The organism is Sulfitobacter sp. TMED3, from assembly GCF_002167505.1.
Lineage (GTDB): Bacteria > Pseudomonadota > Alphaproteobacteria > Rhodobacterales > Rhodobacteraceae > Sulfitobacter > Sulfitobacter pontiacus.
Window position 1 is genome coordinate 1 of sequence record NZ_NHBI01000009.1, and the last position, 57671, is coordinate 57671.

General features: G+C 62.4%; 52 protein-coding genes, 1 tRNA gene, 1 other RNA gene, 2 pseudogenes and 2 riboswitches (1 of these 58 running past the window's edge). Of the genes and pseudogenes, 31 read left to right on the top strand and 25 right to left on the bottom strand.

Annotation, left to right across the window (positions count from 1 at the left end; all coding sequences use genetic code 11):
* Positions 1-141 (bottom strand): annotated as a pseudogene (locus tag CBB63_RS03170) (MarR family winged helix-turn-helix transcriptional regulator); the annotation flags it as partial.
* Between the two features lie 99 nt (positions 142-240).
* Between CBB63_RS03170 and fahA the strand changes: the two are divergent.
* A complete protein-coding gene (gene fahA, locus CBB63_RS03175; protein ID WP_286698120.1) occupies positions 241-1494 on the top strand; it encodes a fumarylacetoacetase in 1254 nt (417 codons plus the stop codon).
* A gap of 301 nt (positions 1495-1795) precedes the next feature.
* A complete protein-coding gene (locus CBB63_RS03180; RefSeq protein ID WP_286698121.1) occupies positions 1796-3463 on the top strand; it encodes an ABC transporter substrate-binding protein in 1668 nt (555 codons plus the stop codon).
* Positions 3464-3540: 77 nt separating this feature from the next.
* On the opposite strand, the gene CBB63_RS03185 is transcribed toward CBB63_RS03180, so the two are convergent.
* The 5 genes from CBB63_RS03185 to hemE form a co-directional block, all read right to left on the bottom strand.
* Complete coding sequence (locus tag CBB63_RS03185; RefSeq protein ID WP_286698122.1) at positions 3541-4857, bottom strand: TRAP transporter large permease; 1317 nt, start codon at positions 4855-4857, stop codon at positions 3541-3543.
* Between the two features lies 1 nt (position 4858).
* On the bottom strand, positions 4859-5440 hold the full coding sequence (locus tag CBB63_RS03190) for a TRAP transporter small permease (protein WP_286698123.1): 582 nt from the start codon (positions 5438-5440) through the stop codon (positions 4859-4861).
* 95 nt (positions 5441-5535) lie between these two features.
* Positions 5536-6570: a TRAP transporter substrate-binding protein gene (locus tag CBB63_RS03195; RefSeq protein WP_286698124.1), complete on the bottom strand. Its 1035-nt coding sequence runs from the start codon at positions 6568-6570 to the stop codon at positions 5536-5538.
* A 212-nt stretch (positions 6571-6782) separates the two neighbouring features.
* Positions 6783-6859, bottom strand: a tRNA-Met gene (locus tag CBB63_RS03200).
* A gap of 62 nt (positions 6860-6921) precedes the next feature.
* A complete protein-coding gene (hemE, locus tag CBB63_RS03205; RefSeq protein ID WP_286698125.1) occupies positions 6922-7971 on the bottom strand; it encodes a uroporphyrinogen decarboxylase in 1050 nt (349 codons plus the stop codon).
* Between the two features lie 109 nt (positions 7972-8080).
* On the opposite strand from hemE, the gene hemC reads away from it, so the two are divergent.
* Together hemC and CBB63_RS03215 are read left to right on the top strand one after the other, a co-directional pair.
* Positions 8081-9034, top strand: coding sequence for a hydroxymethylbilane synthase (gene hemC / locus CBB63_RS03210; protein ID WP_286698126.1), 954 nt, complete (start codon positions 8081-8083; stop codon positions 9032-9034).
* 102 nt (positions 9035-9136) lie between these two features.
* Entirely contained in the window at positions 9137-9703 is a 567-nt protein-coding gene (locus CBB63_RS03215; protein ID WP_037953936.1) for a fasciclin domain-containing protein, read from the top strand.
* Positions 9704-9810: 107 nt separating this feature from the next.
* Here CBB63_RS03215 and hemF read toward each other — a convergent pair whose 3' ends face one another.
* The 4 genes from hemF to clpS form a co-directional block, all read right to left on the bottom strand.
* Positions 9811-10704, bottom strand: a complete 894-nt coding sequence (gene hemF / locus CBB63_RS03220; RefSeq protein ID WP_286698127.1) for an oxygen-dependent coproporphyrinogen oxidase — start codon at positions 10702-10704, stop codon at positions 9811-9813.
* 15 nt (positions 10705-10719) lie between these two features.
* Positions 10720-11532 (bottom strand): SDR family NAD(P)-dependent oxidoreductase, encoded by an 813-nt coding sequence (locus CBB63_RS03225; RefSeq protein WP_286698128.1) that lies wholly within the window; start codon positions 11530-11532, stop codon positions 10720-10722.
* Between the two features lie 29 nt (positions 11533-11561).
* The gene (locus CBB63_RS03230; protein WP_286698129.1) at positions 11562-12554 is read right to left on the bottom strand and encodes a class I SAM-dependent methyltransferase; all 993 of its coding nucleotides are present in this window, start codon (positions 12552-12554) and stop codon (positions 11562-11564) included.
* Between the two features lie 3 nt (positions 12555-12557).
* Positions 12558-12899: an ATP-dependent Clp protease adapter ClpS gene (gene clpS / locus CBB63_RS03235; RefSeq protein ID WP_005850026.1), complete on the bottom strand. Its 342-nt coding sequence runs from the start codon at positions 12897-12899 to the stop codon at positions 12558-12560.
* A 90-nt stretch (positions 12900-12989) separates the two neighbouring features.
* On the opposite strand from clpS, the gene CBB63_RS03240 reads away from it, so the two are divergent.
* Both CBB63_RS03240 and CBB63_RS03245 read left to right on the top strand, forming a co-directional pair.
* The gene (locus CBB63_RS03240) at positions 12990-13682 is read left to right on the top strand and encodes an HAD family hydrolase (RefSeq protein ID WP_286698130.1); all 693 of its coding nucleotides are present in this window, start codon (positions 12990-12992) and stop codon (positions 13680-13682) included.
* Between the two features lie 245 nt (positions 13683-13927).
* Positions 13928-15436 (top strand): D-alanyl-D-alanine carboxypeptidase family protein, encoded by a 1509-nt coding sequence (locus tag CBB63_RS03245; protein ID WP_037941210.1) that lies wholly within the window; start codon positions 13928-13930, stop codon positions 15434-15436.
* 11 nt (positions 15437-15447) lie between these two features.
* On the opposite strand, the gene CBB63_RS03250 is transcribed toward CBB63_RS03245, so the two are convergent.
* The 5 genes from CBB63_RS03250 to CBB63_RS03270 form a co-directional block, all read right to left on the bottom strand.
* Complete coding sequence (locus CBB63_RS03250) at positions 15448-17046, bottom strand: ABC transporter ATP-binding protein (RefSeq protein WP_286698131.1); 1599 nt, start codon at positions 17044-17046, stop codon at positions 15448-15450.
* Complete coding sequence (locus CBB63_RS03255; protein WP_286698132.1) at positions 17043-18149, bottom strand: ABC transporter permease; 1107 nt, start codon at positions 18147-18149, stop codon at positions 17043-17045. Before CBB63_RS03255 ends, CBB63_RS03250 begins: the two co-directional genes overlap by 4 nt.
* A gap of 5 nt (positions 18150-18154) precedes the next feature.
* Positions 18155-19243: a microcin C ABC transporter permease YejB gene (locus CBB63_RS03260; protein WP_005850034.1), complete on the bottom strand. Its 1089-nt coding sequence runs from the start codon at positions 19241-19243 to the stop codon at positions 18155-18157.
* A gap of 9 nt (positions 19244-19252) precedes the next feature.
* Positions 19253-21202, bottom strand: a complete 1950-nt coding sequence (locus CBB63_RS03265; RefSeq protein ID WP_286698133.1) for an extracellular solute-binding protein — start codon at positions 21200-21202, stop codon at positions 19253-19255.
* Between the two features lie 187 nt (positions 21203-21389).
* The gene (locus CBB63_RS03270) at positions 21390-21899 is read right to left on the bottom strand and encodes a c-type cytochrome (RefSeq protein ID WP_286698134.1); all 510 of its coding nucleotides are present in this window, start codon (positions 21897-21899) and stop codon (positions 21390-21392) included.
* A 132-nt stretch (positions 21900-22031) separates the two neighbouring features.
* Between CBB63_RS03270 and CBB63_RS03275 the strand changes: the two genes are divergently transcribed.
* Positions 22032-22880: a prephenate dehydratase gene (locus tag CBB63_RS03275; protein WP_286698135.1), complete on the top strand. Its 849-nt coding sequence runs from the start codon at positions 22032-22034 to the stop codon at positions 22878-22880.
* A 527-nt stretch (positions 22881-23407) separates the two neighbouring features.
* Here CBB63_RS03275 and nudC read toward each other — a convergent pair.
* A complete protein-coding gene (nudC, locus tag CBB63_RS03285; RefSeq protein WP_286698137.1) occupies positions 23408-24376 on the bottom strand; it encodes an NAD(+) diphosphatase in 969 nt (322 codons plus the stop codon).
* A 148-nt stretch (positions 24377-24524) separates the two neighbouring features.
* On the opposite strand from nudC, the gene ffs reads away from it, so the two are divergent.
* Positions 24525-24622: signal recognition particle sRNA small type (gene ffs, locus CBB63_RS03290), an RNA gene on the top strand.
* A 235-nt stretch (positions 24623-24857) separates the two neighbouring features.
* Here the strand turns inward: ffs and ypfJ are convergent.
* Entirely contained in the window at positions 24858-25703 is an 846-nt protein-coding gene (gene ypfJ, locus CBB63_RS03295) for a KPN_02809 family neutral zinc metallopeptidase (protein ID WP_286698138.1), read from the bottom strand.
* Between the two features lie 63 nt (positions 25704-25766).
* Here ypfJ and CBB63_RS03300 point away from each other — a divergent pair.
* The 4 genes and pseudogenes from CBB63_RS03300 to recR all read left to right on the top strand — a co-directional run bounded on the left by CBB63_RS03300 (position 25767) and on the right by recR (position 29035).
* Positions 25767-26130: pseudogene (locus CBB63_RS03300) on the top strand (DUF202 domain-containing protein).
* Between the two features lie 34 nt (positions 26131-26164).
* Complete coding sequence (locus tag CBB63_RS03305) at positions 26165-27913, top strand: DNA polymerase III subunit gamma/tau (protein ID WP_286698139.1); 1749 nt, start codon at positions 26165-26167, stop codon at positions 27911-27913.
* A gap of 110 nt (positions 27914-28023) precedes the next feature.
* Entirely contained in the window at positions 28024-28368 is a 345-nt protein-coding gene (locus CBB63_RS03310; RefSeq protein WP_005850050.1) for a YbaB/EbfC family nucleoid-associated protein, read from the top strand.
* A gap of 73 nt (positions 28369-28441) precedes the next feature.
* Positions 28442-29035 (top strand): recombination mediator RecR, encoded by a 594-nt coding sequence (gene recR / locus CBB63_RS03315; protein ID WP_009825384.1) that lies wholly within the window; start codon positions 28442-28444, stop codon positions 29033-29035.
* 12 nt (positions 29036-29047) lie between these two features.
* Here recR and CBB63_RS03320 read toward each other — a convergent pair whose 3' ends face one another.
* The 3 genes from CBB63_RS03320 to CBB63_RS03330 form a co-directional block, all read right to left on the bottom strand.
* Positions 29048-29995: a 3-hydroxyacyl-CoA dehydrogenase NAD-binding domain-containing protein gene (locus CBB63_RS03320; protein WP_286698140.1), complete on the bottom strand. Its 948-nt coding sequence runs from the start codon at positions 29993-29995 to the stop codon at positions 29048-29050.
* The gene (locus CBB63_RS03325) at positions 29988-30566 is read right to left on the bottom strand and encodes a histidine phosphatase family protein (RefSeq protein ID WP_286698141.1); all 579 of its coding nucleotides are present in this window, start codon (positions 30564-30566) and stop codon (positions 29988-29990) included. The genes CBB63_RS03320 and CBB63_RS03325 overlap by 8 nt, the downstream gene beginning before the upstream one ends.
* Positions 30567-30596: 30 nt before the next feature.
* Entirely contained in the window at positions 30597-31268 is a 672-nt protein-coding gene (locus CBB63_RS03330; RefSeq protein ID WP_286698142.1) for a TetR/AcrR family transcriptional regulator, read from the bottom strand.
* Positions 31269-31787: 519 nt separating this feature from the next.
* On the opposite strand from CBB63_RS03330, the gene CBB63_RS03335 reads away from it, so the two are divergent.
* The 5 genes from CBB63_RS03335 (at position 31788) to CBB63_RS03355 (ending at position 39368) form a co-directional block, all read left to right on the top strand.
* Positions 31788-34001 carry an NADP-dependent isocitrate dehydrogenase gene (locus CBB63_RS03335; protein ID WP_286698143.1) on the top strand — a complete coding sequence of 738 codons (2214 nt, stop codon included), beginning with the start codon at positions 31788-31790 and terminating at the stop codon, positions 33999-34001.
* A gap of 217 nt (positions 34002-34218) precedes the next feature.
* A complete protein-coding gene (locus tag CBB63_RS03340; RefSeq protein WP_286698144.1) occupies positions 34219-35703 on the top strand; it encodes a phosphomannomutase/phosphoglucomutase in 1485 nt (494 codons plus the stop codon).
* 91 nt (positions 35704-35794) lie between these two features.
* The gene (gene gmd, locus CBB63_RS03345) at positions 35795-36919 is read left to right on the top strand and encodes a GDP-mannose 4,6-dehydratase (RefSeq protein ID WP_286698145.1); all 1125 of its coding nucleotides are present in this window, start codon (positions 35795-35797) and stop codon (positions 36917-36919) included.
* Between the two features lie 4 nt (positions 36920-36923).
* Entirely contained in the window at positions 36924-37892 is a 969-nt protein-coding gene (fcl, locus tag CBB63_RS03350) for a GDP-L-fucose synthase (protein WP_286698146.1), read from the top strand.
* Between the two features lie 54 nt (positions 37893-37946).
* Complete coding sequence (locus tag CBB63_RS03355; protein ID WP_286698147.1) at positions 37947-39368, top strand: mannose-1-phosphate guanylyltransferase/mannose-6-phosphate isomerase; 1422 nt, start codon at positions 37947-37949, stop codon at positions 39366-39368.
* A gap of 75 nt (positions 39369-39443) precedes the next feature.
* Here CBB63_RS03355 and CBB63_RS03360 read toward each other — a convergent pair whose 3' ends face one another.
* Positions 39444-39989, bottom strand: a complete 546-nt coding sequence (locus CBB63_RS03360; RefSeq protein WP_009825393.1) for a biotin transporter BioY — start codon at positions 39987-39989, stop codon at positions 39444-39446.
* 95 nt (positions 39990-40084) lie between these two features.
* Positions 40085-41545 (bottom strand): cobyric acid synthase, encoded by a 1461-nt coding sequence (locus CBB63_RS03365; protein ID WP_286698148.1) that lies wholly within the window; start codon positions 41543-41545, stop codon positions 40085-40087.
* Between the two features lie 167 nt (positions 41546-41712).
* Positions 41713-41930, top strand: a riboswitch (cobalamin riboswitch).
* Positions 41931-42024: 94 nt separating this feature from the next.
* Between CBB63_RS03365 and CBB63_RS03370 the strand changes: the two genes are divergently transcribed.
* The 7 genes from CBB63_RS03370 (at position 42025) to cobJ (ending at position 49925) form a co-directional block, all read left to right on the top strand.
* Positions 42025-42405, top strand: coding sequence for a DUF1636 family protein (locus CBB63_RS03370; RefSeq protein ID WP_005850076.1), 381 nt, complete (start codon positions 42025-42027; stop codon positions 42403-42405).
* Positions 42402-43436 carry a cobalamin biosynthesis protein CobW gene (gene cobW, locus CBB63_RS03375; RefSeq protein WP_286698149.1) on the top strand — a complete coding sequence of 345 codons (1035 nt, stop codon included), beginning with the start codon at positions 42402-42404 and terminating at the stop codon, positions 43434-43436. The genes CBB63_RS03370 and cobW overlap by 4 nt, the downstream gene beginning before the upstream one ends.
* 6 nt (positions 43437-43442) lie before the next feature.
* Positions 43443-46703 (top strand): cobaltochelatase subunit CobN, encoded by a 3261-nt coding sequence (gene cobN, locus CBB63_RS03380; protein ID WP_286698150.1) that lies wholly within the window; start codon positions 43443-43445, stop codon positions 46701-46703.
* Entirely contained in the window at positions 46700-47842 is a 1143-nt protein-coding gene (gene cobG / locus CBB63_RS03385) for a precorrin-3B synthase (RefSeq protein WP_286698151.1), read from the top strand. The genes cobN and cobG overlap by 4 nt, the downstream gene beginning before the upstream one ends.
* On the top strand, positions 47843-48472 hold the full coding sequence (locus tag CBB63_RS03390; RefSeq protein WP_093731659.1) for a precorrin-8X methylmutase: 630 nt from the start codon (positions 47843-47845) through the stop codon (positions 48470-48472). It begins immediately after the preceding gene.
* Between the two features lie 2 nt (positions 48473-48474).
* Positions 48475-49191 carry a precorrin-2 C(20)-methyltransferase gene (gene cobI, locus CBB63_RS03395; protein ID WP_286698152.1) on the top strand — a complete coding sequence of 239 codons (717 nt, stop codon included), beginning with the start codon at positions 48475-48477 and terminating at the stop codon, positions 49189-49191.
* Entirely contained in the window at positions 49188-49925 is a 738-nt protein-coding gene (cobJ, locus tag CBB63_RS03400; RefSeq protein ID WP_286698153.1) for a precorrin-3B C(17)-methyltransferase, read from the top strand. Before cobI ends, cobJ begins: the two co-directional genes overlap by 4 nt.
* Here cobJ and CBB63_RS03405 read toward each other — a convergent pair.
* Complete coding sequence (locus CBB63_RS03405) at positions 49901-50650, bottom strand: cobalt-precorrin-6A reductase (RefSeq protein ID WP_286698154.1); 750 nt, start codon at positions 50648-50650, stop codon at positions 49901-49903. The genes cobJ and CBB63_RS03405 overlap by 25 nt on opposite strands.
* Between CBB63_RS03405 and cbiE the strand changes: the two genes are divergently transcribed.
* The 7 genes from cbiE to cobF all read left to right on the top strand — a co-directional run bounded on the left by cbiE (position 50649) and on the right by cobF (position 56829).
* The gene (gene cbiE / locus CBB63_RS03410) at positions 50649-51845 is read left to right on the top strand and encodes a precorrin-6y C5,15-methyltransferase (decarboxylating) subunit CbiE (protein WP_286698155.1); all 1197 of its coding nucleotides are present in this window, start codon (positions 50649-50651) and stop codon (positions 51843-51845) included. The genes CBB63_RS03405 and cbiE overlap by 2 nt on opposite strands.
* Positions 51842-52201: a cobalamin biosynthesis protein gene (locus tag CBB63_RS03415; protein WP_005850087.1), complete on the top strand. Its 360-nt coding sequence runs from the start codon at positions 51842-51844 to the stop codon at positions 52199-52201. The genes cbiE and CBB63_RS03415 overlap by 4 nt, the downstream gene beginning before the upstream one ends.
* The gene (gene cobM, locus CBB63_RS03420; protein WP_243250741.1) at positions 52198-52983 is read left to right on the top strand and encodes a precorrin-4 C(11)-methyltransferase; all 786 of its coding nucleotides are present in this window, start codon (positions 52198-52200) and stop codon (positions 52981-52983) included. Before CBB63_RS03415 ends, cobM begins: the two co-directional genes overlap by 4 nt.
* Positions 52980-54305: a cobyrinic acid a,c-diamide synthase CobB gene (locus CBB63_RS03425; RefSeq protein ID WP_286698156.1), complete on the top strand. Its 1326-nt coding sequence runs from the start codon at positions 52980-52982 to the stop codon at positions 54303-54305. Before cobM ends, CBB63_RS03425 begins: the two co-directional genes overlap by 4 nt.
* Entirely contained in the window at positions 54302-55018 is a 717-nt protein-coding gene (gene cobA, locus CBB63_RS03430; protein ID WP_286698157.1) for a uroporphyrinogen-III C-methyltransferase, read from the top strand. The genes CBB63_RS03425 and cobA overlap by 4 nt, the downstream gene beginning before the upstream one ends.
* A 28-nt stretch (positions 55019-55046) precedes the next feature.
* Positions 55047-55260, top strand: a riboswitch (cobalamin riboswitch).
* A gap of 72 nt (positions 55261-55332) precedes the next feature.
* On the top strand, positions 55333-56016 hold the full coding sequence (locus CBB63_RS03435; protein ID WP_286698158.1) for an energy-coupling factor ABC transporter permease: 684 nt from the start codon (positions 55333-55335) through the stop codon (positions 56014-56016).
* 60 nt (positions 56017-56076) lie between these two features.
* The gene (gene cobF / locus CBB63_RS03440) at positions 56077-56829 is read left to right on the top strand and encodes a precorrin-6A synthase (deacetylating) (RefSeq protein ID WP_286698159.1); all 753 of its coding nucleotides are present in this window, start codon (positions 56077-56079) and stop codon (positions 56827-56829) included.
* A 9-nt stretch (positions 56830-56838) separates the two neighbouring features.
* Here the strand turns inward: cobF and cueR are convergent, their stop codons facing one another.
* Together cueR and CBB63_RS03450 are read right to left on the bottom strand one after the other, a co-directional pair.
* A complete protein-coding gene (gene cueR, locus CBB63_RS03445) occupies positions 56839-57225 on the bottom strand; it encodes a Cu(I)-responsive transcriptional regulator (protein ID WP_286698160.1) in 387 nt (128 codons plus the stop codon).
* A gap of 20 nt (positions 57226-57245) precedes the next feature.
* Positions 57246-57671, bottom strand: partial view of a heavy metal translocating P-type ATPase gene (locus CBB63_RS03450; protein WP_286698161.1) — the 3' portion only. The gene runs 2031 nt beyond the window's last position; the window shows 426 of its 2457 coding nt (coding positions 2032-2457); the start codon falls outside the window, past its right edge; its stop codon occupies positions 57246-57248.

Here is a 57671-nt window from a genome sequence, read left to right on the forward strand (position 1 = left end):
ATGAAACAGCACCCGCCACTCGGTCCGCAGCATGCCGTAGCGATCTTTATAGGTGCGCTGAAACGCCAGACTGCTCGCTTCCGCTGCCTGGTTTAGAAGGTAAGGCAGGAAATGGGTCAGCTCGAAATTCTGGTCTGGCATCAGGGCAATCGCTTGTTAGTTACACAAAGGACTATTACCAACGAAGCAGATTTTGCAAGGTAGCTTTCAGGCACCCGCAGCGACACGCAAGGAACACCGATGACATTGCTTACCTCTTGGGTTGAAAGCGCGAACAGCGCCGACACCGACTTCCCGCTCAACAACCTGCCTTACGGTGTGTTTTCCACCGACACGCTCGAACCGCGCTGCGGCGTGGCGATCGGGGATATGGTGCTCGACATGGCCGCGGTAGAGGCCGAAGATCTGATCCTGCTCCACTTCGATCCTGTCTTCGATGTGCCCTATTGGAATGACGTCATGGATCTGGGCCCCGACGCATGGGCCACNCTGCGNGNNCGCCTGACCGACCTGCTGGCAACCGGCAGCCCCGACCAGGCCAAGGTCGCCCCGCATCTTGTCCCCATGGCTGACATCCGCCTGCACATGCCGATTGTCGTCTCGGAATACACCGATTTCTACGCGGGCCGGCACCATGCGACCAACGTCGGCACCATGTTTCGGGGCGCGGAAAACGCGCTGCCCCCGAACTGGCTGCACATGCCTATCGGCTATAACGGCCGCGCCTCGACCGTTGTCGTCTCCGGCACCGACATCCGTCGGCCCAACGGGCAGATCAAAGCGGCGGACGCCGAGACCCCGCATTTCGGCCCCAGCCAGCGCCTTGATATCGAGCTCGAGATGGGGGCAATCGTCGGCACCTCCACCGATATGGGCGACACCCCCAGCGTGGCCGAAGCGGACGAGATGATCTTTGGCTATGTGCTGCTGAATGATTGGTCCGCGCGCGACATTCAGGCGTGGGAGTATCAACCGCTCGGGCCGTTTCAGGCCAAGGCCTTCGCCACCAGCATCTCTCCGTGGATCGTGACGAAAGCGGCGCTTGAACCGTTCCGCGCCTCCACGCCCGAGCGCGAGGTCGATCTGCTGCCCTATCTGGCAGAGCCGAAACCGATGCTCTACGACATTGACCTGTCTGTGATCATCCAGCCCGATGGCGGCGCACAACAGGTCATCGCGCGTACCAATTACAACACGATGTATTATTCCGCCCCGCAACAGCTGGCGCATCACGCGGCGTCAGGTTGCGCGATGAACGCGGGCGATCTGCTCGGTTCCGGCACCATCTCCGGCCCCGACAAAGATGCTCGCGGCAGCCTGCTCGAACTCAGCTGGGGCGGCGCGGAACCGATCGCGCTGAACGATGGCACCACCCGCAGCTTTGTGCAGGACGGGGATACGATGATCCTGACCGGCCACGCCGCAGGCGACGGGTATCGCATCGGCTTCGGGGCTTGCGCCGGTACGATCCTCCCCGCGAAACCCACGCCATAACCGCGCTTCATTTTGCCAAATAAACTCCCGCCGGAGGCGCCCGATAGCGCGCCACGGGTCGCGCGTCTGATCCTGAACCGGATCGGGCGCGCAGTGCGTTTTGCGCAAACTCCGGTGACCGCCGCTGCTGTGGGTTGACGCACCGCCGCGCTATGCTTGAAACTCTGTGATACATGCTAGTTACATTCCTAGCCAATAAACGCAGCAAAGCTGCATCACCGCAAAGCATCCAGCGCCTGTGCTTGTGCTTCGTATCCGCCGCCCGAACCACAGGGGCAGCACCCGACCAGAGAGGAAGATCATGACGTTCTTAACCCGTACCGGCACCCCCTTACCCGCCGCCATTCACGCCTCTGCCGAAGCTGCCAAACGCGATCCGGTCAGCCGACGCGAATTTCTGGCTCTCGCCAGCGCCTTTGGGGCCACGGCGACAACCGCCTATGCGATGATCGGCATGGCAGCGCCCGCACATGCGGCCGCGCATAAATCCGGCGGCACCGTACGGATGCAGATGGAGGTCCGCGCGTTGAAAGACCCGCGCACCTACGACTGGTCGCAGATCGCCAACATCACCCGTGGCTGGCTTGAATATCTCGCGATCTGGGAGAATGACGGCACCTTCACCCCCGCATTGCTCGAAAGCTGGGAGATCAACGAAGACGCCACCGAATATGTGCTGAACGTGCGCAAAGGTGTCACGTGGAACGATGGCACGCCCTTCACCGCCAACGATGTGGCGCGCAACATCACGGGCTGGTGCGATAAATCGGTCGAGGGCAACTCGATGGCCGGGCGTTTTGCCACGCTGATCGACGAGGACTCCGGTCAGGCGATCGAAGGCGCGATCACCGTGGTGGATGACCATACGGTCAAGCTGTCGCTGCCCCGCCCCGACATCACCCTGATCCCCGGCATGGCCGATTACCCCGCCGCCATCGTCCCCGAAGGGTTTGATCCGGAAACCATGCTCGACAACCCTGTCGGCACCGGCGCCTACCTGCCTGAATCCGTCGAAGTCGGGATCAAGGCCGTGTTGGTCAAGAACCCCGANCACACGTGGTGGGGCACCGAGGTCTACGGCGGGCCCTATATCGACCGGCTGGAATACATCGACTANGGCACTGACCCTTCGGCCTTTGTCGCCGCCGCCGAAGCAGAAGAGATCGACGCCACCTATTCCATCGAGGGTGAATTCATCGACGTGTTCAGCACGCTGGACGGCTGGAACCAGAACGAAATCGCCACGGGTGCGACTATTGTGATCCGCCCCAACCAACTGGCCGAGGTGGATGGCAAGACACCCTANGCCGATGCGCGTGTCCGCCGNGCGCTGGCCATGGCNGTCGANAACGCCGTGCTGCTTGAACTGGGNTATGCCGGTCGCGGGCTGGTNGCCGAAAACCACCANGTNGGCCCGATGCACCCCGAATATGCCGAGCTNCCCCCGCGCGANGCGGACCCNGAAGGNGCNCGCGCCCTNATGGAAGAGGCCGGCATGGCCGACTACGAGCACGAGCTGTTTTCNATCGACGACGCATGGCGCAANGACACCACAGATGCGGTCGCCGCACAGTTGCGCGACGCTGGCATCAAGGTGAAACGCACGATCCTGCCGGGGTCGACCTTCTGGAACGACTGGACGAAATACCCCTTCTCCTCGACCAACTGGAACGCGCGTCCGCTGGGTGTGCAGATCTGGGCGTTGGCCTATCGCTCGGGCGAGGCGTGGAACGAATTTGGCTGGTCCAACCCCGAATTCGACGCCCTCCTGACCGAGGCCCTGTCGGTCGCCGATGTCGAAAAACGTCGCGCTCTGATGGCCAAGGGCGAAGCGCTGATCCAGAACGAAGGCGTCACGATCCAGCCTTACTGGCGCTCGCTTTATAATCACACCCGCGAAGGGCTGGTCGGGGCCGGACACCACATCGGCTTTGAATANCACCCTGCGCGGATGGCCTGGACGTCGTAANCACCNGTTTGCCATTCCCNAAANNAAAGGGCCGCGTCNGACGCGGCCCTTTTTTCATGTCACAGCGCTGTGCCCTGTCAGGGCAGCAGGAACAGCGTGATCGCGGGGAACATCACCAGAATGATCACCCGCACGATGTCGGAGCCGACAAAATACATCACGGCCTTATAGGTCTCTGTCATCGGGGTTTCACGGTCCATCGAGTTGATGATGAACAGGTTCATCCCCACCGGNGGCGTGATCAGACCCACCTCGACCACGATCAGCACAAGGATNCCGAACCAGATCGCCAGATGCTCTGTGCTCATCCCGAAATCCATCGCCGAGATGACGGGGAAAAAGATCGGCACGGTCAGCAGGATCATCGACAGGCTGTCCATCAGNCAGCCGAAAATGAGGTAGAAGACAAGGATNACGACCAGCACGAACCACGGGCTATAGCCCTGCCCCACGACCCAGTCAGCCATGAATTGCGGCACGCCNGACAGGGCCAGAAAGCCGTTATAGAACCCNGCCCCCAGCACGATGAAAAAGATCATCCCCGTGGTNTTGGCCGTGCCCATCAGGCTTTCGCGCAAGACGGCCCAGTTCAGAGTGCCCGCCAGCAACGCCGCCAGACCAGTGCCCGCAGCGCCCACAGCCGCGCCTTCGGTCGGGGTGAACCACCCCAGATAGATGCCGCCCACGACGACGAAAAAGATCACCAGCACCGGCCATGTATTCGCCAGCGCCTTGAAGCGGTCCCCCATGGGCACCGCAGGGCGCACGCCCGCNGATTTGGGGTTCAGACGCACATAGATCGAGATCGTGATAACATAGCCGATGGCCGCCAGCACACCGGGCAGGAAGGCCGCCAGAAACAGNTTGGCGATATTCTGTTCGGTCAGGATCGCATAGATCACCAGAATGACCGACGGCGGGATCAGGATGCCCAATGTCCCCCCCGCGGCCAGTGTCGCGGTGGAAAACCCGCCGGAATAGCCATAGCGGCGCAGCTCGGGCAGCGCGACCTTCGACATGGTCGCCGCTGTCGCCAGCGAGCTGCCGCAGATCGCGCCAAAGCCCGCGCAGGCCCCCACGGCCGCCATCGCCACACCCCCGCGACGATGCCCCAGAAAGCTCTCTGCCGCTTTGAACAGGGCCTGGCTCATTCCCGATAGGGTCGCGAATTGGCCCATCAGCAGGAACATGGGAATGATGCTCAGCGAATAGCTGGAAAACGTCGTGTAGGTCTCGGACTTGAGCTTTGACAGCAGCGGCGTGGGGTTGCCCCCCATCGCCAGATACCAGCCNCCAAACCCGCANAGCAGCATNGCNAGCCCGATNGGGGCNCGCANAAAGATCATCAGCAGCAGCACNGGAAAGGACCAGAAGCCCAGTTCTAGGTTGGTCATCTTAATGGGCCCCTTGTTCGCTGGGAAGAATATCGGTGCCGCGGATCGCCTCTATCACGCGGATCACGGCGCAATAGACAGACACAACNCTGGCAATCACGCCGGACGCAAAGCTGGCGGCATAGGCCCACCACACCGGAAATTGCAGGAACAATGTCGTCTCGCCATTGCCAAGATAGCGTTGCATCCCTTCGTAGAGACGCCAGATGATCAGCACGATCACCGCGGCCAGAACGACCTCCCAAAAGGCCATGATCCAGCGGTTCACCCGCGCCGGCAGGAAAGAGGTAAACACATCCACCGTGGCATGGGCGCCGTAATACTGGCAGATCGGCAGGAACGAGAAGATGGCGAAAGCGACCCCCGCCTCCAGCAATTCATAATTGCCGTTGATCTCGCCGATGCCCATGTCAATCAGCCCCTGCGACAGGCCGGTCAGCTTCTCCTGAAAGAAGGGGCTATGCAGCATCTTGTTGACCGTGCGCCCGATGATAGAGGCCGTGGTCATCAGCACCAGTGCCATCANCACCAGCCCTCCGATCACGGCGGTAAAGCGGGCAAGAAAATATATCAGCCGACGCATGGTTCTCTCAATCTTGTCTAGGTATTTTGGGGTGTATCAAGCAATCAGGCCCGCGGCGCAGGGATGCACCGCGGGCCNGCTATCGTCNTCAGGNATTANTTGCCGTAGGCATCCATCAATTCNCGCGCTTCGTCGATCAGCGCCTGACCNTCGATGCCCTTGCTGTCCATATCGGCAATCCAGCTGTCATAGATCGGCTGCGACGCNTCGCGCCAGACTTGGGTCTCTTCTTCGTTCAGCTCGACNATGTTGTTGCCCAGATCAACCGCGACCTGACGCGCNGGGCCATCGGCATCCGCCTGNGTGCCCCCCGCAAAGACCGANAATTCNANACCGGAGTTTTCATCCAGNACCTTNTTCAGCTCNTCCGACAGCCCGTCATAGCGGTCCTTGTTCATCGCCAGCACNAANGTCAGCGTATAAAGTGCNGCACCGTCAAATTCGGTGTGGTTCTTCACCAGTTCCGGCACTTTCAACGATGGCGTCACTTCCCACGGGATCGTGGTGCCGTCGATCACGCCCTTGGACAGACCTTCGGGAATCGCCGGAACCGGCATGCCCACTGGCGTCGCGCCGGTAATCTCGAGCAGCTGGTTCACCAGACGCGACCCGCCGCGAATCTTCAGACCCTGCATATCGTCGGGCGACCGCACTTCGGTGTTGGTGTGCAGCATGCCGGGGCCGTGAACCCATGTGCCCAGAATATGTACGTCCTTGAACTCGGTGTNTTTCATGTGCTTTTCGAACATCTGCCAATAGGCAGAGCTCGCCGCGCGGGCGTCGGTGACCATAAAGGGCAGCTCGAACACTTCGGTCGTGGGATAGCGNCCGGGGGTATAGCCCACCACGGTCCAGACGATATCGGCCACACCGTCAATCGCCTGGTCCATCAGCTCCGGTGGCTTCCCGCCAAGCTGCATGGAGGGGTAGCGTTCAATCTTGATCTTGTTGTCGCTGGCGGCTTCGACCTTATCGGCCCAGACATCCAGAATAAGNTTGGGCACATTGGCCTGTGGCGGCAGGAACTGGTGCATGCGCAGGGTGACCTCTTGCGCCATCGCGCCGGTCGCGCTCATGCCAACGGCAAGGGCCGCACCCGCGATCCCCATCAGGGTTCTTCTCATCATCATTCTAATCTCCCGTGTTCAGTCAAAACGGACCGCTCTGTTGCCGAGCAGTTCCGAGCCTTTAGCTGAGTGACACTCTGACACCAGCGACAGGGGATTATCAATCACCTCCGGTACAAGCNGATGAAAAANACGNAGCTCGGGAACACGACACACGACAGGCCATGCTGAACAACAGCTATCCTACAAAAGTCANATCTNTGCGGGGGGGGAGATGGTGGCGTTACCTGGATTTGAACCAGGGACCTAACGATTATGAGTCGTTCGCTCTAACCAACTGAGCTATAACGCCATCGGCGCTCCGAGTATGACAGGCTTCGGCCCCCGTCAAGAGCCAAAGCCAATCTTATTNGATTATTCGCCCTCGCGCACCGTATCAATCATGCGCTGCACNTTGTCAGGGTCGGCATCCGGNGTGATCCCGTGGCCTAGGTTAAAGATATGCGGGCCCTTGGANAAGGCTTTGACGATCTGNCGCGTCTCATCCNCCAGCGCCTGCCCGCCGGTNACCATATGGGTCGATGCAAGGTTGCCCTGCACGCAACCGTCCACCTGCACATGTTTGGCCGCCCAATCCGCCGAGACGGAATTATCCAGCGCCACACAATCCACCCCCGTCGCCTTGGCGAANCCGATGTATTTATCGCCGGCCTCGCGCGGNAAACCGATGATCGGAATACCGGGGTGGCGCTTCTTCAGCTCTTGCGTGATCTCGCGNGCAGGGGNCAGCGCGTATTTCTCGAAAGCATCGCCCGGCAGCGACCCCGCCCAGCTGTCAAAGATCTTCATCACCTCGGCGCCTGCGTCAATTTGCGCAGACATATATTCGATGGTTGCCTTGGTAATCAGGTCCAACAGCTTCTCGAACAGGGCGTTATCCTGGGTGCGCAGCNGATGCGCAGGCCCCTGATCCTTGGTCCCCTGCCCCGCGATCATATAGGTCGCGACAGTCCAGGGCGCACCGGCAAAGCCGATCAACGTCGTCTCGCGCGGCAGTTCACCGGCAAGGTTGCGCACCGTCTGATAGATCGGGTTCAACGTCTCGTGGATATCGCCCACGGGCCGCAGCTGGTCAAAATCCGCCTGTGTGGTGACCGTGGACAGGCGCGGCCCTTCGCCGGTGACAAACCACAGATCAGCGCCAAGTGCCTGAGGTACAAGCAAAATATCCGCAAAGAGGATCGCCGCATCAAACCCGTAACGACGGATCGGCTGCAAGGTGACCTCGGTCGCCAGCTCGGGGTTGTAGCACAAAGACAGGAAATCCCCCGCCTGCGCCCGCGTCGCCTTATACTCGGGCAGATAGCGNCCGGCCTGCCGCATCATCCAGATCGGCGGCACCGGCAGCGTCTCTCCGGCCAATGAACGCAGAATGGTTTTGCTTTGCGTGTCGGTCTGCGGCATCGGGNATTCCTACTCTTCAATGGTTTTGTCTTAGGTCAAGATGTAGCGCCGCGATGTCAAGGCAATGGCACCGCTTGTCAGATCAAATCCACACCCCTAAAGAAGAGCCATGACTGTGAACCTGCCCACCCCCGAAAACCCCATGCGCATCGGCACCCGCGGCTCGCCACTGGCGATGGCCCAGGCCTATGAAACCCGNGCCCGTCTGGCCGCNGCGTTTGAAATNCCNCAGGCNGCGTTTGAAATCGTCGTGATCAAAGTCACCGGCGATGTCATTCAGGANCGCCCGCTCAAGGACATCGGCGGCAAGGGNCTGTTCACCCGNGAAATCGAAGAAGACCTGCTGGCGGGCAAAATCGACATCGCCGTGCATTCGATGAAAGACATGCCCACGATCCAGCCGGGGGGCCTGCTGCTTGATACCTANCTGCCGCGCGAAGACCCCCGCGACGCCTTTGTCGCGCCCACCCTCTCGGCGCTGGACCAACTGGCCGAANGCGCGGTNGTCGGCACCTCCAGCCTGCGCCGCCGTGCGCAGNTGCTNCACCAGCGTCCCGACCTGCNGGTCGTCGAATTCCGCGGCAATGTGCAGACGCGGCTGAAAAAGCTCGCCGATGGTGTGGCCGAATGTACCTTCCTCGCCGTGGCCGGTCTGAACCGTTTGGGCATGCAACACGTCCCCGCCACGCCGATCGACGATACGCTGATGCTGCCCGCGGTGGCGCAAGGGGCCATTGGCATCGAACGCCGCGCCGGTGACCTTGATACCGAAGCCATGCTCGCCGCGATCCACGACACCCCCACGGGCCAACGTCTGGCCGCCGAGCGCGCNTTTCTGCTCACGCTTGACGGATCCTGCGAGACACCGATCGCCGGGCTGGCCACGCTGGACGGCGACACGCTCCACCTGCGCGGCCAGGTCCTGCGCCCCGACGGGTCNGAGGCGATTGCCGGCGACCGCAGCGGCCCTATTGCGCANGGCGGNCAGATGGGCGTCGATCTGGCGCAGGACCTGCTGGCCCAGGCAGGCCCCGGCTTCTTCGACTGGCACGTCAAAGAATAACATCCAAAATAAATTCGCGCTCTGTTTGAAACTAAGCGCAGCATGGCCCCGTTGCTTCGGCATGATCACCAAATGATCACGATATAAACCGAGGAGACCACCATGACTTTCGCTAAAAAGATGATGACCGCAACCGCAGCTCTGGCCCTGACTGCCGGTGCGGCTTTCGCCGACGAGATGAAGAACCCCATGGTCGGTGGTGCTGAAATGTTCGCCGACAAGAACATCGTTGAAAACGCCGTGAACTCTGCCGACCACACCACATTGGTTGCTGCTGTGAAAGCTGCCGGTCTGGTTGATACCCTCGCAGGCGAAGGCCCCTTCACCGTGTTCGCCCCCACCAACGCCGGTTTCGACCGTCTTGAGCCAGGCACCGTCGAAATGCTGGTCAAGCCAGAGAACAAAGAACGTCTGACCGAAATCCTCACCTGCCACGTGGTGGGCAAGGCCGTGATGGCTGACGCGCTGCAGGGCATGATCAAGGACGACGGCGGCGAGCACCCCGTGCCGACACTGGGCGGCTGCACGCTGCAAGCCTCCTACGCCGATGATGGCCGCGTGATCCTGACGGACGAGAACGGCAATACGGCCTTCATCGAAATCGCGGATGTCAAACAGTCCAACGGTGTGATCCACGTTATCGACGGCGTGATGCTGCCAAAGCAATAAGCTGATACCGGTTTAGACGAAAAGGCCCCCGACCTGCACGGTCGGGGGCCTTCTTCATTCCAAATGGCAGCTATCCCGGGGGAGCCCGCAGGGCGGGGGCTGGCCCCCTAGATCCACTTCGCTAAAGGCGGCAGGCTCATGAGAACCGCATTGGCGTCATGGCCCGTNTCCAGCCCGAATTTCGTACCGCGGTCATAGACAAGGTTATATTCGGCATAGAGCCCGCGATGCACCAGCTGCGCCTCTTTATCCGCCTCTGACCAGTCTTGCGTGATCCGCTTTTGCACCAGCGGCAGATAGGCGGGCAGGAAGGCGCGGCCGATATCCTGTGTCAGGGCAAAATCCGCCTCCCAATCGCCTGTCGCGTGATCATCCATAAAAATACCGCCGACCCCGCGCGCGCGGTGACGGTGCGGGATATAGAAATACTCATCCGCCCAGGCCTTCAGCCGCGGGTAGAGATCGCTGCCATGAGGGTCCAGATGCGCCTTTTGCACGGCGTGGAAATGCGCGGTGTCTTCGTCATATTCGATGCAGGGGTTCAGATCGGACCCGCCNCCGAACCAGCTGGCATGNGGNGTCCAGAACATGCGGGTGTTCATATGGACCGCCGGGGCATGNGGGTTCTGCATATGCGCGACCAGACTGATGCCCGACGCCCAGAACCGCGGGTCTTCGGCCATNCCGGGGATGCCCTTNCGCGCCGCCATCGCGACCTGCGCGCGCTCTCCCANGGTGCCGAACACCGTAGAGACGTTGACGCCGACCTTTTCGAACACACGCCCGCCGCGCATCACACTCATCAGACCACCGCCCGCGTCACTGCCGTCGTCGCTGCTGCGTTTGGTCGGGGTCACCTCGAACGTGCCGGGCGCGGCATCAGACAGCGGGCCCTCGGCGTGGTCACGCTCCAGCGTCTCGAATGCCTCCACGATCTGGTCGCGCAGGCTGCGGAACCACTCAGCGGCGCGGGTCTTCTCCGCCTCGAAATCAACGGTCATGCGCAAAGCCTTTCGTTACTGCGTANTNTAGTGTGCCGGCGCGTCCACNGCGTCCAGCAAGGACCGCCCCCCGTCCACAACGATCACTTCGCCGGTCAGGAANCTNGAGCTGTCGGCGGCAAGATACTGGATCGTGTCGGCCAGCTCTGACGGCGANGCGATGCGCCCCAGNGGCGTGTGGTTGCGGATGTCGTCGCGCCACTCGCGGTTCTCGGCGCAGGACGCTTTCAGCGACCCGCTCATCACCGANCCGAAAGCCACNGCGTTCACCCGGATGCGATGCGGGGCCAGCGTCAGCGCCATCGACCGCGTCATCTGCTCAAGCGCGGCCGCCGCCATGGAATAGGCCATCAACTCGGGCCGNGTGTGCCGCGAGGTGGTCGAGCTGAGGTTGACGATGCTGCCCACGCTGCCGTCTTCCTTGCCCTCGGATTGTTTGATCATGCGTTTGGCGACCTGCTGCGTCAGCTGCATCGCGGTCATCACGTTTTCCTGCCACAGGGTTTCAACGCTGGTGTCATCATTGTCCAGCGCATCCGTCGGCAGGAACTGCCGCGAGGCATTGACCAACACGTCNACCTCGTCAAAGGCGTCAATGGTGGCAGAGACGAGGTTCGCAATCGTCAGCCGTTGCCGCAGATCGCCNGCGAAAAAGCGGATGTTGCCGTCGTCCTTGGCATCGCCCAGCTGTTCGACCAGCGCTTTCTCGTCGATGTCGGCACACATCACNTTTGCGCCCTTGTCGGCGAATTGCCGGGCAATCGCCAAACCGATGCCGTTCGCGGCCCCGGTGACGATGACGCTTTTGCCAGAGATTGAGAATGACATAAATCGTTCCTTAATCAGGCGCGGCCCGCCTATCGGCGTTTGCGCAAAGGCCGTGCCGCGTGAAACAGTTTGAACCGCGCATCGCCGCCGATTTCCTCGACATNGGCGAAACGGGTTTTCAGCTCTGCCTCATAGGGCAGATGACGGTTCGCGACCATCCACAGCTTGCCTTGCGGCGACAGGATGCGTGCTGCCGTGGCAACAAACGCCTGCCCGATCTGCGGTTCAGCCGCGCGACCGATGTGGAAGGGCGGGTTCATGATCACGCTGTCCATGCGGTGGGGCGGCTCCCAGCTTGTGGCATCCTCCCATGCAAAGGACGCGCGATCATCGGTGACATTGCGGCGCGCACATTCCAGCGCCATATGNCCCGCTTCAACAAGNTAAAGGTTCTTGATGTCAGGCCGTGTCAGCGCGTGGGCCGACAAAAANCCCCAACCGGCCCCCAGATCGGCAACCTCGGACCCGAGCTTCTCGGGCAAGGCGTCCANCAGCAGCGCCGAGGCCAGATCGACACCATCGGCGGAAAAGACCCCCGGCGCAGTCCAGAACCCGCCTTCGGTCAGCTCCGGCCCCTGACGCCAGTCGGAAAAGAACTCCGCCGCCGGTTCCGAGATCCAGAACATCTTGCCGTGGGCCTTCGAGATCGGGCCCTGCACGGTCACACGGTCGCGCATCTCGCGCAGGACACTATCGGCACCGTCGGTCTTTTGCCCGTCGATCACAACGATCCCGTCGCATACCTCGCAGGCGGCGGCGATCACGGCGCGGGCTTCGGCCTTGGCGCGTGGCAGGCAGACGATACAGGCCGCATAGCGGTCCTTGATGGTGCGCACGACATCATANCCGCGCNCGGCCCATGCGTCATAATCCGGTTTGAAATCATGGATAATCTGCACGCGGTCCTTGTCCAGACCTGGCAAATCACTGTCACGGGGGGGCTGAAAGACGGCAATCGTCCCTTCAGCTGGCAACTCAAGACCACCGCCGTCAAGCGCCAGTTGCAGACGTGCATCAATCACGTGTTATTCTTCTTTTTCCATGGTGCATTGCAGCGGGTGCTGGTGACGCCGGGCGAAATCCATCACCTGCGCGACTTTGGTTTCCGCGATCTCGTGGCTGAACACGCCCACGACCGCCAGCCCTTTTTTATGCACGGTCAACATGATCTCGAAGGCTTGGGCATGGTTCAGCCCGAAGAAGCGTTCAAGCACGATCACCACAAATTCCATCGGGGTGAAATCGTCGTTCAACAGCATCACCTTGTACAAAGGCGGCCGCTTGGTCTTTGGTTTGGTCTTGGTCAACAGATCGGTTTCGTCGTCGTCCCGGTCTTTGCCCGCCATCATAAGATCATCAAGGCGCATTGCTGCTCCTGCCTGAGAAGTCGTTTCAAGTGAGTCGTGTAGGCGTCTATATAACCCTAAAGCAGAATTAGAAAAGAGGGCGCGCCAAAGATGGGCAATCCGCTAACGACCATCGGTTTTGATGCCGATGACACTTTATGGCACAACGAACGCTTCTTTGCTTTGACACAGGTCAAATTCGCGGAACTTCTTGCCGATTACACCGACCGCGACAGCCTGATGGACCGGCTGCTGGAGGCAGAGCGGCGCAACATCCCCCACTACGGCTTTGGCATCAAAGGGTTCACCCTCTCGATGATCGAAACCGCGATAGAGNTCACCGANGGCCGCGTNCCGGCCGATGTCATCTCCGAACTGCTGGCGGCGGGGCGGNATATGCTGGCCCATCCGGTCGAACTGCTGCCNGATGTGCGCGAAACCCTCGAAACCCTGCAAGACGACTATCGGCTGGTGCTGGTGACCAAGGGCGATCTGCTGGATCAGGAACGCAAGCTCGCTGAATCCGGGNTGCGTGATATGTTCACCGCGATTGAAATCGTNTCGGACAAGACNCCGCAAACCTACCAGCGCATCTTTGATACCCACGGCGACGGCCCGGCCCGCGGCATGATGATCGGGAACTCCATGAAATCGGACGTGGTGCCGATGATCCACGCGGGCGGGCATGGCGTCTATATCCCCCACGGCGTCACCTGGGCCCTAGAGCACGCCCCCGCCCCGAGTGATTCGCCCCGCTTCCACCAGATCACGCGCCTGTCCGAAGTGGCAGAACTGCTGCCCTGATCGCCGCTGTATTCTCGCCTTACCTTCGCTGCGTTGTCGCCCAACTCTTGCCACATTCCCGCCACAATCGCCTCTATAGTGGCGGAGTTTTGGGCACACGCTAAATGTGCTGCGCGGAAATCGCCGCTTTTCCGGGCTGCACCACATCGAACGCCTTTATCGAAAACACGTCCTATGGTAACCTTACCTTAATAATAATGGTCAGTTGAAAAATCGACGGCCGAGGCAGAGCAAAGGCAGTTATGATGAGAGTGCGGCGTGTGCAGCCAGCCCGGTATGGGCTATTTATTCTTGCGGCTATATGGATCTTGCTGATCCTGCCGCTCAGCGCAATGGCGGCCCCCTACGCTGCCTATGTGATCGACGCCCGAACCGGCGAAGTGTTGCACTCCCGAAACGCGGATACCCGTCTGCACCCGGCCTCCCTCACCAAAATGATGACACTTTATATCGCATTCGAGGCGATTAAACGTGGTGAGATCTCGCTCGACAGTAAGGTCAAGATCACCAGCCACGCGGCGTCCGAACCGCCCAGCAAATTGGGGCTGAAATCGGGCCAGACCATCGCCCTGCGCTACCTGATCCGCGCTGCGGCCGTCAAATCTGCCAATGACGCCGCCACCGCCATCGGGGAAGCCATCGAAGGGTCCGAAGCCAAGTTCGCCCGCCGCATGAACCGCACCGCCAAGGCGCTTGGCATGACCAACACCACCTTCAAGAACGCCCACGGCCTGACAGAATCCGGCCACATGTCGACCGCACATGACATGACCATCATGGGCCGCCACCTGCTGTATGATCACCCCGAATACTACAACCTGTTCTCGCGCATCACTGCCGATGCGGGCGTGCGCAAGGTCAGCCACACCAACCGTCGCTTCCTGTCGTCCTACAAAGGTGCCGACGGGATCAAGACCGGCTACACCCGCGCCGCCGGCTTCAACCTCACCGCCTCGGCGGAACGGGGCAATGAACGCATTATCGTGACCGTCTTCGGCGGCACGTCCACCAGCGCACGGAACGCCAAAGTGGCCGAGCTGATGGATCTGGGCTTCCGCCGCGCCCCCTCCAGCGCACCGCTGAAAAAACCCTCCAAGCCCGCTTACGCCGATGTCGAAGATACGCCCGTCGCGTCTGACGGGGCCGCGGGCAAGGTCATCCGCCTCGTGGGGGCCGTCACCACTTCCAAACGTCCCACATTGCGTCCGGGCCACCAGCCTCAGGTCGTGGTTGCCACCGCCGAGGTGCCCCAAGCGACNTCGCCGATCCTGAACTCGGACATCACCGCCGCGCTGAAAGAGGCGCAGAAAACCGCGCCGCCCGTCGTNGCAGAGGCCCCTGCCCCGACACCGGAACCCGCAGCAGAGGCGGAAACCCTGCTCGCCTCGGTCTCGGTCCGGCCCACGCTGCGCCCCTCGGCTGCCGCATCGCTGGTTGAAACCGCCGCGGTCAAACAGGTCACACCNAAAGCGCCCCCCGCCCCCGAAGTCATCACCCGCGTGTCGACATCTGGCGGGCGTCACTGGGGCGTGAATGTGGGCCGCTACCCCAGCCGCTATGCCGCCGAGAAAGTGTTGCTGAAAACCGCATTGTCCGAAATCTCGACCCTNGACGGCAGCCTGCGCAAAGTCGTGCGTCGCCCGCAAGGGTTCGACGCCAACTTCCTTGGCATGACCCGCGAGACAGCCGATCTNGCCTGTCGCCGTCTGGTCGCCCGCAATGTGAACTGCTTTATGATCGGGCCAAGCTCTTAAGCTTGGCCTGCTCAGGTCGTCGCCTGTANCAAGGTGCGCGTATAGTCTGACTGCGGATTGTCATACAGCGTATCGACATCGCCGTATTCGACCACATNCCCCCGCTTCATCACCATCACCTTATGCGACATCGCGCGCACGACCTTCAGGTCGTGGCTGATGAACAGGTAGGCCAGCCCGTATTTGCGCTGCAGATTGCGCAGCAGGTCCACGATCTGCACCTGCACGGTCATATCCAGCGCCGAGGTCGGCTCGTCCAGCACCAGCAGCTTGGGCCGCAGCACCATCGCCCGCGCAATCGCGATCCGCTGACGTTGCCCGCCGGAAAACTCGTGCGGATAGCGGTCCATCGTGGCAGGGTCCAAGCCCACCTCGATCATCACATCACGCACCAGTTCGCGCGGATTGCGGTCGGGGTCCACCTTATGCACGCTCAGCCCTTCGGCGATGATCTGCATACAGGTCATCCGCGGCGACAGGCTGCCGAACGGATCCTGAAACACGATCTGCATATCCTTGCGCAACCGCCGCAACTGCCGCGTGGACCAACTGCGCACNTCCTGCCCCATAAAGNTGATCCCCCCTTCAGAGGAGATCAAGCGCATGATCGCCAGNGCCAGCGTCGTCTTGCCCGACCCGGATTCACCCACGATACCAAGGGTTTCCCCCGCGCGNACCGACAGCGACGCGTCGTTTACCGCCTTCACGTGATCCACCGTCTTGCGCATGAACCCCTTCTGGATCGGGAACCAGACCTTCAGATGATCGGTGCTGGCGATCACCTCGGCATCGGGNGCAACCGGGTCCGGTCGGCCCGACGGCTCCGCCCCCAAAAGCTTGATCGTNTAGGGGTGCTGCGGGTTNTCAAAAATCTCGTGCGTGGGNCCGTGTTCGACAATCTCGCCCTGTTTCATCACGCAGACGCGNTCGGCAATGCGGCGCACGATGCCCAGATCATGGGTGATGAACAGCAGGCCCATGCCNTCGCTGTCTTTCAGCTCTTTCAGCAGGTCCAGTATCTGCGCCTGAATGGTCACGTCCAAGGCCGTGGTCGGCTCATCCGCGATCAGCACATCGGGCTTGTTGGCCAACGCCATCGCGATCATCACCCGTTGCCGTTGCCCACCCGACAGCTGATGCGGGTANGCACCCAACCGGCTTTCCGCATCCACGATCCCGACCTTGTCCAGCAGTTCAAGGATACGCGCCCGCGCCTCGGCCCCTGCCACGCCCTGATGCAGCGCCAGCGATTCCGCCAGCTGCTTTTCGATCGTATGCAGCGGGTTCAGCGAGGTCATCGGCTCTTGAAAGATAAAGCTGATGTCATTGCCACGCACCTTGCGCAGCAGCTTGTCGCTCGCCCCGACCATCTGCTGCCCGTCATACAGCACCGACCCCGACACCTCGGCACTGTCGCCCAACAGCGACACGGTGCTCAGCGCCGATACCGATTTACCCGAGCCCGACTCCCCCACCAGCGCCACGGTCTCCCCGCGCTGCACGGCAAAGCTCACGCCCTTGACCGCATGGGTCAACGCGCCTTCCTGACGGAAGGAGACGCGCAGGTCATCCACTTGCAGCACCGCGGCGTTCTGGGTCGAAGGCGTCATGAGAACGTCTTTCTCGGGTCAAAGGCGTCGCGGATCCCTTCAAAGATAAAGATCAGCAGCGACAGCATGATGGCAAAGGTGAAGAACGCGGTGAACGCCAGCCAGGGCGCTTGCAGGTTCTGCTTGGCTTGCAACGTCAGCTCGCCCAGGGACGGGGCCGACGACGGCAGGCCGAAGCCCAGAAAATCAAGGATCGCGAGCGTACTGATCGTGCCGGTGATGATAAACGGCAGCATCGTCAGCATCGCGACCATCGCATTGGGCAGCATGTGGCGGAACATGATCGTCATATTCCCCACCCCAAGCGCGCGCGCCGCGCGCACATATTCAAGGTTCCGCGCGCGCAGGAATTCGGCCCGCACCACACCCACCAGCGATGTCCAACTGAACAGNACCAGCAAGAACACCAGNANCCANAAACTGCGNCCCAGAATGGCAAACATGATGATGATCACATAAAGCGACGGGGTCGAGGTCCAGATCTCGATCACGCGCTGGAAGATCAGATCCGTCCAGCCGCCAAAGAACCCCTGCACCGCCCCCGCGATGATCCCGATCAACGATGCGGCCCCCGTCACAATCAGGGTAAAGATAATCGACAGCCGGAAGCCATGAATGACCCGCGCCAGCACGTCGCGTTTGGTGCCATCGGTGCCCAGCAGGTTCTGCCCGTTCGGCGGCAGCGGGGCCGCGCCGGGCCGGTCCACGGCGGTGTCAAAGCTATAGGGGATGGGCGGCCAGATCGACCAGCCCGCCGCAATCGCCTCGCCCGCGACCTCGCCATCCTGCGCATCCTCGATGATCCCCTCGGGGTCGTCCAGACAGTCGATCAGCCCGCCCGAGGCGATCAGACATTGCACTTCGGGGTCGCGGTACACCGCTTCGGTCAGGAAATCGCCGCCGAAGGCCGTCTCGGGGTAGAACTTGAAGATCGGCATGTAATAGTCGCCGCGATAGTTCACGAGGATCGGTTTGTCGTTGGCCACGAATTCGGCAAACAGCGAGATGCCAAACAGGATCGCAAAGATCCAAAGGCTCCAATAGGCGCGACGGTTACGGGTAAAGTTACGCCAGCGGCGTTGGTTCAGCGGGGATAGCGCCATCGGGTTCAGCCCTCGCGTTTTTCAAAGTCGATGCGCGGGTCGACGACCACATACATCAGGTCAGACAGGATACCGACCAGCAGACCGATAAGGCCAAAGATGAAAAGCGTCCCGAAGACGATCGGATAATCCCGCGCAACCGCCGCCTCGAACCCCAGACGGCCCAGGCCATCAAGGCTAAAAATCGTCTCGATGATCAGCGAGCCGCCAAAGAACACACCGATGAACACCGCTGGAAAGCCCGCGATCACGATCAGCATCGCGTTGCGGAAGACGTGGCCGTACAACACCTTACGCTCCGACAGGCCCTTGGCCCGCGCCGTGACGACATATTGCTTCTTGATCTCGTCGAGAAAGCTGTTCTTGGTCAGCAAGGTCAGCGTCGCAAAGGCCGAGATGGTCGAGGCCAGCACCGGCAGCGTGATGTGCCAGAAGTAATCCGCGACCTTGCCCAATGGGCTCAGCTGGTCAAAGTTATCCGAGGTCAGCCCCCGCAGCGGGAATATCTGCCAGTAGGACCCGCCCGCGAACAGCACCAGCAGCAGGATCGCGAACAGAAAGCCCGGAATCGCATAGGCCGCGATAATCGCGCCCGATGTCCATGTATCAAAAGCCGTGCCATCCTTGACCGCCTTGCGGATGCCAAGGGGGATCGACACGAGATAGGCGATCAACGTGGACCACAGCCCCAGTGTGATCGACACGGGCAGCTTTTCCTTGATCAACTCGATCACGCTGATCGACCGGAAGTAGCTGTCGCCGAAATCGAACCGCATGTAATTCCACAGCATGTTCACGAACCGCTCTACCGGCGGTTTGTCAAAGCCGAATTCTTTCTCGAGCTCTGCGATGAATTCGGGCGGCAGGCCCCGTGCGCCAACGTAATTCTCGTTGCCGCCGGTATCTGCGGCATTCCCCGCATCCGATCCCCCGCCAGAGAACCCTTCGAACACGTCACCACCGCCCTGAATACGCGCGATCGCCTGCTCAACAGGGCCACCCGGCACAAACTGCACCAGTGCAAAGTTGATCAGCATGATCCCAAGCAACGTCGGTATGATCAGCAACAGCCGTCGAAGAATATATGCGCCCATGGCCGCCGTTTACCTCAGTGCGCCCGCAGCGCGCAAGGCGTCTGCTTTATCTGCATTGTACCACCAGAAATCGAGGTAACCCAAAGCGTAAGGCGGCTGCGTCTCAGGGTGTTCGTACTGGTCGTAATAGGCGGTCCAGAAACTGTCGTTATACCAGGTCGGGATCATGAAAAATTCATAGCGCAGTGCCCGATCCAGCGCCATCAGGCTGGCGTCCTCTTCCTCTTTCGTGTCGGCCGCCAGCGACGCGGTCACAATCGCATCCACCAGCGGGCTGGCAAGCCCTGCAGGGTTGAACAGCGAATAGGCCGCCGCCTCTGACCCATAGCGTTGTTCCAGCCCGGTGCCTGTGCCCAGAAACGCCCCATAGCTGTCATAGACCATGTCGTAATCGCGGTCCCGTTCGCGGGCCGTGTATTGGGAACTGTCGACTTTCTCGAGCACGGCATCAATGCCCATGTTCTGCAAATTCGACATAAAGTTTTCAATCACCGCCGACAGCGTCGCCGACCCCGAGGAGTTCAGCAAGAACCGCAACTGCAAGGGTTTGCCCTGCGCATTATAGCGTTTCCCGTCATCGCCCACGGCCCAACCGGCCTCGTCCAGCAGCTTCATTGCGCGGCGCAGGTTGCGACGGTCCGACAGGCGGCTCGCGTCCGANGTATGCGGCANCACCGCNTCTTNCGTCAGCAGTTCGGGCGGCACGACATCGCCNAGGCTTTCCAGCAGNGCCAGTTCCGCCCCTTGGGGNGNGCCCGTGGCCATCAGNGGNGTNTCCTGCGTAAANGACGCNCGCNGNTTNAACAGCCCNTATTGNAGNGATTCATTGGTCCATTCAAAGTTGAACCCCAGGGCCACGGCCTCGCGCACGCGCTTGTCCTGCAAGACCTCGCGGCCAAGGTTGAACACGATGCCCGAGGGCGTGGGAGGCGACCCGTCGGGGATNTCCTCTTTNACCACCTGCCCTGCGGTCACCTTGGGGAAGTCATAGGANGANGCCCATTGTTTCGANCTGCCCTCGGTGCGGAAGGTATATTCACCCGCCTTGAAGGCCTCGAACGCGGAATTCTCGTCGCCGAAGTATTCGACGCGGATTTTATCGAAATTGTTGCGGCCCACATTGAACGGCAAGTCCTTGCCCCAGTAATCGGGGTTGCGTTTATACACGATGCGACGGTTCACATCGATGCTGTCGATCATATAGGGGCCGGACCCGGGCGAAGTTTCCAGCCGCGATTCGTCNAGCCGCGCGCCGGTTTCCTCGTACCATTTTTTCGACCACGCCGGCACGCCGCCGACCTGTTCGATCAGGCTGCGCCGNGACACGCCGGGGCTGAAATAGAANTTGATGGTGTAATCGTCGATCACCTCGACCTTGGGGATCAGCTTGCGCACTGCATCGGCATAGGATTTCAGCCCCTGNTCCAGCAGCAGGTTGTGGCTAAAGGCGATGTCATGGGCCGTCACCGGNTCACCGGTCGAGAATTTNGCGTCNTTNCGCATGTGGAACACCACCCANTCCTTGCTCTCGGGGTATTCAAGGCTCTCGCACAGCAGGCAATAGGCTTCGCCGTAAACATCNGCGGGCACGATCTCTCCGCCGACGCCCTCGCCAAGCAGGCTTTCATACATCACCGTGCTCAACGCNCCGCCACGGCCCTTGCGCGAATAGGGGTTCATCGAATCAAACGTCCCGAGGGTAGAGATTGAAATCTCGCCGCCTTTGGGGGCGTCGGGGTTCACNTAGTCGAAATGGGTGTAATCGGCGGGGTATTTCAGATCGCCGTAAAAGGAATAGCCATGCGCGGTGATGATCTTGTCACTGCCCTGCGCGGCGTCATCCTGCCCCCANGCAGCACCGCCCAGCATCGCGGCCCCGAAAACAAGCAAGGCCGCNCCAGCGACGCGCAGCATGGGGGTTTGCGATTTTGTGTCAGCACGGGCATGGGTCCGGGGCATCGGGCGTATCCTTTATAACAACAGGCGATAGACAAGGGTCGTCGCGGCAGATCACTGCCGGATACACGCTAACGGCCCGACCGCCCAAGTTACAAGTTGCGAATATGTTACCTGACTGAAAACAGGGCACTTCACAGCAAAAGGCCGCCCACGAGGGGGCGGCCTTGCAATCGGAATATNGGGTGGATCAGTTGTCCAGGCTGTCGAGATAGGCGATCACATTCGCCCGGTCTTCGATCTTGGGCAGACCCGCGAAACCCATCGTGGTGCCTGGCGCGAAACCNGCAGGCTTGGTCAGGAAGGCGTTCAGGTTCTCGGGGGTCCATGTCTCTGCCNNTTTCTCAAGCGCGCCGGAGTAGGACGCATACCCGTCAGCGGAATCAACCGGACGCCCGACAACACCGTAGAGGTAGGGACCAACCGCATTCGCACCGTCTTCAGCCTTGTGACAGGCGGAACATTTGCGGAAAACCTTTTCACCCTTGGCCGGATCAGCGGCCGCCATGATCTCGGCGAAATCGACTTCTTCAGCGGGCTCACCGCCACCAGAGGCGTCTGCCACTTCAATGACATAGCCTTGTTCGCCATGCGCTTCGGCATGATAAAGCTCTTCGCCCGCGAATTTGCCAAGCAGAAGGACAAGCCAAGCGCCAAACAGGCCGGCAGCGATTTTGGTAACGGTCATTGTATCGAACATGCGTGAAGGTCCATCGTTGGTATTCGGGCATCGTATTGCAGGCGTATCTATTGCTTTCCCTTCNTCGGGGCAAGGTGTAGTTACCGCGACCAAACGCCATANTTGGCAACGGCTTGAAGAAGGATGCCCCTGATGACCAGTAAAACCGCGCCGCGCATCGCTTTTCAAGGTGCTTTGGGGGCCTATAGCCACGAAGCCTGCCTGCAAGCCCGCCCCGACATGATCCCCGTGCCCTGCATGACCTTCGAAGGGGTGATCCGCGCCGTGCGCGAAGGCCGCGCCGATCTGGCGATGCTGCCGGTCGAAAACTCGACNTACGGGCGGGTTGCGGACATCCACCGGCTGTTACCGCAAAGCGGGCTGCGCATCATNGCAGAGGCNTTCGTGCGCGTGCGCATCAGCCTGATGGCCCATGACGGCGTGAAGCTCGAAGACATCAAACACGTGCGCGCGCATATGGTGCTGATCCCGCAGGCGCGCAGCTGGCTGGACGCCCATGGCATCACNTCAGANGCAGCGGCAGACAGCGCAGGNGCTGCGGCGGATCTTGCNGNGTCGGAGGAACGCGATNTCGGCGTGCTGGCAAGCGAGGTCGCGGCGGATATTCACGGGCTCAAGGTGCTGGCCCGCGACATCGAGGATCTGGACCATAACACNACCCGCTTNTTGCTGATGTCGCCCGANCTGGACCAGACCCGCCGTGCGGAAAACATGCTGACCACCTTTGTCTTTCAGGTGCGCAACATCCCGGCGGCGCTTTACAAGGCCATGGGCGGTTTCGCGACCAATGGCGTCAACATGACCAAGCTGGAAAGCTACATGGCGGGCGGGTCGTTCACGGCGACACAGTTCTATGCCGATATCGAAGGCCACCCCGAAGACCCCGCCGTCGCCCGCGCGCTNGAGGAGNTGGCGCATTTNACCAACTTCATCGATATTCTGGGCGTNTACCCCGCGCATCCCGACCGTCACGGCCAGTAANNGCGGCAANCNCCNCAAACCCCCTAGCGGGGTTTGTGGTAGCGGTCTTCCATGTCCTTGGCATAGTCGCCGACACGTTTCTTGAACTTCTTGGTCAGCGAATTCTTGGCCAGNTTCAACGACTGCACCAGCAGNCGGGCCGACAGGTTTTGCGGCTTGAGCTCTAGCGCGACCATGATGCGGGTGCGGCTGCGTGACAGGGCGACGAGATCAAAGCTCATGTCGCCGGTCAGCCCCTGCGAACGGGTGTTCAGCTTCATTTCGGTCGGGCGGTCAAAACGGTCCATCTCGACCTGAAGCTCGCGCCGTTTGCCGCGCATGTCAAAGGCAGCTTCCCACTGCATCCCCGGCCCCGCTTCTNCNAGCCGGTCCACGCGCTGCACCTCTGCGCCGCGGCGCATGGCGGCGCGTTCGAACTGGTCAAATTCGCACAGCATGTCGAATACCGCATCAATCGGCGCGTCGATGTCTTCTTTGGTGGAAAATTTCATGTTCTGCCTTGTTCGTCGTCTTTCCCGAAGGTTGCCTTAATCCAGCGTATCCGCAAGCCAGTTTTCCAGTAGGAAATGCGCAATCGCCCCCTTTCGGGCCGGTTTGATCTTGGGGTGTTGCCCGGCAAAGACATCCATCATGTCCTCTTTNGACACCCAAAGGGCCTCTTCGATCTCTTTNGGGTCGATGGTGATCTCGTGGCTTGTCGCCTCTCCGGCGCAGCCGAACATGAGCGACGCGGGAAANGGCCAAGGCTGGCTNGCAAGATAGCTGACCTGACCGACCTGCACGCCCGCCTCTTCNAACACCTCGCGGCGCACGGCGGCTTCGAGCGTTTCNCCCGGTTCGACAAACCCCGCCAAAAGCGAGAACATCCCCTCGGGCCANCCCGGCGACCGCCCCATNAGGACAGAGTTGCCGTGGGTAATCAGCATGATCACAACCGGATCGGTGCGCGGAAAATGCGACGCGCGACACGCGGGGCAGTTGCGTTGCCAGCCTGCGTCATTCACCACGGTTTCAAAGCCGCAGCGNGCGCAGTAGCCGTGNTTTTCGTGCCACGCCAGAATGGCCTTGCCNGTCGCGGCNAGTTCGGCGTCACGCGGGCTGAGCCACGTCATCACGCGGCGCATTTCGACGAAAGCATAGTCNGGCGGCAACATCGGGTGGCGCTGTTCGCTTTGATCCACGAAAGACCCCAGNTGNCGCGGGTCGAAGTCATCGGGCATNCACGGCGACAGGTCATAGGCAAACCGCGCGGCCCCCTCTTCGCGCCCCAGCAAGATCGGNGCAGAGCCGGCATCCGCCAGAACGGGGTGATCCAGNGGCAAACGCACAACAGACGCGGGGCGNGCGGGGTCGATCAGNANCTTNCCCCGCCAGAACAGAATGGCGCGGGCGGCATCATCGGCGCGCAATGCGGCCACGGCCTCCTTGTCGGCGCGAACCTCTCCGGCGCGGTCAAGCGCTGACCCTCCGAAAGTGACCGTCTCGGCGTGCTTCATGCGTATCCTCCCGTTTGCGTGCACCATGCCTATTGGCCAAACCGCGCGATGCCAAGGCTGCATGGCGCCNTGCCCGATAAAAACGCNCGNGANAAAAACGCCTTTGGGCCCGTCTTGCATCCCATCCGGCCCTATACTATATGGGCGGTGAGAGGTTGGTGCGGGCAGGTGCCTCGCCAACCCGGTCAGATCCGGAAGGAAGCAGCCGTAACGAGACCCACTTGGGTCGTTATCAGCCTCTCACCCCAGCGTATTTTGCNCNGCAAAATACGCGTCGCCCCGCAGGGTCATCCAAAGGATGGCCNGAGAGGGGCAGCCCACCCCGCCATAATATAGATGCTTATCGTCCCTGCCCCGCAGCGCCTCCATGCGTTTGGTTATCGGCATTTCGGCACGGCCACAGACAACAGGTCAGGTTACCCATGGGTAACTTAACCTGTTGTTTATACTNATTATTTTTNCGTTATAGCACCGNNCGCNGTTACAGCTGCTCTGCCGCGAAAGTGTCGCATTGGCCGACCTGACCGCTGTCGAACCCGCGCTGGAACCAGCTNGANCGNTGCTCGGACGTGCCGTGGGTAAAGGTGTGNGGCTGGGGGACGCGACCNGCCTGACGTTGCAGGTGGTCATCGCCGATCTTGCGCGCGGCGTTCAATGCCTCGTCCAGATCGCCCCGCTCCATCAGACCTTTGACGTTCTTGGCCCAGATGCCCGAAAAACAATCGGCCATCAGCTCGAGCCGCACAGTCAGGGCGTTCGCCTCGGCCGTAGAGGATTGGCGGCGCAGCGCGTCGACCTTGGGCAGGATNCCCAGTTCGTTCTGGACGTGGTGGGCGACCTCGTGGGCNATCACATAGGCGGCGGCGAAATCCCCGCCTGCCCCCATGCGCTGCGCCAGAAGATCAAAGAATTGCGTGTCGATATANGCNTTTTCNTCCGCAGGGCAGTAGAACGGCCCCGTCGCGCCAGAGGCCCCGCCACAGGCACTTTGNGTGACNTTGGAAAAGACAACNAGCTTGGGCGGCACNTATTCACGACCCAACTGCTGNGGGAAAATCNCGCCCCAGACATCTTCGGTGGTGGCCAGCACCTGCGCGGTGAACTGCGTGGCCTGCGCGTCAGAGTCAGAGACCGGCGCGCCCTGCTGGGTTTGNGGCGCGCCGCCCCCGTTCAGCAAGGGCGATACGTCGATGCCGGTGAAATAGCCGATCGCCAGCACCGCCAAGACGCCGACGATCCCCAGACCGCCCGCACGCCCGGCACCGCCCCCGCGCCCGCCGCGGCGGACCTCAACGTTTTTGCTTCTTCTGATGCCGCGCAACCGCATAAATTTGTCCCCGCTATGTCAAATATTATTGTCAGCGTAACGCGNGACGCGCAGAATAGTTCAATGAATAAAAGCAATGAACTGGCCGAGAACCGCACCGACTGGGCCGAAGACCGCACGATTTTGGCGAACGAGCGCACCTTTGCAGGATGGATGCGCACGGGGATGGCGTCGCTTGCGGTGGCNATCGGGCTTAAGGCGGTNTTCGGTGATTTTGACCCGACNTGGGCNGCGAAANGCCGTGGCGACGATCTTTGTCGTCGCGGCGGTCTATATCTTCTGGGCGGCCCATGATGCGGCNACCAAGACGCTNGACCGGCTGAACGACCACCATGCCAATGCGCAACCCAATGCGCGGATNAAGACGCTGGCGGTGATTTTCAGCTTTGCCTCGGTTGCGGTTGGCGGCATCCTTTGGATGCTCTAGGTTCAGGGCTTCAATCGAATCTTGCAGGATCGTCATGACAGCACCCTCTGCCTATCGCGTATTGGCCCGCAAATACCGGCCTGAAACCTTTNCCGATCTGGTCGGGCAGGACGCGATGGTGCGCACGCTGAAAAACGCGTTCGAGGCGGATCGCATTGCGCAGGCGTTTATCATGACCGGCATCCGCGGGACCGGTAAAACGACGACNGCNCGGATCATCGCCAAGGGGATGAACTGCATCGGGCCGGACGGNANTGGCGGGCCGACGACGGAACCCTGCGGGGTCTGCGAACATTGCGTCGCCATCATGGAGGGCCGCCACGTCGACGTGATGGAGATGGACGCCGCATCGAACACCGGCGTCGGCAATATCCGCGAGATTATCGACAGCGTGCATTACCGCGCGGCCTCGGCCCGGTACAAAGTCTANATCATCGATGAGGTGCACATGCTGTCGACCGGCGCGTTCAACGCGTTGCTGAAGACGCTTGAGGAACCGCCAGAGCACGTCAAATTCATCTTCGCCACGACCGAGATCCGCAAGGTGCCCGTGACCGTGCTGTCGCGCTGCCAACGCTTTGATTTGCGCCGGATCGAACCCGAGGTGATGATCGCGCTGATGCGCAAGATCGCCACCGCCGAAGGGGCCGAGATTGCGGAGGATGCGCTGGCGCTGATCACCCGTGCCGCCGAAGGTTCAGCGCGCGATGCGACCTCCTTGCTGGATCAGGCGATCAGCCACGGGGCGGGCGAAACGACGGCTGTGCAGGTGCGTGCGATGCTGGGGCTGGCGGATCGCGGGCGGGTGCTGGACCTGTTCGATATGATCCTGCGCGGCGATGCGGCCGGCGCGCTGGACGAGCTGGGCAACCAGTATTCCGACGGGGCCGACCCGATGGCCGTGCTGCGCGATCTGGCCGAGATCACCCATTGGGTATCGGTGGTCAAGATCACCCCCGATGCCGCCGAAGATCCCACCGTCTCGCCCGAGGAACGCAGCCGTGGCGTCACCATGGCGGAAACCCTGCCGATGCGGGTGCTGACCCGTCTGTGGCAGATGTTGCTGAAAGCGCTGGACGAGGTGGCAAGCGCGCCCAATGCGATGATGGCCGCCGAGATGGCGGTGATCCGCCTGACCCATGTCGCCGATCTGCCCAGCCCTGAAGAGCTTGCCCGCAAGCTGGCCAATACCACGCCTCCTCCCGCCCCGCCGCAGGGTCCGGGGGGCGGTGCCGCCGTGCCCGCCGGGGGTGGATCGACCAGCGCTATGGGCAGCCAGCAGATGTCGGGCGGGCCTGCGGGCGGCGCAACGATGGCGGCACTTGCCCCGGCGGTGGCGCAGGCTTTGGCGCACTACCCGACGTTTGAACATGTGGTCGAGCTCATCCGCAGCAACCGCGACGTGAAACTGTTGGTGGAGGTCGAGACCTCGGTCCGGCTGGCGGCCTATCAACCGGGGCGGATCGAATTCACCCCCACCGACAGCGCCCCCCGCGATCTGGCGCAGCGTCTTGGTACGCGGCTGCAACTGTGGACCGGCAACCGTTGGGCCGTGACCATCGTGGGCGACAGCAGCGCCAAAACCATCGCAGAGGTCCGCGACGCCAAGGAAAACGCGCTGAAATCGCAGGCGGAAAACCACCCGCTGATGCAGGCCGTCATGGCGAGCTTTCCGGGGGCCAAGATCCTGTCGATCCGCACGCCCGAGGAAATCGCCGCCGCCGCCGTGTCCGAAGCGCTGCCCGAGGTCGAGGATGAATGGGATCCTTTCGAGGACGACTGACCCCGCCTGCCCCTGCTCTGCCCGCGACCTGTCCACGCCGGGGCACCCCTTGTCGGGGGGCGGCAAAGACCGCATATACATAAGCAAATAAAGCTACAGGAGACGACCACATGCTTAAAGGTTTGGGTGCCATGGGTGACATGGCCAAGATGATGAAGACGGCGCAGCAGATGCAGGGCAAAATGGCGCAGCTGCAAGAAGACATGCATAATATCATCGTCGAAGGGGAATCCGGTGCCGGCCTGGTCAAGGCGACCTGCACCGCCAAGGGCGAGCTGAAGTCGTTGGATATCGATCCGTCGATCTTCAACGGCGACGAGAAAGAAGTCGTCGAGGACCTGATCCTCGCCGCGATCAAGGACGCGCAGACCAAAGCCACCGACCGCGCCCAGTCCGAGATGAGCAAGCTGACCGAAGGCATGGGTCTGCCCGCGGATATGAAGCTGCCGTTCTGATCCTTCCAAATGGGGTTAAATCCTCGCCGAAGGCATTAAAACTCTTTCACACCAACGCCATGGGGGTCCACAGATGAGCAGCACACGCGACATTGATGCGCTCATCGACCTGATGGCGCGGCTGCCCGGATTGGGGCCACGCTCGGCCCGCCGGGCGGTGCTGCACCTGATCCGCAAGCGCGCGCTGTTGCTGACCCCTTTGGCCGATATGATGCAGACCGTGGCGGCGACGGCGCGCGAATGCATCAACTGCGGCAATGTGGGCACCGCCGATATCTGCGACATCTGCACGTCGGAAAAACGCGCCAATGGCGAGATTTGCGTGGTCGAGGATGTCGCCGATCTGTGGGCGATGGAACGGTCGGGCGTGTTCAAGGGGCGTTATCATGTGCTGGGTGGCACGCTGTCGGCGCTGGATGCCATCGGCCCGCAGGAATTGCGCATCCCGCGGCTGCTGGACCGTGTGCGCGACGAAGCCGTGTCGGAGGTTATTCTGGCGCTGAACGCCACCATCGACGGGCAGACCACGGCGCATTATATCGCGGACCAGCTTGAGGGTCAGGTGCGGTTGACCTCTCTGGCCCAGGGTGTGCCGATCGGCGGGGAGCTTGATTACCTTGACGATGGGACGATCACCGCAGCGATGCGCGCGCGCAAATCGATCTAGGGCCACGTGGCCTCAGGTTTTCCGATCCGCCAGCCGTTTGCGCATCTGTGCAAGTTCGATCAGGGCGGCGTCGCGTTCGGCCTCTAGCTGGGTGATACTGCGGCCTGCGGCCTCAATGTTCACCCCGTCGACCAGACGCGCGCAGGTATCGGCGTCGAGCCTTGGCGCGCCCAGATTATCCCAACGTTTCTGCTGGCTTGGCCCGAGATGGGCCAGATAGCCCGCCATGCCCCCGGCGCCCCCGCCAAGGTGATAGGCCATATGCGCCCCCAGCACCGACCAGCGCAGCCCCGGGCCGTTGACCAGCGCCTGATCCACCGCGTCGACATCGGCGATGCCCTCGGCGACGATATGCACCGCCTCGCGCCAGAGCGCCGAGGACAGCCGGTTGGCGATATGCCCCACCGCATCTTTTTTCAGCCGCACGGGCACAGAGCCGAGGCTGCGGTAGAACCCTTCGGCCCAGTCGAGCACCTGAGGATCGGGGCCGTAGACTTCGACCAGCGGCACCAGATGGGGCGGATTGAAGGGATGTGCGGTGATCAGCCGGTCGGGGTGCTGCATCCCCGGCACAAGATCCGACCACGGGTGCGCCGAGGTGCTGGAGGCGATGATCACATCCGGCGCGACGATGCTTTCGATCTGCGCGTAAAGCTGGTGTTTCAGCGGCACGTTCTCGGGCGCGTTTTCCTGGATCAGCACCACGTCTTGTAGGGCGTCTTGCAAACTCTCGTGGGTTGAAAGCGCGCCTTGGGGGGCCGCCCCCGCCGAGATTTCCTGCAGTTGCGCCAAGGGCCCCGCCACGCGGGCGGCGAAACCGTCGCGGGCACCTGTGTCAGGGTCCCACGCGCGGACGGTGTGGCCTGCGTGCTGGAACAGCGCGGCCCAGCTTGCGCCGATCAAGCCGCAGCCGATGACGGCCACGGTGCAGGGGGGCATCATCGAGGTCGTGTCAGTCAACCGACAGCACCGTTTCCTGCCCGTTTTCAAGCACATAGACGCAGCCCTGCCGGTTTGACANCTGGCCCAGNTCNGCNCGGNTCAACCCGCAGAGCGCACCGCGCAAAAGCTGGCCGCTGAGCCCGTGAGCGACCACGACGGTGGGTTCGGTCAGCGTGTCGACAAAGGCATTCACCCGCGCCTGAAACACGTCAAAGCCTTCGCCACCGGGAGCGGCGCAATAGAATTCCATNTGGGGGCTTTGCGCCGTGATGCCTGCGGGCAGGTTCTTGAAGATATCGGCGCGCAGGTGGCCTTCCCAATCGCCGGCGAANATCTCTTTCAGGCGNTCGTCGGTCTGGTAGTCCCGCCCGCCAAGNGCGATATCCGCGGTCTGGCGCGTGCGTTTGAGCGGCGACACGATGCAGGGCGGGTTATNCGCAAGGATNGGNGCCATCAGCNNGGCCTGCTGCTGCGCATGGACCCTGCCCCGTTCGGAGAGCACGGATTCGGTCTGGCCCTGCACCCTCCCTTCTGCGTTCCATTCGGTTTCACCGTGCCGCAGGAACCAGACTTTGGGATAGGATTTCATGACGTGGGGCCTTTTATCGCGTTGAGTTGCCTAGCACTTTGGCTCAAGCGCGCGCAGAACGCCACCCACACAAAAATCAAGCAAGAGCGGGCGATACACCATAGGGCTTTCGCGCCGATCACTTTGCGACAGGCCCGCAATGCGGATGCCGCTTGCGACGATAGACACCATCGAGGACACGGTCAGCGACAGCACCGCGGCAAGCTGTTCACGGTCGGNATCNGGACGCAGACGCTCCATTTCGTCAAGGTAGATAGAGGCGACGCGATCATAAAGCGGCCCTGCCTCGCGGTAATANCGTTCGTCAGACATGATCCGCGCCACCAGCTGCGCATAGGCCCGCCATTGCGGATCCCCGCGCGAGGCGATTTCGAGGTACGGGGTGACATAGGCGTCGATCAGCGTCTCCAGCGTGAGCCGCTCTGTCGATTTCAGCGCATCAAGCCGTGCCATGCGCATGGCGTTGAGCGTTTCGACCCGCCGTTTCAGCACGGTCACGAAAAGCTCTTGCTTTGTNCCCCCGTGAAAGCCGACCACACCCAGCGTGACTTCGGCNTCGCGCGCGATCCGGCGGATGCTGACCGCATCAAAGCCAAGCTCGGCGAAGCAACGCTCTGCCGCGTCGAGCACGCGTTCGCGGGTGATCTCGCCGCGNGCNACGCGACCATCCTTGCTTGTGCCGTCTTCCTTGCGGTCCGTCATGACACCCCGGTCCCTCTGATCAGGCCATTATGGTGCATGACCTGCGCGTTGCGCGGTCCGGCAGTGGTCACACATGCCCCGCGACTGTTATTATTGCGGCGCTTCAGCATTTTTCGCAAACTTTATCAAAAATCAAAGTAAACCAGTTCGTTGCCTCGGGATTTGGGTGCGCTTAGCGACATCGGCTTTGGTTTGCGACCAAGAATTGCACCGAATCACCTGTTACCAGAGGGCANANCCCCCTGATGGTTGAACAAATNGGCAGCGTGACACGGTATGGGTTCATTGCCCGCACTTACCGCGTGTGTGAGCGTTAACGGCATCAACCCCGCTNNGCCCAAGGAGAGGTGAGTGATTCGTTTTGCAATGCTGCGGGGGGCGCTATGTGGTGNCTTGGGCATCGCCCTGCGCGTTTCGCCGCCGCTGGTCGCAGTTTCGCGGCCTTCGCGACGCGGGGGAGGTGGATATTTCAAACTAAGTGTACTATCGCATACCAAACTTCAGGAAAGGCTGGATACCATGGCTGANACACAGACACCCGACATCATTTACACGCAGGTCGATGAGGCCCCCGAACTGGCAAGCTATTCGCTGCTGCCGATCATNCGCAGCTTTGCCGATGCGGCAGGGGTTTCTGTGGGCACCCGTGATATCTCTTTGTCGGGGCGTATTCTGGCGGCCTTCCCCGACGCGCTGACCGAGGCGCAAAAACAGTCCGACGATCTGGCGATCCTGGGCGATCTGGTGAAAACGCCCGACGCCAATGTGATCAAGCTGCCGAANATCTCTGCCTCGGTGCCGCAGCTGGTGGCCGCGATCAAGGAATTGCAGGGTCAGGGCTATGCGCTGCCCGACTATCCCGAAGCGCCAAGCACNGACGCGGAAAAGAAAGCCCGCGCNGCCTATGACGCGATCAAGGGCTCTGCGGTGAACCCCGTTCTGCGCGAAGGCAACTCNGACCGTCGCGCNGCCAATGCGGTCAAGAAATACGCGATGGCGAACCCCCATTCGATGGGCACATGGTCCAAGGACAGCAAAACCAAAGTATCGTCGATGTCGGGCGGTGATTTCTTCTCGAACGAGAAATCCCTGACNCTGACCGAGGCGCAGGCNGGTGCNGCCAAGATCGTGCATGTTGCCGCCGACGGGACCGAGACCGTGTTGAAGGATGGCGTTTCTTTCCCCGCGGGCACTGTCGTCGACACGACCTTCATGTCTGCCAAGGCGCTGGACANATTCCTGGCNGAGCAGATNGAAGAGACCAAGAAAGACGGCACGCTGTTCTCGTTGCACATGAAAGCGACGATGATGAAAGTGTCGGACCCGATCATCTTTGGCCACGCGGTGCGGGAATATCTGAAGCCCGTCTTCGACANATACGGTGACGAGCTGAAGGCGGCGGGTGTGAACCCGAACGCAGGCATCGGCGACATGATGGAGCGGATCAAGGACAANGCCGAGATCACCCAAGCCGTCAAAGACGCGATGGATGCACGCCCGCCGATGTATATGGTGAATTCCGACAAAGGGATCACCAACCTGCACGTGCCATCCGACGTGATCATCGACGCGTCCATGCCCGCGCTGATCCGCGCTGGCGGCAAGGGCTGGGGCCCCGACAACAAGGAACACGACACCAACTGCGTGATCCCCGACAACTCATATGCCCCTGTCTATGAAGAAAGCATTAATTACTTCAAGGAAACCGGCGCGCTGGACCCGACGACCTCGGGCACTGTGCAGAACATCGGTTTGATGGCGCAAAANGCCGAGGAATACGGGTCGCACCCCACCACGTTCGAGATCCCCGCTGACGGCACCGTGAAAATGATCGCCGCCAATGGTGACGTGATTTCCGAGCACAGCGTCGAGGCAAACGACATCTGGCGCGCGGCCTCGGCTCGCAAGGCCCCGATCGAGGATTGGGTGCAGCTGGCCATCGACCGTCAGAAAGCGGAAGGCTGCGAGGCGATCTTCTGGTTGGATGAGAACCGCGCCCATGACGCGGAACTGATCGCCTATGTGAAGCCGATCCTTGAAGCCAAGGGCGTGGCCGACAAGTTCCAGATCATGTCCCCTGCCAAGGCCACGCGCCAAACGCTTGAGACAATCCGCAAGGGCGAGAATTCGATCGCGATCACCGGCAACGTGCTGCGCGACTATCTGACCGACCTGTTCCCCATTCTGGAACTGGGCACCTCGGCCAAGATGCTGTCGATCGTCAAGCTGATGCAGGGCGGTGGCCTGTTTGAAACGGGTGCCGGCGGGTCTGCCCCCAAGCACGTGCAGCAGCTGGTTGAAGAAAATCACCTGCGGTGGGACAGCCTGGGCGAGTTCTGTGCACTTGGGGAGAGCCTCAAGTTCCTCGCGGACCAGAAGGACAATGCCAAGGCCGCCGTCTTGGGCAAAGCCGTAGATGCCGCGACCCAAGGCATTCTGGACAACAACAAATCGCCATCGCGCAAAGTGGGCGAGCCGGACAACCGCGCCAGCCACTATTATTTTGCCCTTTACTGGGCACAGGCGCTGGCCAGCCAGAGCGACGACGCCGCATTGGCCGAACATTTTGCCCCCATCGCCGAAAAACTGGCGGCGAATGAGGACAAGATCATGGCAGAGCTGGCAGAGGTTCAGGGCAAGCCTGTCGATCTGGGCGGGTATTTCCATTCGGACCCCGCCAAGACCGAAGCGGTGATGCGCCCCTCGGCCACGTTGAACGCCATCATCGGCTAAGGCCCCTCAGCATCGCGACCTATCCACCCCGTCCTTTTTCAAAAAGGGCGGGGCGTTTTCTTTGGGAACCATTCGCAGGCACTGCCGGTTGTTTGACCGGCAGCTTGCCGCCCCGTCGGCAACAAACCGTCCCGCGCCCTTGCTGTCAGTTGATCCCTGCACGCATTCCTTCTATCGAAGAGGGCAGTATTTTAACGCTGATAGATCAGGATATTTCATGACCAAGCCGTTGCCCAAAGTCACGCCGAACACATGGGAATTTCTGCGCGACCCCATGATCGCCCCCACCGGTTTTCGCGAATATGACGCGCGCTGGCAGTACCCCGAAGCGATCAACCTGCCGGGGATCACCGCGCTTGGCCTTGGTCTGGGCACGCAGATGCAACAGCGCGGGATCGAGCCCGTTATCGCTGTGGGCAATGATTACCGCGACTATTCCCTATCGATTAAAAATGCGCTGATTTTGGGCCTGATGCAGGCGGGTATTCACGTTAAGGATATCGGGCCCTGTCTGTCGCCCATGGCCTATTTCGCGCAATTCCATCTGGATGCGCCAGCGGTGGCGATGGTCACCGCCTCGCATAACCCCAATGGCTGGACCGGCGTGAAGATGGGCTTTGAACGCCCGCTGACCCACGGCCCCGACGAGATGGCCGAACTGCGCGATATCGTTCTGGAAGGGCGTGGCGAACAGCGCGAAGGCGGCAAGTATGAATTTGTCGATGGCGTGCGCGAAGCCTATCTGGATGATCTGGTGGGTGACTTCAAAATGACCCGCAAGCTCAAGGTCGTCTGCGCCACGGGGAACGGCACCGCCGCCGCCTTTGCGCCCGAACTGTTCCGCCGTCTGGGGGTCGAGGTGGTCGATAGCCACAACACGCTGGACTACACGTTCCCGCATTACAACCCGAACCCCGAAGCGATGGAAATGCTGCATGATATGTCCGACAGCGTAAAAGCCTCGGGCGCGGATTTCGCGCTTGGGTTTGACGGCGACGGCGACCGCTGCGGCGTGGTGGATGACGAGGGCGAAGAGATTTTCGCCGACAAGATGGGCGTCATCATGGCGCGCGATCTGTCCGCGATTTACCCCAACAGCACGTTTGTCGCCGATGTCAAATCGACCGGGCTTTATGCCTCTGACCCTGTTTTGCAGGCCAATGGCGTTACGGCGGACTATTGGAAAACCGGCCACAGCCACATGAAACGGCGGGTCAAACAGTTGGGCGCGCTGGCGGGGTTCGAGAAGTCGGGCCACTACTTCCTGGCTGAACCCATCGGGCGTGGCTATGACTGCGGCATGCGCGTCGCGGTCGAAGTCTGCAAACTGATGGACCGCAACCCCGACATGAAGATGTCGGACCTGCGCCGCGCCCTGCCCCACACATATTCCACCCCCACCATGTCGCCCTATGCGTCGGACGAGGACAAATACGATATCCTCGACCGGATCGTCGCCAAGTTGAAAGACGTGACCGAGTTGGGCGGCCGCCCCGTGAAAGAGGTCGTGGCCGTGAATGGCGCGCGGGTGATCCTGGACAACGGCAGCTGGGGGCTGGTGCGCGCCTCTTCGAACACGCCGAACCTTGTGGTGGTCTGCGAAAGCTCTGAATCCGAGGAAGAATTGCGCGCGATCTTCGCCGATCTGGACGCGGTGATCCGGACAGAGCCGGACGTGGGCGACTACGATCAAACCTTCTGATTGCATCAAGACTCGCCAGAATCCTCTAAGTTGAGTAAATGTTGATGTGTCTGCCCCCTCGGGCAGGCACATTTTTCGTTTAGGGGCCCTGATGGTAAAACGCGCGCTGATCACCGGTATCACCGGTCAAGACGGGTCCTATCTGGCGGAGTTGTTGCTGGACAAAGGATACGAGGTGCACGGGATCAAGCGGCGGTCGTCATCTCTTAATACGCAGCGGATTGATCATATTTATCAAGACCCTCACGAGGATGATCCCGATCTGATCCTGCATTATGGCGATCTCACCGACAGTTCGAACCTGACGCGGATCATGCGCGAGGTGCAGCCGGACGAGGTCTATAACCTTGGCGCGCAAAGCCATGTCGCGGTCAGTTTCGAGACGCCCGAATATACGACAGAGGTGAACGCCAACGGGGCCCTGCGGTTGCTAGAGGCGATCCGGTTTCTGGGGTTCGAAAAAAAGACCCGCTTTTACCAAGCATCAACTTCTGAGCTGTATGGCTTAGTCCAAGAGACACCACAGACGGAGGAAACCCCCTTTCACCCGCGCAGCCCCTATGCGGTTGCAAAGATGTACGCCTATTGGATCACGGTGAACTACCGCGAAGCTTATGGTATGTATGCCTGCAACGGTATTCTATTTAACCATGAGAGCTCCCGCCGGGGCGAAACCTTTGTCACGCGCAAGATCACGCGCGGCTTGGCCAATATCGCGCAGGGGTTGGAGGGGTGTCTTTATATGGGCAATATCGACGCGCTGCGCGATTGGGGGCACGCCAAGGATTACGTGCGCATGCAGTGGATGATGCTGCAGCAAGACGTGGCAGAGGATTTCGTGATCGCCACCGGCGTGCAGTATTCCGTGCGCCAGTTCATCACGTGGTCGGCGGCTGAGCTTGGGATCACCTTGCGGTTTGAAGGGACGGGCGTGGATGAATATGCTGTTGTCGATAGCGTCATTGGGGAGGATGCCCCCGCGGTCAGCCCCGGCGATGTGGTGATGCGCATTGATCCGCAGTATTTCCGCCCCGCGGAGGTGGAGACGCTGCTGGGATCGCCGGCCAAGGCGAAGAAGAAACTCGGGTGGGAGCCGCAGTTCACCGCGCAAGAGATGTGTGCAGAGATGGTGGCGAATGACCTGAAAGTCGCACGACGGCATGCGCTTTTGAAAGAGCACGGGCTGGATCTGCCGATCCCGCTCGAGAACGGGTAGGCCCATGCGGAAATTCTATATCGCAGGGCATCGTGGCATGGTCGGCGGGGCGATCTTGCGGCAGTTGCAGGCGCGCAAGGATGCTGGGGAGGCGTTGGAACTGGTGACGCGGACCCGTGCGGAACTGGACCTGACCGATCAGGCAGCGGTGCGCGACTTTATGCGTTCTGAGGCACCGGATGTGGTTATCCTCGCCGCGGCCAAGGTTGGCGGGATCATGGCGAACAACACATATCCTGCTGAGTTTATTTACGAAAACCTGATGATCGAATGTAATGTGATCCATCAGGCGTTCGCGGCGGGGGTTCAACGGCTGCTGCAACTGGGCAGCTCTTGCATCTATCCGCGCGACGCGGCGCAGCCGATGGCCGAGAATGCCCTGCTGACCGGCCCGCTTGAGCCCACGAACGAGCCCTACGCCATCGCCAAGATCGCGGGCATTAAACTTTGCGAAAGCTATAACCGGCAATATGGCGTGGATTATCGCAGTGTGATGCCAACGAATCTCTATGGGCCGGGGGATAATTTTCATCCGCAGAACAGCCATGTTTTGCCCGCCCTGATCCGTCGTTTCCACCAGGCCACGCGCGACGGGGCGGCGGAGGTCGTGATTTGGGGCAGCGGCAAACCGATGCGGGAATTCCTGCATGTGGACGATATGGCGGAAGCGTCGCTGTTTGTGCTCGACCTGCCGCGTGATGTTTACGCTGCGCAGACGCACCCGATGCAAAGCCATATCAACGTGGGCACGGGCCGCGACATCAGCATCGCGGCGCTGGCGCAGATGGTGGCGGAGGTGACGGGGTTCAAAGGGCGGCTGGTGTTCGATACGTCGAAGCCAGACGGGACGATGCGCAAGCTGATGGATGTCTCGCGTTTGGCGGATATGGGCTGGCGCGCGCGGATCGATCTGAAAGACGGGCTTCGGGAGACATATGATTGGTTTTTGCGACAGGATCACCTGCGCACCTAAATCTAAAGCATTTGATTAATCTCTCGTTAGAATTTTTCAGATTAACTGCCTCTCATGATGCACGCTATTCTCCTTTGCGGCGGGTCGGGCACACGTCTTTGGCCCCTGTCGCGCAAATGCTACCCCAAACAGTTTGCCAAGCTGATGGGGGATGAAAGCCTGTTCCAGATTTCGGCCAAGCGTCTGACCGGCCCCGGATTCGCCCCCCCGATTGTGGTGACTGGCGACCCGTTCCGGTTCATCGTGACCGAGCAACTGGCGCAGGTGGAACGGGCGGCGCAGGCGATCCTGATCGAACCGGAGGGGCGCAATACCGCCCCTGCGATCCTTGCCGCGGCGCTGTATATTGCGCGCACTGACGCGCAAGCGCTGATGCTGGTCGCGCCGTCGGACCATGTGATTCCCGACTGCGACGCTTTTGCCCAGACCGTGCAAGCCGCGGTGCCGCGCGCGCAGGCCGGTGATCTTGTGACCTTTGGCATCACGCCTACGCGGGCCGAAACGGGCTATGGCTATCTTGAGCTGGCCGAGGGGGCGGACGCGCGCGCCAATACCCCGCAACCCCTTGCGCGCTTTGTCGAAAAGCCGGATCGCGCACAGGCGCAGGGGATGCTGCAGGCGGGGAATTTCCTGTGGAACGCCGGGATCTTCCTGTTCACGGCGCAGACGATTATTGACGCCTATCAGACCCACGCGCCCGAGATGCTGCACGCGGTGCGCGCATCGCTTGACGGGGCGACCTCTGATCTGGGGCTGACCCGTCTCGCGCCCGAGGCTTGGGGGCAAGCCGATGATATCTCTATCGATTATGCAATCATGGAGAAGGCGGACAACCTCGCGGTGATGCCTTTCGCCGCCGGATGGTCCGACCTGGGCGGTTGGGATGCGGTCTGGCTGGAAAGCGGGCCTGACGCGGCGGGGAATGTCTGTTCTGACAATGCCACGGCGATTGATTGCGCGGGCACGCTGCTGCGGTCCGAAACCGACGGATTGCAGCTGGTCGGCATCGGTTTGGACAATATCATCGCCGTCGCCATGGGCGATGCGGTGCTGGTGGCGGATAAATCGCAAGCGCAGCGGGTGAAGGAAGCGGTTGAGGCGCTCAAAAGGCGGGACGCCAGCCAAGCGGTGCAGCTGCCGCGTGATTACCGGCCGTGGGGGTGGTACGAAAGCCTTGTAATCGGCGGGCGGTTTCAGGTGAAACGCATCGTGGTAAACCCCGGTGCAGCCCTGAGCCTACAAAGCCATCACCACCGGTCGGAACATTGGATCGTGGTCGAAGGCACCGCGAAAGTGACCGTGGACGACACCGTGCAACTGATCAGCGAGAACCAGTCGGTCTACATCCCGCTTGGCTCCGTGCACCGGATGGAGAACCCGGGAAAACTGCCCATGGTGCTGATCGAGGTGCAGACCGGCAGCTATTTTGGCGAGGATGATATTATCCGCTACGAGGATGTCTATGCGCGGGGGTAAGGCTTCGTCTGTCCTGACAACGAAAAAAGCGCCCCCCTTCAGGGGCGCTTTCGCTGTTTCAGGCTTTGCGTCGGATCAGCTGCGCGACAGGACGCTGGCGGGGCGCGCTTTGGCCAGACCGCTGGTGATAAACCCTGCAAGCACTGCTTTGATCAAGTCACCGGGGATGAACACGGTCACCAGCGCGGCGGATTCCAGCAGCGATTTATCCAGCGCGATCGACAGGCCGATGATCCCGAAGATATAGAGCACGACGATCCCGCCGATGACCGAGGCAACCGCCGCAACGATGGTCAGCGAGGGCCCGTACCATTTTTCGACGATCAGGCCGGTGACAAAGGCCGCCACGGGGAACCCGATCAAAAAGCCGGAGGACGGCAGCATGAACGCACCCAGCCCACCGTTGCCACCGGCCAGAAGCGGCAGCCCCAAAGCGACCAGCAGCAAGAAGAGCAGCACGGCCAGCGCGCCGCGTTTGGCCCCCAGCACGGTCCCGCAAAGCATGATGCCCAAGCTTTGCGCCGTGATCGGCACGCCAAAACCAAGCGAGAATTTCGGGATCAACGCAAGTGCTGCAATCAGGGCAGCGAACAGCGCAACGAGGGTCAGGTTACGTTCCATAACAAAGGGTCCTTTGCGTAAATTTGACGGCATGTATCCCCGCGATCACAAAATTAAGCAAGCGTCGTGATCGTGACCAAAGGTCAGCGCTGGCGTTATGCAACCGGTGCGGCACGGGCCAGCAGGGCGGACACGTCCAGATGGGTTTCCATATGGTCGGCCAGCGCGTCGAGCGTATCTTCCACGGTCTGACTGTAGGAGGTCGGCCCTGCCCCCAGCCCCAGTTGCGCCAACCACGCGCTGCGGAAACTGTCGTTGGTAAAGAGCCCGTGCAGATAGGTGCCGGTGATCTTGCCATCGCGCGACCCTGCCCCGTCGGGGGTGCCGTTGATATGCGCAAAGGGCATGGCGCAATCGGCCCCCACCGTCTGCCCGATGTGGATTTCATAGCCGTCGATCTGCGTGCCCGTTGCGGCATGGTCGGCGGTGACGCGGGTCAGGGTCTTGTCCGGAGCCATGCGGGTTTCGACATCCAGCAGGCCCAGCCCCTCTTCGCGGCCCGCGGGCCCCTCGAAGCCCTGCGGATCCTCGATAAACCGGCCCAGCATCTGGTAGCCGCCGCAGATCCCCAGCACCGCGCCGCCGCGCCGCACATGAGCATAAAGGTCGATGTCCCAGCCTTGGGCGCGCAGGAAAGCCAGATCGCCGCGGGTGGATTTCGTGCCCGGCAGGATCACAAGATCGGCGTCCGCGGGCAGCGGCGTGCCGGGGGGGACCATGGTCAGCCGCACCGAAGCCTCCGCCGCCAGCGGGTCGAGGTCGTCGAAGTTCGAGATGCGCGAGAGCATGGGACAGACGATATGGAAACCGCCGTCGGAGGGGGCGCGCGACAGGTCTACCGCGTCTTCGGCGGGCAGCAGATGCGCGTTGGCAAACCACGGCAATGTGCCGAACCCCGTCCAGCCGGTGCGGCGTTCAATCTCGCGGTAGCCGTCGTCAAAAAGGCTGACATCGCCGCGGAACTTGTTGACCAGAAAACCGGTGATCATCGCCGCGTCCTGCGGGTCCATCACCACTTGGGTGCCGACGATCTGGGCGATGACGCCGCCACGGTTGATGTCTCCGGCCAATACAACGGGTACACCTGCGGCGCGGGCAAAGCCCATATTGGCAAGGTCGTTCTGGCGCAGGTTCACCTCTGCCGGGCTGCCGGCGCCTTCGACGATGATCAGATCGGCGCTTTGCCCGAGGATTCCGAAGCTTTCGAGCACGGGGGTCATCAGCCCTGCGCGGGCCTTGCTGAAGTCACGCGCTTGCAGGGTGCTATGGCGCTGCCCCTGCACGATCACCTGTGATCCGCTGTCGGTTTCGGGCTTCAGCAGGATGGGGTTCATATGCACCGACAGGGGCCGCCCGCAGGCCATCGCTTGCAGAGCTTGGGCGCGGCCGATCTCTCCGCCGTCCTCGGTGACGGCGGCGTTGTTCGACATGTTCTGCGGCTTGAACGGCGCGACGGAAAGCCCCCGACGCGTGGCCGCGCGGCACAGGCCCGCCACCAGCATGGATTTCCCCACATTCGATCCGGTGCCCTGGATCATGATGGCGCGGGTGGGCATGGCGGGACCTCGTGTTTTTTGTGCAGCCCTTGGTGTCAGCCTGCGGTGATCCCGTCAAGCATCCGCGGGTGCCCCCTGCGCATTGGTCGCCCGCGGGAAAATCGGCGCAAAGCGGATTTGGCCCCTGCGTTATGACAGGCGCAGCTTGACAGAGGCGGGCAAATGACCAATGCAGGGCGTATGTTGGTTCCTGTCCCAGACAGGCGAAGAGGGAACGCGATACGCATTGATCCAACCTTGGGTCAGCGCCAAGCGCAGCCGCCCCCGCGACCGTGACCGGAGAGAGCTTTCAACCACTGGCCCAAAGGCTGGGAAGGTGAAGGTTCGCAAGGCAAGCTGCCTTAGATCCGCAAGCCGGGAGACCTGCCAGCATAGTTTGTAACGGGCGAACGGGGTGTTTCGCGACTGGCCTAGAACGCTGTTCGCATGTCGTTCGCTGCTGGCGATCCCCCTTGGCCCATCGACGTATGAGGCAAGATATGACCACCACGGATCAACCGGTCACCGTCACCATCTGCACCACCTGTCGCGCAGGTCAGATCACCGCCGAGGACGCGCCGCGCCCCGGGCAACAGCTGTTTGACGCGCTGTCGGGGCATCTGCCCGACGGTGTGCAGCTGCGCGGAGCCGAATGTCTGTCGGCCTGTTCGCGGGGCTGTTCGATGGTCCTGTCGGGTGGCCCGTCGCGCTGGACCTATGTGTATGGCGATCTCGACACTGACGCGCATTTGTCCGATATCGTGAAGGGCGTCTCTGCCTATGCCCAGACCTCTGATGGCGTGGTGCCCTGGCGCGAACGCCCCGTGGTCTTCCGCAAACAATCCATCGCCCGCATTCCCCCACAGGAGCCTACCGAATGACCAACCTTACCAAAATCCCCGTTACCGTGATCACCGGCTTTCTGGGCGCTGGCAAAACCACCTTTATCCGTCACCTGATGGAGAACGCGGGCTCCAAGCGTCTGGCCGTGCTGGTCAATGAATTCGGCACCGCCGGTGTGGATGGCGACATCCTGAAATCCTGCGCGATTGACAATTGCCCCGCCGAGAACATCGTCGAGCTGGCGAACGGCTGTATCTGCTGCACCGTGGCCGATGACTTCATCCCCACCATCGAAGCCCTGATGGCCCTGCCCGAAACGCCTGATCATATCCTGATCGAGACGTCGGGGCTGGCGCTGCCGAAACCTTTGCTCAAGGCGTTTGACTGGCCTGCGATCCGGTCGCGCATCACCGTGGACGGCGTGATCACCCTCGCCGATGCCGAAGCCGTGGTCAGCGGGCAGTTCGCCCCCGATCTGGAGGCCGTGGCCGCGCAGCGCGATGCCGATGACAGTCTGGACCATGAAACGCCTTTGTCCGAAGTCTTCGAGGACCAGATCGCCTGCGCCGACATCGTGCTGCTGTCCAAGGCTGATCTGGCAGGCCCCGANGGCGTCGAGGCTGCGCGCAAGGTGATCGAGGCGCATGCGCCACGCAAGCTGCCGATCATTCCGATGACCGAAGGCGTGATNGACCCNCGCGTTGTGCTGGGTCTGGAAGCCGCCGCCGAGGATGACATCGACGCGCGCCCCAGCCACCACGACGGGCATGANGATCACGANCATGACGACTTTGAAAGCGTGGTGATCGACATGGGCGAGGTCGCCGATGTCGCCACGCTTGAGGCCGCCGTGTTGCGCTTGGCGCGCGAGCAGAAAATCCTGCGCGTCAAAGGCTATATCGCCGTTCAGGACAAACCGATGCGTCTGCTGGTGCAGGCCGTGGGCGAGCGTGTGCGCAGCCAGTTCGACCGCCCTTGGGGGGACATGCCGCGCCGCAGCCAGCTGGTTGTGATCGCAGAGCATGATCACGTGAACGAAGCCGCGATCCGCGCGGTGCTGGAGAGCTAAGCCGCCATGCATGTCGTCTTTCGCGAAAGCCACGGACTGGACCAAAGCGATCTGCCCCAAGACCTGGGGCAGACGCCGGCGGATCTGGTGGTCCTGTCCTTTTCGGACAGTGATCTGGGGGCTTTTGCGGCGGGCTGGCATCGTGCGGAAGGGGGCTTGCCGTCGTTGCGGCTGGCCAATCTGGTCGCGCTGAAACATCCTTTGTCTGTCGATACCTATGCCGAACAGACCCTTGCGGGGGCCAAGGCGGTATTGGTGCGGCTGATCGGGGGCGAAAGCTATTGGCCTTACGGGCTGGCGACCTTGCAGGATATGGCGCGCAAACAGCAGATCGCGCTGGCGGTACTGCCTGCGGACGGCCAACCGGACCCGCGGCTCGACGCGCTTTCGACGCTGCCGCATTCGACGTTAAGACGCTTGCAACATCTGTGCGATACGGGCGGCGCGGTGGCTGCGCAGGCGGCACTGGCGCAGCTGTCGCTGGCCGCGGGGCTTTACGCGGGGCCGGCCAAAGGGGCCAAGACCGTGCCCGAGGCGGGGTTCTACCGCCCCCACATCGGTGTGGTCCCCGCGCCGGAACCCTCCGACAAGCCGCGCGCGATTGTGACCTTCTACCGGTCCTATCTGACGGCTGCCGATACCGATCCTGTGGATGCGCTGATCACCGCGCTTGAGGCCCGTGGCTTTGACGCCGTGGGGCTCTTCGCGCCCAGCCTCAAGGGGGACACCGCGCCGTGGATCGCGCAGCAGATCGCCCGGCTTGATCCGGCGGTGATCGTGAACGCCACCGCTTTCTCCGCCCAGCGCGGGCCGGATGAACCATCTGTTCTGGGCGCATCAGATTGCCCCGTGGTGCAGGTCGCCTTATCGACCGCGCGTCGGCGCGATTGGGCGGGATCAGAGCGCGGGCTGTCGCCTACCGATCTGGCGATGCATGTCGTGTTGCCCGAGGTGGATGGNCGTCTGTTNGGCGGTGTCGTCAGCTTTAAACAGCCCGGCAAACGGGACGAGGCGCTGCAATACAGCCGTTTCGCCCATCGCGCCGACGCGAACCGCGTGGACTTCATCGCCGATCGCGTGCAGCGCTTGCACCAGCTACGGGTGCAGGACAACGCGTCAAAGTCTGTGGGGGTGGTGCTGTCCACCTACCCCGGCAAAGACTGGAACATGGCCCATGCGCTGGGGTTGGATGCGCTGGCATCGTTGCGGGAGATGACAGCGCAACTGGCGGCACAGGGCTATGACGTGGATGCGGGGGACTTTAACGATACGCAAACGGTTGCCAGCCGTCTTGGCACCGAAACGCTCCGCTGGCCGCTGGCAGAGTATGAGGCCGCGCTTGCAAAGCTGCCACAGGCGTTGCGCGATGACCTGACCGAAAGCTGGGGCGCGCCGCAGGATGATCCGCTGTTTCACGACGGGGCGTTCTGTTTTCCGGCGCTGCGCAGTGGCAAGCTGCTGATCGCCTTGCAACCCGAACGCGGGGCGCTGGCCGAACGGGATGATGACTATCACGACCTGAGCCGCACGCCGCGCCCGGGCTATGTCGCCTTCTATCTGTGGCTGCAACAGCAGGCGGATGCGATGGTGCATGTCGGGGCCCATGGCACGCTGGAATGGCTGCCGGGCAAATCCGTCGCCCTGTCTGACGCCTGTTGGCCCGAGGCGCTGATTGGCCCGATGCCGGTGATCTATCCCTTTATTGTCAATGACCCCGGTGAGGCCGCGCAGGCCAAACGCCGTATCGGGGCCGTGACCGTGGGCCATATGCCGCCCCCTTTGGTGACATCGAAGCTGCCCGAAGACTTTGGCCGGTTGGAACGGCTGCTGGATGAATACTCGACCGCGGACGGGCTGGACCCTGCGCGGCGCGACCGGCTGATCGCGGACATCCGCACCGAAGCGCAGGGCCGCGGGGTTGAACAGGACCTCGGCCTTGATGCCAGCGCCAGCGCGGCAGAGGCGCTGACCCGCATCGACCGCTTCGTCTGCGACATCAAGGAAACGCAATATGGCGACGGGCTGCATGTCTTTGGCGCAGGCGACCATGGGACGGGCGAGATCGACGGGCTGATCGCTGCGCTGTCTGCGCGGTTTGTGCCCCCCGGCCCGTCGGGGTCACCCTATCGCGGGCGCAGTGATGTACGGCCCACGGGGCGCAACCTGTTTACCACCGATCCACGGGCTGTGCCCTCGCGCGCGGCCTATACCCAAGGGGTGAAGCTGGCCGAGGAATTGTTGCGCAAGCATTTGCAGGATCACGGCGACTGGCCCAAGGGGTTGGTCATGGACATGTGGGGCTCTGCCACCATCCGCACGGCGGGCGAGGAGTTTGCCATGGCGCTGCATCTGGCGGGTCTGTCCCCCCGCTGGGATGACGGCAGCGACCGTGTGAACGGGTTCGACATTCTGCCGCTTGCGCTGTTGAACCGTCCGCGCATTGACGTGACCCTGCGGGTATCCGGCCTGTTCCGCGATATGTTCCCCGGTCTGGCGCAGCTGTTCGAGACGGCAATTGCCAAGCTGGCCGAGCGTCCCGAAACGGCGGCCGATAACCCTTATCTGGTGCAGACTCCCCGTGTCTTTGGCCCGCGCCCGGGATCCTATGGCTTGGGGATCGGCACCGCGATGGACGACTATTCCGACGAAGCGCGCACGGCGGCGGGCGAGGCATGGCTGGCTGCGTCGTCCTACGCGATCGACGCGCGCGGAGAGATCACCTATGCCCGCGACGCGCTCGAGGCGCAGCTGACGCGGGCCGATAGCTTCGTCCACCTGCAAGACCTGCCCGAGACCGATCTGCTGATGGCAGAGGATTACGCCGCCCATGAAGCCGGCTTTGCCGCCGCGATGCAGCGTTTGGGCAAGGGCGGGGCCGCCGCGCTGTATCATCTGGACGCCACCCGCCCCGACCAGCCTCGTGCCCGCACCCTGACCGAGGAACTTGCCCGTGTGGTGCGCGCCCGTGCCGCCAACCCCGATTGGGCCACCGGCATGATGGCGCATGGTTTCCGCGGTGCCGCCGAGATTGCCGCGACGCTGGATCACCTTGCCGCCTTTGCGCATCTGGCGGGCGTCGTGCCGGACCATCTGTTCGACGCCATGTTCGACGCCACGCTGGGGCGCGATGATCTGGTCGACTTTATGCAGGACGCCAACCCGCAAGCGCTTGCCGCATTGCGCGCGCGGTTTGATGCGTTGCACCGGGCGGGGCTTTGGACATCGCGCCGCAACTCTGTCCTTGCCGAATTGGGCACCCCCGCATGAGCGCGCCGCAGGTCTTTGGCTGGTGCCCCGGTGCACTGCGGCCGATGATGTCCGGTGACGGGCTGGTGGTGCGGCTGCGTGTCCCGATGGGACGGCTGAGCCCCGAACAAATTCGCCACGTTGCCACGCTGGCGCGCACCTATGGCAATGGCATGATCGACCTGTCGGCCCGCGCGAACCTGCAACTGCGCGGGGTGACAACTGATAGCCATGCCGCGCTGATCGACGGGCTGCGCGAGATTGGCCTTGTCGATGCCGATCTGGCGGCAGAGGCGCGGCGCAATATCACTGTGACGCCGTTCTGGCAGGATGGCGACGACAGCCAACGCGTTGCACAAACACTGGCCCGTGCGCTTTCCAATCATGGCGCACCCGACCTGCCCAGCAAGTTCGGCTTTGCTATCGATTGCGGAGAGCGGCCTGTGCTGACGCGCACCTCTGCCGATATCCGCGTCGAACACAGCGCCGCTGGCCTGATCTGCCGGGCGGACGGGGCTGGGATGGGCCAACCGGTCACAGTGGATACAGCCGCAGATGCTGCGCTGGCGCTGGCGCGATGGTTTCTCGACACCGGTGGCGTGACAGACGGACGGGGTCGCATGGCGGCGCATATCGCCACGCAAGGCGCACCCGAGGCGGCTGATACGCCGCCCCTGCCCGCCGTGGCACCGCCTGAACCGAGTGTGACCGCCCATGGCACGCTTCTCGGGTTTGCCTTTGGCCAGACCACGGCGGAAAGCTTTGCGCAGCTGGCAGAGCTTGGTGCGCTGCGGCTGACCCCTTGGCGCATGGTGTTGATCGAAGGGGCCGCGATCACGGAGCCGCTGCCCGATTTCATCACCGACGCCCGCGATCCGCGCCGCCGTGTGCAGGTCTGCACCGGTGCCCCCGGTTGCCGTCAGGCCCTGTCGGACACACGCGATGCCGCCCGCGCCATTGCCGCGCATCTGTCGCCAGACAGCGACGACACGATCCATATCTCGGGCTGTGCCAAAGGCTGCGCCCATCCCGCCCCTGCCCCCGTTACGCTGACCGCCAGCCATGACGGGCATTTCACCCTCATCCGCCACGGGCGCGCGGGCGACCCGCCGCAAAGCGCGCCCCTGACAGTGACCCAAATTCAAGACAGGAGGCTTTGAGTGCCCCACACCTACGAGACCAACGGTGCCGCGATCTATCTGGAGAGCTTTGCCACCATCCGCGCCGAGGCCGATCTGGCGCGGTTCACCCCCGATGAAGAACGTGTCGCCGTTCGGATGATCCACGCCGCCGGTCTGGTCGGGCTGGAAAAGCACGTACAGTTTTCTGAAAACATGGCGCAGATTGCGCGGGCGGCGCTGGCAGACGGCGCGCCAATCCTGTGTGATGCGCATATGGTGTCCGAAGGGATCACCCGCACGCGCCTGCCCGCTGACAATCAGATCATCTGCACCCTGCGCGACCCCAAGGTGCCAGAGATGGCGCAGCAGATGGGCAACACGCGCTCTGCCGCAGCGCTTGAACTGTGGCGGCCGCATCTGGCGGGGGCTTTGGTGGCCATCGGCAACGCGCCCACGGCGCTGTTCCACCTGCTTAATATGCTCGAAGATCCCGACTGCCCGCGCCCTGCGGCCATCATCGGCTGCCCTGTCGGCTTTGTCGGCGCGGCTGAATCGAAAGAGGCGCTGATGCAGGATTTGCCGGTGCCCTCGATGATCGTGCAGGGGCGTTTGGGCGGTTCGGCGATTACAGTGGCGGCGGTGAACGCGCTGGCCACGTGGAAGGAATAACGATGGGCAAGGTCATTTGCATCGGGCTTGGCCCCGGCGATCCCGAANTGATGAGCGTCAAGGCGCATCGCNTGCTAACTGGCGCGCAGCACGTCGCGTTTTTCCGCAANCCCGGACGGCGCGGACAGGCCCGCACCATCGTGGACGGCATCATGGCCGAGACAGCGGTGGAACATGCGATGGAATACCCCGTCACNACAGANATCCACTTNAGCGATCCNGANTANAACCGTCTNCTGTCGGCCTTCTACGACGATTGGGCTGACCGTTTGACCGACCTTGCGCAGANNGAAGATGTNATCGTGCTNTGTGAAGGGGATCCGTTCTTTTACGGGTCNTTCATGCATCTGCACAGCCGCCTTCAGGGCCGCGCCGAGGTCGAGATCGTGCCCGGCATCACNGGCATGTCNGGCTGCTGGACNGCNACGGGGCATCCGATCACCTGGGGCGATGATGTGCTGACCGTGCTCATGGCGACGCTGGACGAGGAAGAGCTGGCCACGCGGGCCGCCAATACCGATGCGCTGGTGGTGATGAAGATCGGGCGCAACCTTGATAAGTTGAAGCGCGCACTGACCAAGGCGGGCCGCTTGCAAGACGCATGGCTGGTCGAGAAAGGCACGATGGCGGGGCAGACGGTGCAAAAGCTGACGGAAGTCCCGGCCGAAGTGCCCTATTTCTCGATCGCGATCGTGCATGGTCAGGGACGGCGGCCATGACCGGCTGGGTGCGCGTTGTCGGCCTTGGCCCCGGAGACGAGGCGCTGGTCACGCCAGAGGTGCGCGCCACCGTGGACGAGGCGACCGATATTGTCGGCTACATCCCCTATGTGCGCCGGATTGCTCCGCGCGACGGGCTGACCCTGCATGAAAGCGACAACCGGGTAGAGCTGGACCGCGCCGCACATGCGCTTGAAATGGCGGCAACGGGGCGGCGTGTTGTGGTGGTGTCTTCGGGCGATCCGGGGGTCTTTGCCATGGCCTCTGCCCTGTTCGAGGCGTTGGAGAAAGGCCCGAACGACTGGCTGGCAATCGATATAGGCGTCCTGCCCGGCATCACCGCGATGCTCGCGGCGGCGGCGCGGTTGGGGGCACCGCTGGGGCATGATTTCTGCGCGATCAACCTGTCGGACAATCTGAAGCCCTGGTCGCTGATCGAAAAACGGCTGCGGCTGGCGGGGGAAGCAGGGTTCGCCATGGCGTTCTACAACCCGCGCTCTGCTTCGCGGCCGCATCAGTTCGCCACCGCGCTTGATATTCTGCGCGAGGCCTGCGGGCCGGAGACCTTGATCTCTTTCGCGCGCAACGTCAGCCATCCGGACGAGACATTGCGCACCGTCACGCTGGCCGAAGCGACGCCGGAGATGGCCGATATGCGCACGGTTGTGATTGTCGGTAACGCAGACACCCGCCGTGTCGGGCCCCATATCTACACGCCACGGTCCGTCGTATGATCAAGCCACGCCAGGATATCGTCGAGCCGCGCAAATGTGGTGCGAGGCGGCACCGCGGGGCGCTGGATCATCAGCACCCGCAGCCCCAGTTCGCGCGCGGCGATAAGCTTGGCCTCGGCCCCCGTGCCGCCGGCGTTCTTGGCGATGATCAACTTGGTCCCGTGGTCGCGCAGCAGGGCGATGTCTCCGGCCACGTCGAACGGTCCGCGGGCGAGGGTCACGGTCGTATGCGGCAAGGGCAGCGGCGCGGCGGGCTGGTCCACCAACCGCAACAGATAGTGGTGTTGGGGATGGTCGGCAAAGACGGACAGCGCCTGCTTGCCGATGGCCAGAAAGACCCGCGTCGGCACCTGCGGCAGCGCGGCGGCGGCGGCTTCGATACTTGGCAGATGGGTCCAATTGTCACCGGCAGTCTCGGACCACGGGGCACGCTCAAAAGCGGCCCGCGGGCTGCCTGCCTGCGTGCTGGCGGCATGGGCGTTACGGCTCATCTGCGCGGCGAAGGGATGGGTCGCGTCGATCACGCGGGTGATGTGGTTCTGCGCAATAAACGCCAGCAATCCGGCCACGCCGCCAAAGCCNCCTACGCGGGTGGGCAAGGGCTGCGCCACGGGGGCNGCCGTGCGTCCGGCATAGCTGAACAGCGCATCATCGCCACGGTCGGCCAGCGCGCGCGCGAGGTTNGACGCCTCTGTCGTGCCGCCAAGAATGAGGGTGCGCGTCATGGCTGATCCTGTTGCTGCCTGGGTGACCNTGATNGGTCTGGGCGAAGATGGCCTTGCTGGGCTGACCGATGCAAGCCGAAAGGCGCTGGCAGANGCNGANGTGATCTTTGGCGGGGCGCGGCATCTGGCGCTTTGTGNCGCGGGNGCGCGGGGGCGCGAATGGCCGTTGCCGTTCAGNGTAGAGCCGGTGNTNGAANATCGCGGGCGTGCGGTTGTGGTGCTCGCCTCGGGTGATCCGTTCTGGCACGGCGTGGGCGGTTCGCTGGCGCAGGTGCTGGACCCGTCGGAATGGCGCTGCTTTCCCGCGCCGTCCTGCATGACGCTNGCNGCNGCGCGGCTTGGCTGGCGGTTGGAGGAGGTCACGACCCTTGGCCTGCATGCNGCCCCGTTNGANGTGTTGCTGCCCCATCTGGCNGNNGGNGCGCNGCTGATCTGCACGTTGCGCGATGGANCNGCCCCTNCGNCGCTGGCAGNNTATCTGACCGCGCAGGGTTTCGGCGCGTCCCNCCTGACGGTGATGGAGGCGCTTGGCGGTCCGCGTGAAATCCTGCGTGAGGCCGATGCTGCGACGTTTGACCTGAGCGACATCGCCGCCCCTGTGGTGGTGGCGATTGCGGTGTCGGGGGGGGCTGGGATCAGCCACGCGCCCGGACGGGACGCGGCGCTATTTGCCCATGACAGCCAGATCACCAAATCACCCATGCGCGCGTTGACGCTGGCCGCGCTGGCCCCCCGCGCGGGGGAGTTGCTGTGGGATGTGGGGGGCGGGTCGGGCTCTGTCTCTGTTGAATGGTGTCTGGCCGCGCCGCACGCGCAGTCCATTGCAATCGAGCCGCGCGAAAGCCGGTGTGAAAACATCACCGAGAACGCCCGCCGCTTTGGTCTGGCGGGTCGGATGCGCTGCGTGCAGGGCACGGCCCCCGATGCGCTGGCCGATCTGCCCCTGCCCGCTGCGGTTTTTCTGGGGGGTGGCGCGTCAGAGGATGTATTGCAGGCGATCTGGCACAGGATCACGCCGGGCACGCGGCTGGTGGCGAATGCGGTGGCGCTTGAAACCCAAGCCTTGCTGATCCGCTGGCATGGGATGCACGGCGGGCAATTGCTGCGGATCGACTTGGCGCAGGCGGCCCCGTTGGGGACCATGCAGGGCTGGCACCCCAGCCGCCCGCAACTGCAATGGAGCGTGACCCGATGATCGTCGCGGGCATAGGATTGCGCGCAGATGCGACCGAGGCGGATTTGCACGCGGCTCTTGCGCTGACGCGGCGCAGGCCGGACACGCTCGCGACCCTCGCGATCAAGGTAACACCGGCGCTGCGGCGTTTTGCCGACAGTCTGGGATTGCCGCTGATCGAACTGTCGGAAGCCGATATCGCAGACATCCCGACGCGTACCGTGTCGCCGCGCGTGCAAGCGCGGTTCGGGACCGGATCACTTGCCGAGGCCGCCGCATTGCGCGTTGCCGGTCGCGGTGCCAAATTGACGACCTTGCGTGTGACCAGCCCCAATGGCATGGCCACCGTAGCTATCGCGGAAGGAATTGCCCCATGACTGTTCACTTTATCGGCGCGGGCCCCGGTGCCCCTGATCTGCTGACCCTGCGGGGGCGCGACCTGATCGCGGCCTGCCCTGTGTGTCTTTATGCCGGATCGCTGGTCCCGTCAGAGCTGCTGTCCTACTGCCCTGAGGATGCGAAGATCGTGAACACCGCGTCGCTGTCGCTGGACGAGATCATGGCAGAGATCAAGGCCGCCGATGATGCGGGGCAGGATGTGGCGCGGCTTCATTCGGGTGATCTGTCGGTCTGGTCCGCCATGGGCGAGCAGTTGCGCCGCTTGCGCGAGCTGGACATTGATTATGACATTACCCCCGGCGTGCCCGCCTTTGCTGCTGCCGCCGCCGCTTTGGGGAACGAGCTGACGCTGCCCGGTGTGGCGCAGTCGCTTGTTCTCACGCGGACCTCGGGTCGGGCGTCGGCCATGCCCGAGGGCGAAACGCTCGAGAATTTTGCCGCCACGGGTGCCACGCTGGCGATCCACCTGTCGGTGCATGTGCTGGATGATGTGGTCGCGCGGCTCACCCCTCATTATGGAGAGGACTGCCCCGTCGCCATCGTCTGGCGCGCCAGCTGGCCGGATCAACGGGTGGTGCGGGCGACCTTGGGCAGCGTGATTGACGCCACCGACGGCGAACGCGGGCGCACGGCGCTGATCCTTGTGGGCCGCGCCTTGACGGCAGAGGAGTTCCGCGAAAGCTGTCTATACGCTGGCGATTACGACCGCCGCTTCCGCCCCGTCGGCACAGAGCCGCGCTTTCCCGAGGGCACAGAATGATAGAGACAACGCAACTGCCCAAGGGCCTGATGATTTCGGCCCCGGCGTCGGGCACGGGCAAGACCACCTTGATGCTGGGCCTGTTGAACGCGCTCAGCCGGCGCGGCGTTGACGTGCGCCCGTTCAAGAGCGGGCCGGATTACATCGACCCCGGCTTCCACCGCGCGGCTTGCGGGCGGTCGTCCTATAATATCGACAGCTGGGCCATGGGGTCGGGCGTGTTGTGCAATCTGATCGGCACCGCCCATGGCGGTGATCTGGCTCTGATCGAAGGGTCGATGGGGCTGTTCGACGGCGTGGCGCAACCGGGGGAAACCTCGAACGGGGCGAGCGCCGATATCTCTGCCATGACGGGCTGGCCGGTGGTTTTGCTGCTGGATGTATCGGGTCAGGCGCAATCGGCTGCGGCCACCGCCCTTGGGTTCAAGACGATGCGCCCGGATGTGCATGTCGCGGGTGTGGTGCTGAACAAGGTCGCCAGCCCCCGCCACGAGGCGCTGCTGCGTCTCGGGATGGAGCAGGTCGGCATCCCCGTTCTGGGCGCGCTGCCCCGACAGGGATCGGTCACGCTGCCGGAACGCCACTTGGGTCTGGTGCAGGCCGAGGAGCAGCCCGAGCTGATGAAGCTGCTGGATGCGGCGGGAGATTTCATCGCGCAGCATATCGACCTTGATCTGATCGTCTCTGCCGCCCAAGGGCGCAGTATCCCCGACGGGCCAGATGTCTTGCCTCCGCCCCCCGGTCAACGGATCGCTTTGGCGAAGGATGCCGCGTTCTCGTTCATCTATCCGCATTTGCTGGACCACTGGATCGCCGCGGGTGCGCAGGTGTTGCCCTTCTCGCCGCTGGCGGATGAGGCACCGGACGACAGCGCCGACATCTGCTGGCTGCCCGGTGGCTATCCCGAACTGCATGCCGGACGCCTTGCCGCTGCCGCGCAGTTCCGCGACAGCCTGCAACAATTCGCCGCGACGCGCCCGGTGCATGGGGAATGCGGGGGCTATATGGCGATGGGGGCCGGATTGGTCGACAAGGAAGGCGTGCGGCACCAGATGGCGGGGCTGCTGGGGCTGGAAACCAGCTATGAGAAGCGCAAGATGCATCTGGGCTACCGGCTTGCCACGCTGAACGAACCCGGCCCCGGCTATGACGCGGGCGCGCGGTTGCGNGGNCATGAATTCCACTATTCTACCATCCTGTCGCAACCAGATACGCCGCTGGCGCGGGTGGTCGATGCCAATGGGGCCGAAGTGCCCGAGACAGGCTCGCGCCGGGGCCATGCGACGGGCACCTTCTTTCACCTGATTGCGGGGGCGTCATGAGCGGCTTTGTCTCTTTCGTCTCCTCCGGACCGGGTGATCCCGAACTGCTGACCGTGAAAGCGGTAAAGCGGTTGCAAGAGGCCGAAGTCGTTCTGTTCGACGATCTGTCGGCGGGTCCGATCCTTGAACATGTCTCGCCCGAGGCGGATCTGATCGGGGTNGGCAAACGCGCCGGACGGCTGTCTCCGAAGCAGGATCACGTGAGCCGNNTGCTGGTCGAACACGCATTGACCGGCGCGCGGGTGGTGCGGCTNAAAAGCGGGGACGCGGGCGTGTTTGGCCGGCTTGAAGAAGAGCTGACCGCGCTGAAAGCGGCAGGCGTCGCCTTCGAGATCATCCCCGGTGTGACGGCAGCGTCTTCGGCGGCGGCGGCAGCGATGATCCCACTGACCCGGCGGCTGACCGCGCGGCGGGTGCAATTCATCACCGGCCACGGCGAATCGGGTGCCTTGCCCGAAGATCTGAACATGGCGGCGCTGGCCGACCCTACGGCGACCACGGTCGTCTACATGGGCCGNCGCACCTTTGCGGGNTTCGCCGCGCGGCTGATCGAGGCGGGCTTGCCCCCCTCGACCCCNGCCCTGCTGGCAGAGGCGGTATCGACCCCCGATCAAAAGCTGAGCCGCCACACCGTGGAAAGCCTTGCCCATCTGCCGCTGGATCCCGCAACGTCAGCGCCTGCGCTGATCCTTTACGGGCCGTTGACCGAATAGATGACTTGACAAAACCNGCCCGAAAATGACCACCTATTCCGGACGGTTCCCCGTGCGCCTTCGGGCAATCGGGGTGAAAAGGGAATACGGTGCGGNGCCAAAGCAAAGGTGCCNAATCCGGAACTGCCCCCGCACCTGTAAGTGAAGAGCAACCCGCATTGCCACTGGGCCACACCGCCTGGGAAGGCGCGGCACGCATGGACGCACAAAGTCAGGAGACCTGCCGTCATGGGGATGATCCCCGATCCAACTGGCTGCCCCCCGGGGCGGCTTTCACATTATGCCGTCGGGGAAGACGGTAAGGAGACCTGAATATGCATATCGAACCCGAAGTCGTGACCGGCGCCAAGCTGGTCCTGTCCTATGGCACCGCCGCCGGTGCTGCGGCCTATACCGCGAAAACCGCNATGGACTCTGTCCGTGANAAAGGCGTCGTGCCTTTTGCGGGCGGGGCCATGGTGGCCACCGCGCTGACCTTTGTCTTTTTTCAGGTCTTCCCGCATTTCCCCGTGGGCGTGAGCGAAGTGCACCTGATCCTCGGGTCGACCCTGTTCCTGCTGTTCGGNGTGGCNCCTGCGGCTGCNGGTCTGGCGCTTGGTCTGCTGGCGCAGGGCNTGTTCTTTGCCCCCATCGACCTGCCGCAATACACGATGAACGTCACCACGCTGCTNGTGCCNTTGTTCATGGTCTCGGCGCTGGCCAAACGCATCATCGCGCCCAACACCGCCTATGTTGATCTGACCTATGTTCAAGCGCTCAAGCTGTCGACCGCGTTTCAGGCGGGCGTTGTNGGCTGGGTGGCGTTCTGGGCCATCTACGGTCAGGGCTTTGCCGCCAGCAACATCGCCGCTGTGGCNAGCTTTGGCGGGGCCTATATGATGGTCATCCTGATCGAGCCGCTGGTGGATCTGGCCGTGCTCGCCGCCGCGAAAACCCTGCGCGATTTCGCGGGCAGCGCGCTGTTCACCAAGCGTCTGACACAGACTGCCGCTGAATAATCCAAGACCCGACGCGGCCCCTACTCTGCGGGCCGCGTCACCCCCTGCCGGAGCCTCAAGATGTTTACGCTTTCACTGATCGGCATCGGGTCCGGCAATCCCAAACACCTGACATTACAAGCCATCGANGCNCTGAATGCCTGCGATGTGATCCTGATNCCGTCCAAGGGCGCNGGCAANGATGATCTGGCNGGCCTGCGGCACGAGATTTGCGCCCAGGTGCTGCGGTCGGNCGGGCCTGANATTCACGAATTCACCCTGCCCAAACGCGACGCCGCCAACCCTGATTATCACGCGGGCGTCCACGATTGGCATGATGCCATTGCGCAGNTCTGGCTGGCCGAGATGCAGCGCACCCTGCCCNAAGGCGGCCGTGTCGGTTTCCTCGTCTGGGGGGATCCGTCGCTGTATGACAGCACCCTGCGCATTGCGGAGCGGTTGCAAAAGGNCGTCACACTCACCGTCGATGTCGTGCCGGGGATNACCTCNCTTCAGGTACTGACGGCGGGCCATGCGATCCCGCTGAACACCATCGGCAATCCCGTCACGATCACCACCGGNCGGCAGCTNCGCGATCATGGCTGGCCNCAGGGNGTGGATACGATTGCCGTCATGCTGGACGGCACCTGCGCCTTCGAGGTGTTGCGGCAGCACAGNGACGTNCACATCTGGTGGACCGCCTATGCCGGCATGCCGAACGAGCGTCGCATCGCAGGCCCGCTGGATCAGGTCTGCGACCGCATCATCGCAACACGGGCAGAGGCACGCGCCGCCCATGGCTGGATCATGGATATCTACCTGCTGCGCCGGTAGACACGCGCGCTACAGCTTTTCGAGCCGTTGCAAGATCGGGCANTCGGGGCGGTCATCGCCAGCGCATTCATGCACCAGATGNGTCAAGGTCTGACGAATATCTTGTAGGTCCGCGATCTTGCTTTCGATCTGCGCCANATGTTGCTGGGCNATGGCACGGACATCGGCGCTGGCGCGATCCTGATTATCCCAAAGCGCNANCAGGTCGCGGCAATTCTCGATCGTGAAGCCCAAGGCCCGCGCACGGCCCAGAAACGTCAGCTTGTGCACGTCGCTNTCGCAAAAGCTGCGATACCCGTTGGTGTCACGCGCNGGCGTGATCANNCCGATGTCTTCGTAGTAGCGGATGGTCTTGGCAGGCAGACCTGCGCTTTTCGACACGTCACCGATGTTCATGGACGTCTCCTTTCGTTGAATTAGGCGGTTGCTGCGGCGGCGATCCACCGCAGGCGCAGGGCGTTGAACAGGACAAAGACGCTCGACAAAGCCATGGCGGCGGCGGCAAGNACGGGCGACAGCAGCACGCCGAACAGCGGATAGAGCACACCGGCTGCAACGGGGATCAGCAGCGCGTTATAGCCAAAGGCCCAGAAGAGGTTCTGGCGAATATTGCGCATGGTGTGCTGGCTGATGTGCAGGGCGTTCACCACCCCTTGCAGATCGCCCGACATCAGCACCACGTCGGCCGCTTCGATNGCGACATCCGTNCCGGTACCGATGGCGATACCCACGTCGACCCCCGCCAGCGCGGGCGCATCATTGATCCCGTCCCCGACAAAGGCGACCTTGTGGCCCGCNTGTTGCAGGTCCTCCAGCGCGGCGACCTTGCCGTCGGGCAGCAC

Coding starts and splice junctions, on each gene's coding strand:
- CBB63_RS03215 (WP_037953936.1), top strand. CDS start 9,137: ATGACTTTCGCTAAAAAGATGATGACCGCAACCGCAGCTCTGGCCCTG.
- clpS (WP_005850026.1), bottom strand. CDS start 12,899: ATGCGCCTTGATGATCTTATGATGGCGGGCAAAGACCGGGACGACGAC.
- CBB63_RS03260 (WP_005850034.1), bottom strand. CDS start 19,243: ATGGGCGCATATATTCTTCGACGGCTGTTGCTGATCATACCGACGTTG.
- CBB63_RS03310 (WP_005850050.1), top strand. CDS start 28,024: ATGCTTAAAGGTTTGGGTGCCATGGGTGACATGGCCAAGATGATGAAG.
- recR (WP_009825384.1), top strand. CDS start 28,442: ATGAGCAGCACACGCGACATTGATGCGCTCATCGACCTGATGGCGCGG.
- CBB63_RS03340 (WP_286698144.1), top strand. CDS start 34,219: ATGACCAAGCCGTTGCCCAAAGTCACGCCGAACACATGGGAATTTCTG.
- gmd (WP_286698145.1), top strand. CDS start 35,795: ATGGTAAAACGCGCGCTGATCACCGGTATCACCGGTCAAGACGGGTCC.
- fcl (WP_286698146.1), top strand. CDS start 36,924: ATGCGGAAATTCTATATCGCAGGGCATCGTGGCATGGTCGGCGGGGCG.
- CBB63_RS03355 (WP_286698147.1), top strand. CDS start 37,947: ATGATGCACGCTATTCTCCTTTGCGGCGGGTCGGGCACACGTCTTTGG.
- CBB63_RS03360 (WP_009825393.1), bottom strand. CDS start 39,989: ATGGAACGTAACCTGACCCTCGTTGCGCTGTTCGCTGCCCTGATTGCA.
- CBB63_RS03365 (WP_286698148.1), bottom strand. CDS start 41,545: ATGCCCACCCGCGCCATCATGATCCAGGGCACCGGATCGAATGTGGGG.
- CBB63_RS03370 (WP_005850076.1), top strand. CDS start 42,025: ATGACCACCACGGATCAACCGGTCACCGTCACCATCTGCACCACCTGT.
- cobG (WP_286698151.1), top strand. CDS start 46,700: ATGAGCGCGCCGCAGGTCTTTGGCTGGTGCCCCGGTGCACTGCGGCCG.
- cobJ (WP_286698153.1), top strand. CDS start 49,188: ATGACCGGCTGGGTGCGCGTTGTCGGCCTTGGCCCCGGAGACGAGGCG.
- CBB63_RS03415 (WP_005850087.1), top strand. CDS start 51,842: ATGATCGTCGCGGGCATAGGATTGCGCGCAGATGCGACCGAGGCGGAT.
- cobM (WP_243250741.1), top strand. CDS start 52,198: ATGACTGTTCACTTTATCGGCGCGGGCCCCGGTGCCCCTGATCTGCTG.